Annotated in this window: 34 protein-coding genes and 2 pseudogenes (1 of these 36 running past the window's edge); 15 read left to right on the top strand and 21 right to left on the bottom strand. The window is 72.8% G+C overall.

Going from position 1 to position 48,267, the window contains the following annotated elements:
* On the bottom strand, positions 1–1,983 hold the 5' portion of the coding sequence (locus DMB42_RS36790; protein WP_125642745.1) for a hydantoinase/oxoprolinase family protein. 45 nt of this gene lie to the left of the window's left edge; only the first 1,983 of its 2,028 coding nucleotides appear in the window; its start codon is at positions 1,981–1,983; its stop codon lies beyond the left edge, outside the window.
* 133 nt (positions 1,984–2,116) lie between these two features.
* Here DMB42_RS36790 and DMB42_RS36795 point away from each other — a divergent pair, with 133 nt between their 5' ends.
* Positions 2,117–2,737, top strand: a complete 621-nt coding sequence (locus tag DMB42_RS36795; protein ID WP_125642748.1) for a YigZ family protein — start codon at positions 2,117–2,119, stop codon at positions 2,735–2,737.
* Between the two features lie 6 nt (positions 2,738–2,743).
* Here the strand turns inward: DMB42_RS36795 and DMB42_RS36800 are convergent, their stop codons facing one another.
* Entirely contained in the window at positions 2,744–3,973 is a 1,230-nt protein-coding gene (locus DMB42_RS36800; RefSeq protein ID WP_125642751.1) for an isochorismate synthase MenF, read from the bottom strand.
* Between the two features lie 217 nt (positions 3,974–4,190).
* Here DMB42_RS36800 and DMB42_RS36805 point away from each other — a divergent pair, with 217 nt between their 5' ends.
* Positions 4,191–5,021, top strand: a complete 831-nt coding sequence (locus DMB42_RS36805; RefSeq protein WP_125642754.1) for an SGNH/GDSL hydrolase family protein — start codon at positions 4,191–4,193, stop codon at positions 5,019–5,021.
* On the opposite strand, the gene DMB42_RS36810 is transcribed toward DMB42_RS36805, so the two are convergent.
* Entirely contained in the window at positions 5,018–5,731 is a 714-nt protein-coding gene (locus tag DMB42_RS36810) for an HNH endonuclease family protein (RefSeq protein ID WP_125642757.1), read from the bottom strand. The genes DMB42_RS36805 and DMB42_RS36810 overlap by 4 nt on opposite strands.
* A gap of 153 nt (positions 5,732–5,884) precedes the next feature.
* On the opposite strand from DMB42_RS36810, the gene DMB42_RS36815 reads away from it, so the two are divergent.
* On the top strand, positions 5,885–6,805 hold the full coding sequence (locus DMB42_RS36815) for a S1C family serine protease (protein ID WP_125642760.1): 921 nt from the start codon (positions 5,885–5,887) through the stop codon (positions 6,803–6,805).
* 18 nt (positions 6,806–6,823) lie between these two features.
* Here DMB42_RS36815 and DMB42_RS36820 read toward each other — a convergent pair whose 3' ends face one another.
* The 3 genes from DMB42_RS36820 to DMB42_RS56120 all read right to left on the bottom strand — a co-directional run bounded on the left by DMB42_RS36820 (position 6,824) and on the right by DMB42_RS56120 (position 13,896).
* Positions 6,824–8,107 carry a glycosyltransferase family 4 protein gene (locus tag DMB42_RS36820; RefSeq protein WP_260478158.1) on the bottom strand — a complete coding sequence of 428 codons (1,284 nt, stop codon included), beginning with the start codon at positions 8,105–8,107 and terminating at the stop codon, positions 6,824–6,826.
* A 167-nt stretch (positions 8,108–8,274) separates the two neighbouring features.
* Complete coding sequence (locus tag DMB42_RS36825) at positions 8,275–11,406, bottom strand: S41 family peptidase (protein WP_260478159.1); 3,132 nt, start codon at positions 11,404–11,406, stop codon at positions 8,275–8,277.
* A 315-nt stretch (positions 11,407–11,721) separates the two neighbouring features.
* Positions 11,722–13,896, bottom strand: a complete 2,175-nt coding sequence (locus DMB42_RS56120) for a TetM/TetW/TetO/TetS family tetracycline resistance ribosomal protection protein (RefSeq protein WP_312024784.1) — start codon at positions 13,894–13,896, stop codon at positions 11,722–11,724.
* A 506-nt stretch (positions 13,897–14,402) separates the two neighbouring features.
* Here DMB42_RS56120 and DMB42_RS36840 point away from each other — a divergent pair.
* On the top strand, positions 14,403–14,684 hold the full coding sequence (locus DMB42_RS36840) for a DUF3040 domain-containing protein (protein ID WP_125642768.1): 282 nt from the start codon (positions 14,403–14,405) through the stop codon (positions 14,682–14,684).
* A gap of 33 nt (positions 14,685–14,717) precedes the next feature.
* On the opposite strand, the gene DMB42_RS36845 is transcribed toward DMB42_RS36840, so the two are convergent.
* The 5 genes from DMB42_RS36845 to DMB42_RS36865 form a co-directional block, all read right to left on the bottom strand.
* Complete coding sequence (locus DMB42_RS36845) at positions 14,718–15,185, bottom strand: OsmC family protein (RefSeq protein WP_125642771.1); 468 nt, start codon at positions 15,183–15,185, stop codon at positions 14,718–14,720.
* Complete coding sequence (locus tag DMB42_RS36850; RefSeq protein WP_125642774.1) at positions 15,182–15,826, bottom strand: GntR family transcriptional regulator; 645 nt, start codon at positions 15,824–15,826, stop codon at positions 15,182–15,184. Before DMB42_RS36850 ends, DMB42_RS36845 begins: the two co-directional genes overlap by 4 nt.
* A 75-nt stretch (positions 15,827–15,901) precedes the next feature.
* Positions 15,902–17,476: a penicillin-binding transpeptidase domain-containing protein gene (locus tag DMB42_RS36855; RefSeq protein ID WP_260478160.1), complete on the bottom strand. Its 1,575-nt coding sequence runs from the start codon at positions 17,474–17,476 to the stop codon at positions 15,902–15,904.
* 78 nt (positions 17,477–17,554) lie between these two features.
* Positions 17,555–18,217, bottom strand: a complete 663-nt coding sequence (locus DMB42_RS36860) for a 1-acyl-sn-glycerol-3-phosphate acyltransferase (RefSeq protein WP_260478161.1) — start codon at positions 18,215–18,217, stop codon at positions 17,555–17,557.
* A 256-nt stretch (positions 18,218–18,473) separates the two neighbouring features.
* Entirely contained in the window at positions 18,474–19,088 is a 615-nt protein-coding gene (locus DMB42_RS36865) for a TetR family transcriptional regulator (protein ID WP_125642782.1), read from the bottom strand.
* A 67-nt stretch (positions 19,089–19,155) separates the two neighbouring features.
* Between DMB42_RS36865 and DMB42_RS36870 the strand changes: the two genes are divergently transcribed.
* The 3 genes from DMB42_RS36870 (at position 19,156) to DMB42_RS36880 (ending at position 23,305) form a co-directional block, all read left to right on the top strand.
* The gene (locus tag DMB42_RS36870; protein ID WP_125642785.1) at positions 19,156–21,117 is read left to right on the top strand and encodes an AAA family ATPase; all 1,962 of its coding nucleotides are present in this window, start codon (positions 19,156–19,158) and stop codon (positions 21,115–21,117) included.
* 92 nt (positions 21,118–21,209) lie between these two features.
* Positions 21,210–21,521, top strand: coding sequence for a hypothetical protein (locus DMB42_RS36875; protein WP_125642788.1), 312 nt, complete (start codon positions 21,210–21,212; stop codon positions 21,519–21,521).
* A 128-nt stretch (positions 21,522–21,649) separates the two neighbouring features.
* Positions 21,650–23,305, top strand: coding sequence for an acetolactate synthase large subunit (locus tag DMB42_RS36880; RefSeq protein WP_125642791.1), 1,656 nt, complete (start codon positions 21,650–21,652; stop codon positions 23,303–23,305).
* 45 nt (positions 23,306–23,350) lie between these two features.
* Here the strand turns inward: DMB42_RS36880 and DMB42_RS36885 are convergent, their stop codons facing one another.
* Positions 23,351–23,947, bottom strand: a complete 597-nt coding sequence (locus DMB42_RS36885; RefSeq protein ID WP_125642794.1) for a CoA pyrophosphatase — start codon at positions 23,945–23,947, stop codon at positions 23,351–23,353.
* Positions 23,948–24,051: 104 nt separating this feature from the next.
* Positions 24,052–25,230, bottom strand: a complete 1,179-nt coding sequence (locus DMB42_RS36890) for a cysteine desulfurase-like protein (RefSeq protein ID WP_125642797.1) — start codon at positions 25,228–25,230, stop codon at positions 24,052–24,054.
* A 9-nt stretch (positions 25,231–25,239) separates the two neighbouring features.
* On the opposite strand from DMB42_RS36890, the gene DMB42_RS36895 reads away from it, so the two are divergent.
* The 8 genes and pseudogenes from DMB42_RS36895 (at position 25,240) to DMB42_RS36930 (ending at position 38,468) form a co-directional block, all read left to right on the top strand.
* Positions 25,240–26,295: a winged helix DNA-binding domain-containing protein gene (locus DMB42_RS36895; protein WP_125642800.1), complete on the top strand. Its 1,056-nt coding sequence runs from the start codon at positions 25,240–25,242 to the stop codon at positions 26,293–26,295.
* A 98-nt stretch (positions 26,296–26,393) separates the two neighbouring features.
* Positions 26,394–27,527: a winged helix DNA-binding domain-containing protein gene (locus tag DMB42_RS36900; RefSeq protein ID WP_221762513.1), complete on the top strand. Its 1,134-nt coding sequence runs from the start codon at positions 26,394–26,396 to the stop codon at positions 27,525–27,527.
* A gap of 485 nt (positions 27,528–28,012) precedes the next feature.
* Positions 28,013–28,915: pseudogene (locus tag DMB42_RS36905) on the top strand (RNA polymerase sigma factor); the annotation flags it as partial.
* Between the two features lie 332 nt (positions 28,916–29,247).
* Positions 29,248–30,006: a class I SAM-dependent methyltransferase gene (locus DMB42_RS36910; RefSeq protein ID WP_221762514.1), complete on the top strand. Its 759-nt coding sequence runs from the start codon at positions 29,248–29,250 to the stop codon at positions 30,004–30,006.
* An 11-nt stretch (positions 30,007–30,017) separates the two neighbouring features.
* Positions 30,018–30,956, top strand: a complete 939-nt coding sequence (add, locus tag DMB42_RS36915; RefSeq protein ID WP_125642809.1) for an adenosine deaminase — start codon at positions 30,018–30,020, stop codon at positions 30,954–30,956.
* 205 nt (positions 30,957–31,161) lie between these two features.
* On the top strand, positions 31,162–35,013 hold the full coding sequence (locus DMB42_RS36920) for a Pls/PosA family non-ribosomal peptide synthetase (protein WP_260478162.1): 3,852 nt from the start codon (positions 31,162–31,164) through the stop codon (positions 35,011–35,013).
* On the top strand, positions 35,010–36,305 hold the full coding sequence (locus DMB42_RS36925; protein ID WP_125642900.1) for a M1 family metallopeptidase: 1,296 nt from the start codon (positions 35,010–35,012) through the stop codon (positions 36,303–36,305). The genes DMB42_RS36920 and DMB42_RS36925 overlap by 4 nt, the downstream gene beginning before the upstream one ends.
* Before the next feature lie 66 nt (positions 36,306–36,371).
* Positions 36,372–38,468 (top strand): annotated as a pseudogene (locus DMB42_RS36930) (molybdopterin-dependent oxidoreductase).
* Here DMB42_RS36930 and DMB42_RS36935 read toward each other — a convergent pair.
* The 8 genes from DMB42_RS36935 to DMB42_RS36970 all read right to left on the bottom strand — a co-directional run.
* Entirely contained in the window at positions 38,461–38,808 is a 348-nt protein-coding gene (locus tag DMB42_RS36935; protein ID WP_260478163.1) for a metallophosphoesterase, read from the bottom strand. The pseudogene DMB42_RS36930 and the gene DMB42_RS36935 sit on opposite strands and share 8 nt — an antisense overlap.
* A gap of 48 nt (positions 38,809–38,856) precedes the next feature.
* Positions 38,857–39,591 (bottom strand): SRPBCC domain-containing protein, encoded by a 735-nt coding sequence (locus tag DMB42_RS36940; protein ID WP_125642814.1) that lies wholly within the window; start codon positions 39,589–39,591, stop codon positions 38,857–38,859.
* A gap of 1 nt (position 39,592) precedes the next feature.
* Complete coding sequence (locus tag DMB42_RS36945) at positions 39,593–40,180, bottom strand: helix-turn-helix domain-containing protein (RefSeq protein WP_185845047.1); 588 nt, start codon at positions 40,178–40,180, stop codon at positions 39,593–39,595.
* A 32-nt stretch (positions 40,181–40,212) separates the two neighbouring features.
* Positions 40,213–41,439: an RNA polymerase sigma factor gene (locus DMB42_RS36950; RefSeq protein WP_125642817.1), complete on the bottom strand. Its 1,227-nt coding sequence runs from the start codon at positions 41,437–41,439 to the stop codon at positions 40,213–40,215.
* Complete coding sequence (locus DMB42_RS36955) at positions 41,436–41,780, bottom strand: YciI family protein (protein ID WP_229824453.1); 345 nt, start codon at positions 41,778–41,780, stop codon at positions 41,436–41,438. Before DMB42_RS36955 ends, DMB42_RS36950 begins: the two co-directional genes overlap by 4 nt.
* Before the next feature lie 129 nt (positions 41,781–41,909).
* The gene (locus DMB42_RS36960; protein ID WP_125642823.1) at positions 41,910–42,389 is read right to left on the bottom strand and encodes an ATP-binding protein; all 480 of its coding nucleotides are present in this window, start codon (positions 42,387–42,389) and stop codon (positions 41,910–41,912) included.
* Positions 42,390–42,522: 133 nt separating this feature from the next.
* Positions 42,523–44,895 (bottom strand): SpoIIE family protein phosphatase, encoded by a 2,373-nt coding sequence (locus tag DMB42_RS36965; protein WP_125642826.1) that lies wholly within the window; start codon positions 44,893–44,895, stop codon positions 42,523–42,525.
* Positions 44,896–44,920: 25 nt separating this feature from the next.
* Positions 44,921–48,267, bottom strand: a 3,347-nt coding sequence (locus tag DMB42_RS36970; RefSeq protein ID WP_125642829.1) for a HAMP domain-containing protein, incomplete at its 5' end; no start/stop codon positions are given.

Genomic DNA, 48,267 nt, shown 5'->3' on the forward strand with positions numbered 1-48,267 from the left:
GGCCGCCAGGCAGCCCGGCGGGATGACCGTGGTCGCGGTCTCCTCGACCACGATCGCGGGTCCGGCGAACGAGCCGGTCAGGCCCGCCCGCCGCAGGACGGGCGTACGGTGCGGCACGCCGTCGAAGATCACGTCCCGGACGTCGCCGGCCGTCTCCTCCGGCGCCTGCCCGGTGGCGGCGGCGGCCCGGGGGAAGGAGCCGAAGCCGGTACTGCGCAGCATGACGAACTCCACCGGCGCCTCGGGCGTCGCGTGGCCGTAGCGGCTGGTGTGCGCCTCGGCGTAGCGGGCCGCGATCGCGGCGAGGAAGCCCGGTTCGCCGGGCTCGGCGGCGTCGCGCAGCGGGATGGTGAGCGTGTAGTCCTGGCCCTCGTAGCGCAGGTCCACGGCGTGCTCGACCCGGCGCCGCTCCTCCGGCACACCCTGCCCGGCCAGCGCCTCCAGAGCCTCCCGCTCCAAAGTCCCCAAATTTCGGGACATGTCGGTGCCGTCGAGCGTGTCCTGCGGCCGGAAGTACGGATGCGTCAGATCCCGCCGCACGTCCGCCTCCAGCATGCCCCACGCCGAGAACGCCCCCGGGAAACGCGGGACGACGACCTCGGAGATGCCCAGCTCGCGGGCGATGAACACGGCGTGCATCGCCCCCGCGCCGCCGAAGGCCACCAGCGCGAACTCCCGAGGCTCCACTCCGTGCTCGACCGTCAGCGTACGGATCGCCTGCGCCATCTTGGCGTTGGCCACGTCGCACACGCCCTCGGCCAGCCGCAGCGGGTCGAGCCCCAGTTCCACCGCCAGCGTGACCACGGCCGTCCCGGCGGCCTCCTCGTCCAGCGTCATCAGCCCGCCGGCGAACCAGGCCGGATCCACCCGGCCGAGCACCACGTTCGCGTCGGTCACCGTGGGCCGCGTGCCGCCCCGGCCGTAGCAGGCCGGACCGGGCACGGCGCCGGCCGACTCCGGGCCGACGCGCAGCGCGCCCGCCTCGGCGTAGGCGATCGAGCCGCCGCCCGCGCCGATGGTGTGCAGGTTCACGATCGGCATGAGGACGGGATAACCCTCGACGCGGGCCTCGGCGCTGACGTCCGGACGGCCGCCGACGACGAGCGAGACGTCGAAGGACGTACCGCCCATGTCCACGCAGATCGCGTTCTCCCGGCCCAGCATGCGGGCCGCGGCGACGCCGCCCATCGTGCCGCCGACCGGCCCCGACAGCAGGGTCTGCAACGGCCGCCGCATCGCGTACGAGGCGTTGACCAGCCCGCCCGACGACTGCATCACGTGCACCGGCACCGGCAGCCCGCGCTCGGCGAACCGCCGCTCGATCCCGGCCAGGTACGTGCGCACGACCGGCCCGGTGTAGGCCTCCAGCACCGCCGAGGACGTGCGCTCGTACTCCCGCCACTCCCGTGCGACCTCGTGCGAGAGCACCACGAGCACGTCCTCGCCCAGCTCGGCCCGCAGGATCTCGCCCGCCCGCAGCTCGTGCGCCGGGTCGGCGAAGGAGAACAGCAGGCACACGGCGACCGCGTCGAAGCCCTCCTCGCGGGCCCGCCGCGCGGCCTGCCGCACCGCCTCCTCGTCGAGGGGTTCGAGCTCGCGGCCCCGGTAGTCCAGGCGGCCGCCGGCCTCCATGACGTCCCGGCGCGGCACGAGCGGGGACGGCTTGCGGTAGCGCAGGTCGAACATGCGGTCCCGGTTGCCGCGGGCGATCGTGTAGACGTCCCCGCCGCCCCGGCTGGCCAGCAGCAGCACCCGCGCGCCCTTGCGCTCCAGCAGCGCGTTGAGGCCCTGCGTGGTGCCGTGCACGAAGAACGAGATGGCGGCGGGGTCGTCCACGACCCGGGCGAGTGCGGCGAACACGCCCTCGGCCAGGTCTCCCGGCGTGGTGGGCGCCTTCGAGGCGGTGACGGCCCCCGTACGCTCGTCGTAGCAGACGACGTCGGTGAAGGTGCCGCCGATGTCCATGGCGACGCGATAGGTCATGCGCCGCACCGTACGCGCCGGGCCGGGGCCGCCTCCTGTGCGTCCTGCACAGCGGCGGGTCCCTTCCCGTGCATCCTGCTCAGACGGGCTCCGGCCTGCGAATCTACAACGTAAAGGCGGTAGCCTGGCGGACGTGTCCCAGCCCTACCTCACCCTCGCGGCCGGCGTCGAGCACGAGACCGAGGTGCGGCGCTCCCGGTTCGTCTGCGCGCTGGCCCCCGCCCGTACCGTCGAGGAGGCCGCCGCCTTCATCGCCGGGCGCCGCCGCGAGCACGCCGGCGCCAGCCACAACTGCACGGCGTACGTGATCGGGCAGCGGCTGCAGAAGGGCGACGACGACGGCGAGCCCGGCGGCACGGCGGGCACGCCGATGGTCCAGGCGCTGGTCGGCCGGGGGTTCAACGACGTGGTCGCGGTCGTCACCCGCTATTTCGGCGGTGTCCTGCTGGGCGCCGGCGGGCTGGTGCGCGCCTACGGGGGAGCGGTGACCGAGACGCTCGACCAGGTGGAGCCGGTGCGGATGGTCCCGGCCAGGCTGGTACGCGTCTCGGTGGCCCACGACCAGGCCGGCCGGGTGGAGAACGACCTGCGCGCCTCCCGGTACGCGCTGCGCGAGGTGACGTACGCGGCCGGGGTGACGTTCGCGGTGGCGGTTGGGGAGGACGAGGTGGCCGCGTTCGGGGAGTGGGTGGCCGGGCTGACGGCCGGCCGGGCGCGCGTCGACGTGGGCGAGGGCGTGCACGTGCCCGAATAGGAGCGCTCAGCCTTCCAGGGCGTACTGCATGACGCGGAACTTGGCCTGGGCCTCGGCCAGCTCGGCGGCCGGGTCGGAGTCGCCCATGATGCCGCCGCCGGCGAACAGCCGTGCGCGGTTGCCCTCGATCAGCCCCGAGCGCAGGGCGATGCCCCATTCGCCGTCGCCGTGGGCGTCGATCCAGCCGACCGGGCCCGCGTAGCCGGCGCGGTCCATGCCCTCCAGCTCGCGGATGACCTTGATGGCGGTGTCGGTCGGGGTGCCGCCGACGGCGGCGGTGGGGTGCATGGCGGCCACCACGTCGAGGACGGACGCGCCGTCGGCCAGCCGGCCGGTGACGTGGCTGGCCAGGTGCTGGACGTTGGGCAGCATGAGGAGTTCGGGTTCGTCGGGGGTGTCGAGCGAGGCGCAGAGCGGGGCGAGGGTCTGGCGTACGGAGGCGATGGCGCACTCGTGCTCGTGGCGGTCCTTCTGAGATGCGAACAGCGCGGCGCCGCGGGCGACGTCGTCGGCGGGTCCGGTGCCGCGGGCGGTGGTGCCGGCCAGGACGAGGGACTCGATCTCCTGCCCGGTGCGGCGGATGAGCAGCTCCGGGGTGGCGCCGACGAGCCCGGCGACGGAGAAGGTGTAGCACTCGGGGTAGCGCCGGGCCAGCCGGGTCAGCAGCAGGCGTACGTCGATGGGGTGCTCGGCGGTGGCGACCAGGTCGCGGGCGAGGACGACCTTCTCCAGCTCGCCGTCGCGGATGCGGCGGGCGGCGCGGGCGACGACGTGTTCCCATTCGGGGGCGCTGAGGCTGCCGTCGCCGTAGCTGATGCGGCCGGGCGCGCGGACGGGGCTGAACGTCTCCAGCGGGGCCTCGCCGATCGTGGTGAGCCAGGCGTGGCCGCCGCGGCGGGCGAGGACGGCGCGCGGGACGACGAGGACGGAGCCGGGGGCGTCCTCGTCGAAGGTGAAGGTGCCGAAGGCGACGGGCCCGGAGCCGGGGGTGCGTACGGCGTCGTCGACGTGGGCGTCGCCGAAGACGGTGTGCAGCCACTGGCGGGCCCAGGCGAACCTGCCGGGGCCGGGCGGCACGGCGACCTGGGCGGCCTGACCCCACCCCACCAGGCCCTCGCCGTTCCTGACCCAGGCGTAGGGCGCCGTCTTCGGGAGGGATGCCAGCAGGTCACCGGGGTCGCCTACAGGGGTGGTGCGAACCGGTAGCGGGCGGGTTGTTCCGAGCGCGACACTCACTCAAGACACTCTATGCGGGAACTGAACACGTTCGACTCGGACCCCCGTGAATGCGTTGTTACGGCCCACGAACCAGGAAAAAACCGGACGTTGAGGTGTGTGGGGGGCAACCTGCACGCGTACGGACTGTCAAGCGGTGATAGGAAGACGGTCCTGAAATGACAGACCTTGCCTCAAGGTCATGGTGCGACCTTGATCAGCTCCCTACCTTGGCACCATGATCGGTCGTCTGTCCCCCGTCGTCACCGCTGTCCTGGTCCTGGCCGCCTCCGGGCCCGCGCAGGCCGTCGCCGCAGCTCAGCCCGTCCCCGAGACGATGGCGACGCTGGGCGACTCCATCTCCACGGGGTTCAACTCCTGCGGCTGGTACGTCTCCTGCGAGGCCCGTTCCTGGTCGGCCGGCGACAACGCGCAGGTCGCCAGCCACTACCTGCGACTGCACGATCTGAGTGGAACGCTCCAGCGTGACAACTTCGCCGTGCCGGGCGCGACGAGCGCCGATCTGGCCGGCCAGGTCGACAGGGCGATCGCGGCCAAGGCCGATTATGTGACGATCCTCATAGGCGCCCAGGACGCCTGCCGCCGCACCGAACGGGAGATGACCCCGGTCGCCCTCTACCGCCAGCGGCTGGACGCGGCGCTGTCGGCGCTGCGCGCGGGCGTGCCCCAGGCCAGGGTGTTCATCGCCAGTGTCCCCGACCTGCGGCGGTTGTGGCAGGTCGGCAAGGACAACCCGCTGGCCCGTACGTTCTGGACGGTCGGGAAGATCTGCCCGACCATGCTGGCCGACCCGGCCTCGATGAAGAAGGCCGACGCCGAGCGCCGGGCACGGGTGCGGGCGCGGGTGATGGCCTACAACAGGGAGGCGGCGGGCGCCTGTGCGGAGATGGGCCCGTCCTGCGACACCGACGAGGGCGCGATCTTCTCCTTCCCGTTCACGCTCGACCACGTCAGCAAGTGGGACTTCTTCCACCCCAACATCGACGGTCAGCGGGCCCTGGCCGAGCAGACGTTCGAGCATGGTTTCGCCTGGATCGACCCCCGCTAACGACACTGGGTCAGCATGGTGTCCTTGTCGGCCCTGGTCACCGGCAGGCCGTACTTCAGGGCGACCTGGGCGAAGCGGGTGACGTACGCGCAGCGGACGCGGCGCTGGGGCGGCAGCCAGCCCGCCGGGCCGGAGGCGTCCTTCTCCTCGTTGGCCCGGCCGTCGACCGGCAGCAGGTTGAGCGGGTCGTTGGCGAAGTCGAGCCGCTTGGCCATCGCCCAGCGCGGCGCGCCCATGTGCCAGGCGTAGTTGAGCGGTACGACGTGGTCCACCTGCACCTCGTCGGCGTCGGCCTTCCGCCAGGAGATGAGCCGGCCGGTGTAGGGGTCGGTCAGTTTCATGGCGACGACCTCGCAGCTCGACCCGGGGCGGTACGTCACGCCGGTCCCGTCGCGGGCGAGCAGGTCGTCGCGGGTGCGGCAGCCGTTGCGGGCGTAGGGGACGCCGGTGGCGTTGTCGGCCCAGTTCTCGCCGTAGCGGCTGCGGGCGTAGCCGGTGCCGGGGCCGCGGCCCTTGACGCGTAAGCGGTGGATGAGGGCGCGTGCCCTGGCCTTGTCCCCGCCGGACAGGACGGGCGCGAGGCCGGGCAGCGTCCCGCTGGCGTTGCTGAGGGGGCTGGCGGCGGTGGCGGCCGGGCTCTTGGCGGTGCTGACGAAGGAGACGACGATGACGGCTCCGGCGAGGATCGCGATGGCGTCCTTCGTGCTCAAGCGGCTCTCCGTGGCTCCGATGGGCGAAGTTGTCTAGAGAATTCCCGGCATCGCGGGATTTGACACGGGAAGGCTTTGCTGACTGATCGTCTCGGGCGAGCGTACGGGCCGTTCCGGAGTTAACGTGTAATCCTGTAAGCAAAGGAGCACGTGATGGCGGATCCCCTCGACGCCTACTCGCGCGTCGTCTCGTCCGTGGCGGCCGAGCTGCTGCCGAAGGTGGCCGGTGTGCGGGCCGGCCGGGGGAGCGGATCGGCGGTCGTGTTCACCGCCGACGGGTTCCTGCTGACCAACGCGCACGTCGTCGGCTCCTCCCGCGCGGGCACGGTCGCCTTCGCCGACGGGACGTCGGGCGACTTCGAGGTGGTGGGCCGCGACCCGCTGTCGGACCTGGCGGTGATCAGGGCCCGGACGCCCACGCCCGAGCCGGCCGTGCTCGGCGACAGCGACGAGCTGGTGGTGGGGCAGCTCGTGGTCGCAGTGGGCAACCCGCTCGGGCTGGCCGGGTCGGTGACGGCCGGGGTGGTCTCGGGGCTGGGCCGGTCGATGCCGGCGCGCAGCGGCTCCAACGTACGGTTGATCGAGGACGTGATCCAGACCGACGCCGCGCTCAACCCCGGCAACTCCGGCGGCGCGCTGGCCGACTCGCACGCCAGGGTGGTGGGCGTGAACACGGCGGTGGCCGGCGTCGGCGTCGGCCTGGCGGTGCCGATGAACGCCACCACGCGTTCCATCATCGCGGCGCTGATCAGGGACGGCCGGGTGCGCAGGGCGTTCCTGGGCCTGGTGACTTCGCCCGCGCCGCTGCCCGAGCACCTGCGGCGGCGCACCGGGCAGGACGGCGCGCTGCGCGTGGTGGAGGTCGTGCCCGGCTCGCCCGCCGGCCGCGCCGGGCTGCGCGCCGGCGACCTGGTGCTGAGCGCGGGCGCCCACCCGGTGGGCGACGCGCAGAGCCTGCAGCGGCTGATGTTCGCCGAGGCGATCGGGCGGCCGCTGCAGATCACGGTCCACCGCAACGGCGCCCTGGTCGACGTCATCGCCGAGCCGGTGGAGCTCACCGGCTCGGAGGTGTGAACGCCCCCGTCCCCGCGGCTAGGGCACCTCGGCCGGGGCGGAGGGCTCGTCGGCGGGTTCGGGGGCCGGGCGGGCCGGGCGCACGTACGTGCCGTTGCGGCGGGCCAGCAGCTCGGCCAGCAGGTCGTCCCACTTCTGGCCGACCGCGTCCACGTCGTAGGTGCGGGCCGTCTCCAGCGCCGCGGCCGCCAGCGACCGCCGTAGCTGCTCGTCCTCGATCACCCGGATGATCGAGGACGCCAGATTGGCGTTGGTACGCGGCTTGACCAGCAGCCCGTCCACCTCGTCGGTGATCATCTCCTTGGGCCCGTGCGGGCTGTTGAAGCTGACGATGGCCAGCCCCTTGGCCATGGCCTCCAGGATCGTCATCGGGAAGCCCTCGTGCCGCGAGCTGAGCACGAAGATCGACGCCTTCTCCAGCTCGGCCCCCACGTCGCTGGTCGGCCCCGGCAGCTCCACCTTGCCCTGGAGCCCGGCCTCGACGATCTGCGCCGCCAGGTTCTCCTCCTGCGGCCCGGCGCCGAAGATGCGCAGCTTCCAGTCCGGATGCGCGGCGGCGACCGTCTCCCACGCGGTGATCAGCCGGTGGAAGCCCTTGAGCCGGGTCATCCGGCCCACCGCGACGACCACCTTGGCGTCCAGCTTGGACACCTCGCCGGTCATCGGCGGCACGGCGTTGGGGATGCGGGCCAGCTTCTTGGGCTTCTTCGGCAGCGTGTTGCGGTAGTCGCGCAGGTCGGCCTTGGTGAGGGTGACCAGGGCGTCCATACGCCGGTACCGCCACTTGATCAGCTTCTGCATCGGCTCGGCCTGGGTGCGCAGGGCCACGTGCTCCTGCCCGATGGTGATCACGCCCGGCTGCGCTAACTGCGTCATGGCCAGGTTGAGCCCCGGACGGGTGGCCATCAGCACGCCGGTGTCGAGCGAACGGATGAAGCGGGCCAGCTTGTAGTCGGTCCACAGCGTGAAGCGGTGGTAGGCCGTCTCCTCCGGCGGGATCAGCTTGCTCGGGAACTTCGACAACATCGCCCGCAGCGGATCCGGGCTGGGCTTGAGCCGGTCGTCGAGGAAGCGGAACCGTACCCGCGGGTCGATCGGGAAGAACGGCTCCTCGGCCTCCTTCAGAATGCTCACGATCTCGACGTCGTGCTGCTCGGCCAGGTAGCCGGCCAGGTTGAACACGGTCCTGATCGTGCCGCCCATACCGTTGGCGTGCAACAGCAGGATCCGGATGCGGTCGGTCGAGGGCGGCGGCGCGTTGCGCGCCTTGCGCCGGTTGTACCCCCTGTACAACCGGACCATCGCCGATTTGCCCCTGCGTGCCAATGCGCGCACCTGGATGATCCCCCTTGTGCTCGGTTGTCTTCGCTGACGCGCGTGGCCGGCGGCCGTGCCGCGCGTGGGCGGAGTGCACAATTCATCCCCTGTGCGCTTACCCCACCTATGATCTTTAGACGCCGGAGGGCTGCCTAAGGTTGCATTCCCGGCCGATGCGACGGATCCGGCGTATGCGGCGAATGCTCCGCCAGCAGGTCGAGGGCGACGTCGATGGCCCGTTCGAGCTGCGTGTCCACGCCTCTGGCGTAGTCCTGCGGGGTGATGTCCACCTCGATGTCGGGATCGGTGCCGTAGTTCTCCAGTTGCCAGCCGACGTCGTCGAAGGCGAAGGAGAACTCCGGCTGGGTGGTCACCGTCCCGTCGGCGAGCTGATGGCGCGGCCAGATGCCGATCACCCCGCCCCACGTGCGCTTGCCGACCAGCGGGCCCAGCTTGAGCAGCTTGAAGGTGTGGCTGAAGATGTCGCCGTCCGAGCCCGCCCACTCGTTGGTGATGGCCACCAGCGGGCCGCGCGGCGACTCCGGCGGGTACGGCTCCGGATCCCCCCACCGCGGATAGTCGTAGCCGAGCCGCCGCCTGGCCAGCTTCTCCAGCAGCAGCGCCGAGACGTGCCCGCCGCCGTTGAAGCGCACGTCCACGATGAGCGCGTGCCGGTCGTACTCGGCCAGGAAACCCCGGTGGAACTCGCCGAACCCCTCGGTGCCCATGTCGGGGACGTGCAGGTAGCCGACCCGCCCGCCGGAACGTTCGTGGCACTCGGCGCGGTTGAGGTTGACCCAGTCGCGGTAGCGGGCCGGCCGCTCGTCGGCCAGGGCGCGCACGGTCACCGTGAAGACCCGCTCCGCGCGCCGCAGGGTCAGCTCGACCTCCTCGCCGGCCTGGTTGACCAGCCGCTCGTTCGGGGTGGCCGCGAGGCCGATGGGCGCGCCGTTGATGGCCAGCACCGCGTCCCCGGGACGTACGTCCAGCCCCAGCCGGTTCAGCGGCGAGGTGGCCTCCGGGTCCCACGGGTCGCCGGTCACGACGGCGCGGATGTGGTAGACGCCGTCGCGGAAGTCCCAGTCGACGCCCAGCTTGCCCTGGCTGTAGTCGGGCCCGGGGCGGTACTCGCCGCCGCTCTCGTAGGCGTGGCTGGTGGCCAGCTCGCCGTGCAGCTCCCACAGCAGGTCGGAGAATTCGCCCCGGGTGGTGACCCGGTCCACCAGCGGCTCGTAGCGGTCGTAGACGGCCGGCCAGTCGACGCCGGCCATGTCCTCGGTCCAGAAGTTCTCCCGCTGCAGCCGCCACGCCTCGCGGAACATCTGCCGCCATTCCGACTCCGGGGCCACCGACACCTTGATGCGCGTCAGGTCGATCCAGCCGCTCTCGCGTCCCGGCGGGTCGTCGTCGTGCTCGGGGACCTCGCCCGCCTTGACCACCCGCAGCCGGCTCCCGGCCCGGTACAGCAGCGTCTTGTGGTCGCGGCCCAGCTCGAACGCGGTGACCTCCTCGGCGAACGTCTCGTTCCTGCTCTTGGCGAAGTCGTACAGGTGCAGGGTGTTCTCGCCCTCCAGCGGGCTGGTCAGCAGCAGCGCCTTGCCCTTGAGCCCGGCCACGCCCTCGTAGCGGCCCTCCGGCAGCGGGAAGGCGGTGACGCGGCGGGCCAGCCCGTCCAGATCCACCCGGACGGGCTCCTCCGGCTCGTCCTCCTCCTCGTCCTTGCCGTTCAGCGGACGCCGGCCGGGCACGAACGGGTTGGGCGCGTCGGCCCGCAACGCGATCGCGTACGGCCGCGTCCCCAGCGGGAAGCCCAGGTCGAACTGCAACTGGTCGTAGACGGGCGAGAAGACCCGCTGGCCGATGAAGTACAGGTAGCGGCCCTGCGGGTCGAAGGCCGGCATCGAGTCCTTGAGCACCGGCTCGGTGGCGGCCACCGTCCGGCCGGACTCGGGGTGGTGCAGCTTGATCGCGGTGGTCTGGGCGTTGAGCGGCCCGGCGTAGGCCAGCCAGCACCCGTCGCGCGACCAGGCCGGGTCCTCGGGCGGCCCGTGCGGGTTGCGTTCCACCAGCGTGGCCACGCCCGTCGCCAGGTCCAGCAGGTGCAGCTCGTGGCGGTGGTTGACCACGGCCACGCGGTCGTGCGCGGGGTCGGGGACCAGCTCGTTGATCCGGCCCAGCCTGGCCACCTCGGTGCCGCAGCCGCCCTCGTGGCCCTCCAGGATCACCAGCCGCTCCTCGTCGGCCTCGCCGCCGGCGGCCGCGATCAGCCGTACGCCGTCGTTGAGCCAGGTCAGGAAGCGGTAGCGGACGCCGTCCGGCTCGCCGTACTGGCTGACCGGGCCCTCCCAGTTGGCCATCGCGTACGCCTTGCCGCGCGCGGTGATCGCCAGCGCGCTGCCGTCGGGGCTGAGGGTCGCGCTGTCGAGATAGTCCTCGGCGTCGACGAACCTGCGGTTGCGCTGCGTCCTCGAGCTGGCCAGCCGCACGTCCAGCCGCCGCGGCCGCTCACCCGGCTCCCCGCCCGGGACGTCACCCGGCTCCCCGCCCGGCTCAATGTCCGGCTCTCTGTCCGGCTCCAGCAGGTACAGGTCGCCGCCGGCGTGGTAGACGAGGCGGTGGCCGTCGCCGGACAGGTTGCGCGCGTAGTAGTCCTCGTGGTGGGTGTGCTTGCGCAGGTCCCGGCCGTCCGGGCGGCACGAGTAGACGTTCCCGACGCCCTCGTGGTCGGACAGGAAGCAGATCCGCCGGCCGCTCCAGCACGGCGAGGCCAGGTTCCCCGGCAGCCGGATCAGCCGCCTGAACTCGCCGTCGCCGTCGGTGTCGATCCACAGGTCGCCGACCGTGCCGCCGCGGTAGCGCTTCCACCGCGCGGGGTCGGCGGTGTTGCGGCCGAGCACGATCATGCCGTCGGGGCCGTAGGCGATCGAGTTCGCCGGTCCGTACGGCAGCCGCTCCGGCACCCCGCCCGGCGTCACCCGGTGCAGCCACTTGCGCCCGGCGAACGGCTGGGACTGGTCGCTGGCGTACAGGATGCGGCCTTCGTGGTCCCAGCCGGTGACCGTGCAGCGGGCGCCGTGGAAGGTGACCCGGCGCGCGGCGCCGCCGACGGACGGCATCACGTACACCTCCTCGGGGCCCTCCTCGCGGCCCACGAACGCGATCTGGTCGCCGCGCGGGGAGATGCGGGGGTAGCCGGCCTCGGCGGCGCCGGCGGTCAGGCGGAAGGCACGGCCGCCCTGGGCCGAGACCATCCACAGATCGTCCTCGGCGGCGAATACCACCACGTCCTGAAAAACAGTCGGAAAGCGGAGATAGGCCGACATATGCGCAGCTCCTCCTCCACCGGACAGCCGGGGGCCGCCGGCCCCCGGCTGCGCGACTCACCTCACGAGGTCATCCCTCGTCGGTCTTCCTGGTTTCCTTCTTGGTCTCCTTGGCCTGCCGGCTGGACTTGATGGCCTGTTTCTTGGCCTTGCCGGACTTGGCGGCGGGTTTCTTCTTCGTGTCAGCCATCGAATATCCCCCCTGTACTGATTGCGCCCGATTGGCACACTATGGCGGTTTAATACCCATCTATCCCCGGAAAACCGACATGCCGCTTATCGTGTGCGCACCGGGCGATCTCCGGACGGCTGCGACCACCACACCCCCTCGCCGTGCGACAGGCCCGGCAGCCGCCGCTCGGCCTCGTGCACGGCCGCCGCCGGGATCTCCCCTTCGAGCACCCAGGTCTCGGCCTGCCTGCTCGTACCGTCCAGGACCGCGCCCAGCCCGGCCAGGCGGGCGGACACCGCGTTGAAGGCGTCGGCGGGCACCTCCAGCTCGAAGCGGTGGCACGGCTCGTACACCCTGGTCCCGGCCCGGCGCAGCGCGTCGGTCAGCACGGCCCGCGCCTGCCCGCGGAAGTCGCCCGCCACGGTGACCGGGGAGGCGTACCCGGTCGCGGTCAACGCGACCAGCACGTCCGTGACCGGCCATCCGTGCGGCCCCTCGCCCAGGGTGTGCCGTACGCTCTCCTCGATCGCCCGGTGGAAGGCCAGCGGCAACGAGCCCAGGTCGACCTCCAGCCGGTAGACGACGCCGGAGCCCGGCGCGACCGGCTCGACCCGCAGGCCGACGGTCGCCATGAACGCGCCCCCGGCGTGCCGCATCTCCTCCCTGGCCTCGCCGGTGCCCGACGGGCGCTCGAAGTAGACCGGACGGCTCGGCTCGAACACGGCCTCGACGTCGAAGTCCCTGGCCAGGGTCTCGCCGATGACCTCCTTCTGGACCTCGCCGTACAGCAGGACCGACGTCTCGCCGCCGGGCAGCGTACGAGTGGCGATCAGGGGGTCCTGCTCGGCCAGCGCGATCAGCGCGGCGTGCAGGCGCGGCTCGTGGCCGGGGAGGCGGGGACGTACGACGGTCTCCAGGCTGGGCGGGGCGAAGTGGGCCTGCCCGGCCGGGCCCGGCTCGCGCAGCCGGTCGCCGACCCTGATCTCGGGCACCCCCCAGACCTTGGCGATGTCCCCCGCCACGGCCCGCCGGGCCCCGGACCCGACGACGACCACCGCGGTGGGCCGCCCGTCATACTCCCGGACCCCACCTCCCACTTCCCCCCGCAGGAACGTCACCCGCTCCCGCCCCCGCAACCCGCCACCCCACAACCGCACGTAACCCACTTTCTCGCCACTTCGCCCCCTCTCCACGGCGAACACGACCCCCACCGCCGCCCCCTGGGGTCCGGCAGGGCGGGGTTCCGGTGTGCCCGGCGCCGGTGCTGTCGCCGCGCTCGCGGCCGGCGCGGGTCCGTCCGTCGCCGTGGGGCCGTACGGCTCGTCGTCGTACGGCGGCTGGGCCACGGAGGGCAGCAACCGGACCGCGCCCAGCAACTCGGCCACCCCCTGGCCGGTGATCGCCGACCCGAACACCACGGGATGCGCCTCGCCCGCCGCGCACTGGGCCGCGAGCGCCGCCCGCACCCGCCCCGGCACCGGCGCCACCCCGTCGACCAGCAGCTCCAGCAGCCCGTCGTCCCCGTCGGCCAACACCTCAGCCGCCTCCCCGACCCCCGCAAGCCCGCTGGCGCCTCCCTCGGCGTCGAGACGGCCCCCCGCGAGGCCGTCGGCGTCCGGGAGGGCGGTCACGCCCGCCGCTTCGACGAGCCCACCGGCCCCCACCACCTCCTCCATGCCACCGCGCGCCGCCACCCCGACGGGGAGGGCGCCGACGGCGGCCCGATCAGCCGGCAGGTGGCCCGCCGCGAGAAGGGGAGCGAAGGCGTAGGGACAGGTGGCGGCGGAGGAGACGCCGATGTCGGTCACCGTGTTCAGCGGGACCGCCCGCGGCGACAACCACCGCCGGATCTCGGCGAGCACCCCCGCCTCCCGCGCCCCCATCCGGTCGACCTTGTTCACGAAGATCAGTGTGGGCAGCCGCAACCGCCGCAACGTCTTCATCAGGACCCGCGTGTGCGGTTGTACGCCCTCCACGGCCGACACCACCAGGACGGCCCCGTCGAGCACGCCCAGCGCGCGTTCGACCTCGGCCACGAAGTCGGCGTGGCCCGGGGTGTCCACCAGGTTGACCCGCAGATCGCCCAGGGTGAACGAGGCGACCGCCGAACGGATCGTGATGCCGCGACGGCGTTCGATCTCGCCGGTGTCGGTCTGGGTGCTGCCGCCGTCGACGCTGCCGAGGCGCGTGATGACCCCGGTCTCGAACAGCAGCCGTTCAGTGAGGCTGGTCTTGCCCGCGTCGACGTGCGCGAGGATGCCGATGTTCAGGATGTGCATGAGTGGAGGAGCCCTCGAAAACTCTCGTGCCAATGGGGCGCTGGGAGATTCCGTGGCGGCGCCGCATCTCATGCTCCTGAACGTCGTCCGGCAAGTGCCCGGCCATCCTGCCACCGCGGCGAACCGGCGGGCCACCGATTTAACCGGGCCCACAGAGGGCCGGCCCGGCGAACGAGAGCCGCGTACACGGACGACGACGACCTCGGCCGCCCGCTGACGGCGTGCGGGGTGCGGCTACCTCAACACCCACGGCCGGGTCGAGAACGGCTGGTCCTGCAACGCCTGACGCTTCGGTAGGCCCGAGGCCGGGCGCGCCCCGGCCGCCGTCCGACCAGGAAGCGGCCGGTCAGGCGGGGATCCTCGCAGCACAGCCCATGATTAGAACAGACGTTCGATCGCGAAACGCCCTCCGAAAAGAGCCGGTAATTGGCCGGTCATGCGATGGCTAATGATCTTCATGGTTGGGGAGAAACACGCCACAGAGCTTGCGTTCCGGAGGTGCCCCTATGGCCTGGTCGCAGGACGAGGAACGAATGCTGGCCCAGATCGAGCAGCACCTCGTCGATGACGATCCACGTCTCGTCGCCCGGCTGGAGTCGTTCAACGAGCGGGCCCGTCGCAGCGAGGCGAGGGCGAAGGGGCAGCCTGGTGCCAGGCGCCGGCCGCGCCGGTCGACGGTCATCATCGTGATCAGCTGGGTGCTCATCGCGACGCTGGTGGCCACCCTGCTGATCATGGTGCTCCAGCACGAGGCCGCCACCGCCGTGGCCCTGGCCGCCTCGCGCTGACCGCTTTCATCGCGTCCCGGCCTCCGGGGACGTTCAGGCCGTGCGCACGGTCGGCTCGTGGCGTACCGGGAAGTTGACCGAGGCCGCGATGAAGCACGCCTTGTGGGCGTCCTCGTGCAGCCGGAGGGCGGCCTCGGCCATCTCCGGCGCGGCGACGGTCACCTCGGGCCGGAGCACGACCTCGGTGAAGTGGCCGCCGACGCCGCTCTCGGCCATCGTGCCGACCGCGTTGTCGGTGTAATCGGTGACCACGACGCCCGCCACGGCACACTGGTGCAGGTACGACAGCATGTGGCACTGCGAGAGCGAGCCGACCAGGAACTGCTCGGGGTTCCAGCGGGCGGGGTCGCCGCGGAAGGCGGGGTCGGAGCTGCCCGCGATGACCGGCGGGCCCTCGGCCGCCAGGTCATGGGCGCGGCTGTAGTCGCGGTAGCCGCTGGTGCCGGTGCCCTGGTTGCCGGTCCAGGTCACGGTGGTGTTGTAGGTGTGGTTCCGGGTCATGCGAATCCGTCCTTGTCGTGGGTGACGGCACGGGTGTCGAGGACGTGCGCCCTGGCGATGGCCGCCGCGTCCTGCGGCCGGCCCTCGATGATCGCGGCGAGGAGCTGTTCGTGCTGGCCGGAGACGTGCGCCGGACGCGACGGCGGCGCCAGTGAGCGCAGCGTGGAGACCTGGATCTGGTCCCAGACGCGCTCCAGCGTGTGCAGCGCGACGGCGTTGCCTGCCAGTTCGGCGATCCGCCGGTGGAAACGGCGGTTGAGCCCGACGGCCTCGGCCATGCGGCCCCGAGCGGTGGCGTCCGCCGTGGCGTCGGCGACGTCGCGCAACGAGACCAGGTCGGCGGGGGCGATGCGGCCCTCGCCCTGGCGGGTGGCGGCCAGCTCGGCGGTCAGCGCCTCCAGGGCCGCGCGTACCTGGTAGACGTCCTCCAGCGCGGACGCCTCCAGGGCCACGACCACCACCCCGCGTCCGGCCGGGCGTACGAGCCCGTCGGCGGTCAGCGCCCGTAGCGCCTCGCGCACCGGGGTACGGCTCATCTCCAGGGCCGCCGCTACGTCCGTCTCGGTCAGCCGCGCCCCCGGCGGGTAGGTCCCGTCGAGGATCAGCTCCCGCAGCCGGCTCCAGGCCACATCGCTCTGCACGTACGGGACTCTAGCCTTTGCATACATTGCATGCAAAGGTGGGCCGCAGCGGGCGAACGGCCGCGGGGGAGGGGCTCAGAGGCCCTTGAGGAAGGTCGCCGCCACCGGGGCCGCGACCTTGCCGCCCGTGCCGCCGCCCTCCACGACCACCGCGAAGGCCACGTCGCCCTTGAAGCCCATGAACCAGGCGTGGGTGTCGAGCTTCTCGCCGGTGCCGAACTCGGCCGTGCCCGTCTTGCCGTACGTGCCGGCGGGCAGCCCGGAGCTGCGCGCGGTGCCCTTGGAGACCACGGCCGCCATCATGCCGTGCAACTGCTCCTTGACCCCCTTGGGCAGCGCCTGGTCCTCGGCCTTCTGCTTGAGGCTGGGCACCAGCGTCGGCGGGCGCCAGGTGCCGTCGGCGATCGCGGCGGCCACCGAGGCCAGCATCAGCGGGCTCGCGGTGATCCGGGCCTGGCCGAAGGACTCGGCGGCCAGCTCGGCGTCGGACTGGGCCCTCGGGAAACTGGCCTTCGTGGCGGGCACGCCGATGTTCAGGGGCTGGTTGAAGCCGACGGCCTCGGCCGTCTTCAGCAGCTTGTCGGCGCCGAGCCGCTGCTCGGCCAGGGGCGCGAAGGTGGTGTTGCAGGAGTGGGCGAAGGAGTCGAGGAACGACAGCGAGCCGAACTCCTCCTTCTCGGAGTTGCGGATCTTCATGCCGCCCACGGTGGCGTACATCGGGCAGGTGACCTTGTCCGCAGGGGACATGCCGGCCGCCAGCAGGCCGATCGCGGTGACCGCCTTGAACGTCGAGCCCGGCGCGTAACGGCCGTCGAGGGCCCGGTTGAAGCCGCCCTGGTTGTTGACCACGGCCAGGATCTCGCCCGTCGAGGCCCGGATCGCCACCATGGAGGTGGGCTTCTCGACGCCCTTGACCGCGGCCACCGCCGCCGCCTGGGCGCGGGGGGCGAGCGAGGTCTCGACCGGTTTGCCGCCGGTGCCCTCGATGGTGCCGAGCGTCTTGCCGCCGAGCTGGATCTGGGTGGTGGGGGTGCCGGCCAGCCGCTTCTGGAACGTCTCCTGCAACCCGCCGCGCCCGATGGCCTGCCCGGTCTTGTAGGAGGAGCCGAGCTTTGCGACGTCCTTCTTGGTGGCCTTGTCGAGGTAGCCGACGAGCTGCTGCACCGAACCGCCGGAGGTGCCGCCGTCGATGCGGCCGCCGTCGGCGTCGGTGATCGCGGCCCGCTGCGGCCAGTTCGTCTTGACGGCGAACGTCGCCCCCTGCGTCAGCTGCGGGTGCAGCGCGGTGGGCCGCCAGTCGACCTTCCACGTACGGTCGGCGACCACGAGGTCGATCTGGCCGTCGTAGGACCAGGAGCCGATGTTCTTGAGCGCCAGCGTCGCGGTGTAGGGGACCCGCGCCCGGCCGTCGCCCTCGGTTATGCGGCCCAGCTTGACCGTGGCCGACTCCACGCCGAGCGCCGAACGCTGCTGGTCGTAGGCCGTGAGCTGCTGCGGCGTGGCCAGCTCGGCGGTCATGGCGGCCTTGTCGCCCGCCTGCCAGGCGGCGGCGAAACGCTGCGCCGTCTCGGCCGGCGTGCCCCTGGTACGCAGCAGGTAGTAGGCGCCCCCGCCCGCGGCACCCGCCACGAGCACGGCGGACACGGACACGATCGCGATGGTGCGGCCCCGCGCCACGGTCAGCCCCCCGATCCTCGACGACAGGTGTCAGAGCCTAGCGGTCCTGGATCAGGCCGTCCCGTCGGATGTGCTCTTGTGGCTGGCCGCGTAGGCGGGGACGTACTCCTGGCCGGACAGTTTCTGGATGGCGGCCATGATCTCGTCGGTGACCCGGCGCCGGTCGCGCGCCCTGGTGTGGTCGCCCTCGAAGCGCAACGGCCCGCCGATGGAGATGCCGATCTTGGCGGGCCTGGGCACCTTCGCGCCGACCGGCAAGACCTTCTCGGTGCCCTTGAGCGCCACCGGCAACACCGGCGCGCCCGTCTTGAGCGCCAGCCAGGCCACGCCGATCTTGCCGCGGTAGAGGCGGCCGTCGGGGGAGCGGGTGCCCTCGGGGTGGATGCCGAACAGCTCGCCGCGCGCGAGCAGGTCGGCGGCGGCGTCGAGCATGGCCTGCGCGGCGTGGGCGCTCTCGCGGTCGATCGGCAGGCTGCCGCCGAGCCGCATGAAGAAGCCGGAGACCGGGTTGCCGTCGAAGTACTCGTTCTTGGCGGTGAACGTGACGTGCCGGGGCAGCAGCGCGGGCAGCAGGAAGGAGTCGAGCACGGAGAGGTGGTTGGCCGCCAGGATCGCGGGCCCGCTCCTCGGCACGTTCGCGGCGCCGGAGATGTGCGGCCGGCACATCGCGTGGGCGAGCGGCGCGGCGGCGAACTTGACCACTTCGTACAGCAACGGGCTCTCCTGGATCATCGGCGGTCAGCCATGACACCCTAAGGCAGCGAAGCCCCGGAAAGCTTAAAGGCCGATGTGGTGGTCGCCTCCTCGGCGAGGTGCACAACACGGCTCCAGCCGAACGGTATTCCGTGAAGGCGGTAATTTGCGGCCCGGGGGACACAGCCACATCGGCATTTCCGAGTTAAGCACAGCCTCCGGCGTTGGAGGTAATCGTGCCCACCAGATGGCACGGGCGTGACCCGCGCGCACGGGTTCAGGACGCGGCGGGCGTGTCCGGCAGCAGCGCGAAGGCGTGCTCGGCGGCGCGCACGGCGTCGGCCTCCGCCTCGGCCAAGGGGCGTCCGCCGGCGAGCTGCGCCCAGGTGCGGCGGGCGAGCACCCGCTGCGCGGCCAGCACCTGCGCGGCCAGCAGCGCGGCGGTGAGCTCGTCCATGGTCTCGGCCAGGGCGTGGGTCAGCTCGGCCTCGTCCTGGGTCATGTGGTGGAACAGGCGTACGGCCAGGCTGGGGGTGTCGAACACCATCCGGTGGAAGGCCAGCACCTCGGGGTGGTCGTTGAGCCCGGTGACCGGGTCGTGGGCGGCCAGGCCGTCGAGGTAGTGGCGGCGCAGGGCCGCGACCGGGTGCTCGCCGGGCGCGCGCGTGCGCAGCTCGCGGGCGGCCTCGCCCTTGTGGTCGGCGAACCGGTGCAGGACGAGGTCCTCCTTGGTCGGGAAGTACTTGAACAGCGTCGGCTTGGACACCCCGGCCGCCGCCGCGATCTCGGTCACCGGCACCTCGTCGAAGCCCCGTTCCAGGAAGAGCGTGATCGCCGCCGTCGAGATGGCCTCGTGCACCCGCTGCCGCTGCAGCTCCCGCAGTCCTGTCATGACCTCAGCCTATCAAAGTGTTAACCTGGTTAATGTCTTAACCGAGTTAACACTCTGGGGGGTGGGCATGGGAACGCTCGACGACGAACGGCGCCACGTCGAACGATGCAGGGCGGGGCTGCGCAGGATGCTGGACGGCGCGCGCGAGAACGTGATCGTCGGTGAGACCGTGGCCGGCGACCGCTACAGCGCAGAACGCCTGGGCCGCCACCTCAAGAGCCTGGCCAAGGAGCTGAGCGAGGAGCCCGAAGGGCCGCCGTTCTTCGGCCGGCTCGACTTCGGCCGGGACTCGGCCGAGCACGGCGGCCGGGCGTACCACATCGGCAGGCGGCACATCACCGGCGAGCACGGCGGGCCGCCCGTGGTGATCGACTGGCGCGCGCCCGTGGCCCGCGCGTTCTACCGGGCGAGCGCCCGCGACCCGCAGGGCGTCGGCGTACGCCGCCGTTTCGGCTGGTCGGGCCGCACGCTGACCGGCTTCGAGGACGAACGCCTGGGCGCGGGCGAGGAGGGCGGCAGCACGATCCTGGCCGCCGAGATCGAACGCCCCCGCGTCGGCCCCATGCGCGACATCGTCGCCACCATCCAGCCCGAGCAGGACGACCTGGTCCGCGCCGACCTCGACACCACGATCTGCGTACAGGGCGCGCCCGGCACCGGCAAGACCGCGGTCGGCCTGCACCGGGCCGCCTTCCTGCTGTACGCCCACCGCCGCCGCCTCGAACGCGCCGGCGTCCTGGTACTCGGCCCGAACCGGGCCTTCCTCGGCTACATCTCGGCCGTCCTGCCCGCCCTCGGCGAGGTGGACGTCGAGCAGACCACCCTGGAAGGACTGCTCGGCGCCTATCCCGTACGGGCCGCCGACTCCGCGCCGGCCGCGGCGGTCAAGCACGACGCCCGCATGGCCGAGGTGCTGCGCCGCGCCCTGTACGGCCGGATCCGCAGACCGGCCGAGCCGGCCGTGGCCTCCGACGGCTCCTACCACTGGCGGGTCGGCGAGGACGAGCTGCGCCGCGTCGTGGAGGACGCCAGGCGGGCCGGGCTCCCGTACGGGGTCGGCCGCGAACGGGTGCGGGCCAGGGTGGTCGCGGCGATGCGGCGGCAGGCCGAGGCCCGCGGCCAGACCTGCAACGCGGCCTGGGAACGCCGGATCGGCCGCGCCGTCACCCCGGCGCTCGACGCCGCCTGGCCCGCCGCCCGCCCCGAGGACGTGCTGTGCGAGGTGCTCAGCGCCCCGCCGGAGGGCATCCTGACCGACGCGGAACGCGCCGCCATCGCCTGGCCGAGGCCGCCGCGCGGCGTCAAGGCCGCCAGGTGGACCCCGGCCGACCTGGTGCTGCTGGACGAGCTGGCCTGCCTGCTCGAACGCCCCCGTGGCTACGGCCACGTGATCGTGGACGAGGCCCAGGACCTGTCGCCCATGGAGTGCCGCGCGGTGGCCAGGCGCAGCGAGCACGGCTCGATGACCGTCCTCGGCGACCTGGCCCAGGGCACCACCCCGTGGGCGGCCAGGTCGTGGCCCGAGCACCTGGACCTGCTCGGCAAGCCCGGCGGCCGGATCGTCGAGCTGACCACCGGCTTCCGCGTGCCCGGCGCGGTCGTGGAGCTGGCCAACACGCTGCTGGCCGCGCTCGACGCGGGCGTGCCGCCCACCCGCTCCCACCGTTCGGACGGCCGGCTGCGTGTCGTCCGGGTGGCCGAGCTGGAGAAGGGCGTCGTGGAGGCCGTACGGGAGGCGCGGGCGTTCGAGGGGTCGATCGGGGTGATCGCGGCCGACGCCCACGTCGAGGCGATCACCTGCGCGCTGTGGAACGAGGGGCTGGACCTCGGCGAGCGGCTGAGCGTCATGCCCGCCTCGACGGCCAAGGGCCTGGAGTACGACCACGTGGTCCTGGCCGAGCCGGCCGCCATCGTCGCGGCCGAGCCGCGCGGCCTCAACCGCCTGTACGTCGCCCTCACCCGGGCGGTCTCCCGGCTCGACGTCGTCCACGCGCAGCCCCTTCCGGCCCAGCTTTCTCGCCCGTCATAAGCCTTCTGAAATGGGCAGATGTCTGGACTGGACGGCTCGACAGGCCCACGGCTCTGGTGTGTGATGTGATTCACCTCACGAGGGAGCCGGAGATGACCTCTTCGCAAGACCCGCCGCAAGGCGACGACCAGCACACGCGGGAAGGGCAGTGGTCACAGCCGCCGCCCTATCCGCAAGCGCCGCGGCGGCAGGGCGCCCAGGTCCTGTCGATCATCGGGTTCGTCAGCGCCGCGGTGGCCGTGTTGTTCATACCGATCCTGTTCGGCCTGGCCGGCATCGTGCTGGGCATCGTCGGCCACACCCGCGGCGAGTCCCTGGGCAAGTGGGCCGCCATCGCCGCTGCGGTCTGCACGGTCGTCGGCATGATCCTCGGCGCGCTGGTCACGCGCGCGCTGAGCGCCTGACCCGCGGTGCCCGCGTGAGCCCGCGCCGGCGGCCCCGCCGTCGCGCGGGCACCGGCCGCCACCAGGAATGAAGCGCGCCCGCGCGGTGCTGACAGGGACGCAGTCGTTCATGGAAGAAGGCGTTACCCATGTCCCCGCAGGCGGATGCGGCCCATCTGATCGTTCGAGCCCTGGAGGCGGAAGGCGTCGAGTACGTCTTCGGCATCCCCGGCGAGGAGAACATCCACTTCGTCGACGCGCTCAACGACTCCTCCATCCGGTACATCCTCGTCCGGCACGAGCAGGGCGCGGCGTTCATGGCCGAGATCTACGGCAGGCTGACCGGCAAGGCGGGGGTGGCCTCGGCCACGCTCGGCCCCGGCGCGATCAACCTGCAGCTCGGCGTGGCCGACGCCACCACCAACAGCACCCCGGTCGTGGCGATCACCGCCCAGGTGGGCCTCGACCGCATCTACAAGGAGTCCCACCAGGTGGTCGACCTGGTGTCGCTGTTCCGGCCGATCACCAAGTGGGCGGACCTGGCGCCGACGGCCCTGGCACTGCCCGAGATGATCCGCAAGGCGTTCAAGACCGCCCAGACCGAACGGCCCGGCGCCGTCTACCTGGCCATCCCTGAGGACGTCGAGTCGGCGCCCGTCCCGGCCGACCTCGCGCCGCTGCCCGTCAACGTCGTACGCCCCCAGGACCCCTCGGCCGCCCAGATCGCCCGCGCCGCCGAGGTGCTGGCCGGGGCGCGCCGCCCGATCGTGCTGGCCGGCCACGGCGCCGGGCGGGCCGGGGCCTCCGCCGCGCTGGTGGTCTTCTCCGAGCGGCTCGGGCTGCCGGTGGCCACCACGTTCAACGGCAAGGGCGTCTTCCCCGACGACCACCCGCACGCGCTGGGCGCGGTCGGCTTCATGCGGCACGACTACGTCAACTTCGGGTTCGACGAGGCCGACGTGCTGATCAGCGTCGGGTACGAGCTGCAGGAGTTCGACCCCGTAAAGATCAATCCGAACCGGGACAAGAAGATCATCCATCTGCACCGGTTCCCGGCCGAGGTCGACGACCACTACCCGGTGGACGTGGGCGTCCACGGCGACATCTCCCGCTCTCTCGACGCGCTCGCCGACGCCGTCCACCGCCGCTTCGAGGTCAACGGCACCGGCGAGAAGATCCGCAGCCTGATGCGCGAGGAGCTGGAGCAGGGACGTTCGGAGGACGCCTTCCCGCTGTCGCCGCGGCGCGTGGTCGCCGACATCCGCGAGGCCATGGGCCGCGAGGACATCGTGCTGGCCGACACGGGGGCGGTGAAGATGTGGATGGCCCGCATGTACCCGACGTACGAGCCCAACACGATGCTGGTCTCCAACGGGCTGTCCTCGATGGGGTTCGCGGTGCCGGGGGCGCTGGCCGCCAAGCTGGCCTTCCCGGGGCGCAAGGTGCTGGCCGCCACCGGTGATGGGGCGTTCCTGATGAACTCCCAGGAGCTGGAGACGGCCGTACGCGAACGTATCCCGATCACGGTGCTGGTGTGGGTGGACGACGCGTACGGGCTGATCGAGTGGAAGATGGACCTGGAGCTCGGGCGCCACTCGGGCATCCGGTTCGGCAACCCCGACTTCGTCGCCTACGCCGAGAGCTTCGGGGCCCGCGGCTACCGGGTGAGCAGCGCCGGCGAGCTGCTGCCCACGCTGCGCAAGGCGCTGGCCGACGACGCGGTGTCGGTGATCGCGGTGCCCGTCGACTACAAGGCCAACCTGGAGCTGACCGCCAAGCTCGGCGAGCTGACCGGGCCGTTCTGACCGGTCAGGTCCGCGCCCGCGGTCGGGTCCACTGTCGGGGCCGCGTCAGGTCCGTGTCCAGTGGGGCTGCGCGACGTCGAACACCCGCTGTTCGCGTCCGCGCAGCGCCACCTCGGCGAACTGCCACAGGATCGCCCCGGTCGGCGCGTGGATCACGATGTCCGGCCCGAGCGGCATCTGCAGCAGCTCGCCCTCCCAGCGCGGCACCCCGGGCGCGAGGAAACGCTCCAGCGGCACCGGATGCACCGAGGCCACCTCGTAGGCGTCGCCCACCGGCTCCTGACCGCCGCCGAACGCCACCACAGGGGTGATCACGAACCCGGAGTCGGTGACGAAGTCGTCGAGCAGCCCGGCCACCTCCACGCCGGTCACCCCGACCTCCTCGGCCAGCTCCCGCAGCGCCGCCTCCACGGGCAGCTCGCCGTCGTCGAGCCGCCCGCCCGGCAGCGCCCACTGCCCGGCGTTGCGGCCGCGGGCCGCCCGCCGGATCAGGACCGTGTACGGGACGCGCCCGGCGTCCTCCAGCACGCACACGGTCACCGCCGCCCGGCGCACCCCGGCGGCCGGCGGGACCTCCCGGCGGTCGAAGGCGGCGAGATGGGCGACGACCTGCTCGCGCAGCACGTCGATCGGGGGCAGCATCCGTCCAGGATCTCACGGCGACCCGGCGCGGCTGCCTCGCGCCGGGTCGGAGTCAGGCGAGCGGGGTCCTCAGGCGAGCCGGGCCCTCAGGCGGGGCGGGCCGCTCAGGCGAGGCGGGCCACTCCCTCCAGGAGGCGGGTCACGTCCGAGGCGTCGTTGTAGTGGACCAGGCCCGCGCGTACGGCGCCGCCCGACTCGCGCACGCCGAGCGCGCCCGTCAGCTCCCAGGCGTAGTTGTGGCCGCTCCAGACGTTCACGCCCAGGCCGGCCAGGTGCTCGGCGACCTGGCGCGGGGTGTGGCCGGCGACCGTGAAGTAGGCCGTCGCGGTACGGCGGGCGGGCTTGCCGTACAGCGTGACGTGGGGCATCGTCTCCAGGCCCGCGGTCATGGCGGCGAACAGCTCCTGCTCGTGCTCCTCGGCGGCGGCCATCGAGGTCAGGAGGCGTTCGCGGCGGGTGCCCGAGCCGGGCGCCATGGCGGCCAGGTGGTCGACGGCCGCCGTCACCCCGGCCAGGTCGGCGAACGCGGACGTGCCCGTCTCGAACCGCTCGGGCACGGTGTCGGGGGAGGGCCGTAACTTGGCCGGCCGGACCGTCTCCAGCAGCGCCGGATCGGCCACGACGGCCCCCACGTGCGGGCCCGACCACTTGTACGCGCTGGTGGCGTAGAAGTCGGCGCCCAGCGCCCGCATGTCCACCGGGCCGTGCGGGGTGGCGTGCACGCCGTCCACGTACAGCAGGGCGCCCGCGCGGTGCGCCAGCTCGGCGATGGCGGGCACGTCGGGACGGGTGCCGATGATGTTGCTCGCCGCCGTCACCGCCACCACCTTCGTCCGCTCCCCGATGAGGTCGGCGTACTGCTCGACCGGCAGCTCGCCGGTCACCGGGTCCACCTCGGCCCAGCGCACGGCGGCGCCCGTCTGGGTCCACGGGCGCACGTTCGCGTCGTGGTCCAGCCTGGAGACCACCACCTCGTCGCCCGGCCCGGTCAGCGCCCTGGCCAGCCGGTACGTCAGCGTCGTCATGTTCGGGCCGAGGATCACCCCGCCGGGATCGCCACCGACCAGGTCCGCCACGGCGGCACGGCAGGCGGCGACGATCTCGTCCGCCCGGCGGCTGGCGGGGAACGCCCCGCCCACGTTGCCGAGCCCCGCCCGGTAGGCGGCGGAGATGGCGTCGATCACCGGCTGCGGCGTCTGGGTGCCCGCCGCGCCGTCGAGATAGGCGAAGCCGTCGGCGAGCGCGGGATAGGAGGAACGTACGGACTCCAGGGGGAAAGGCATGATATGTAGATGCTCAGCCTCAGAGACCTCAACCGCGCCACCTTGGCCAGGCAGCACCTTCTCACCCGGCACAAAGGGCGGCCGGCCGACGTCGTGCACCGGCTGGCCGGGTTGCAGGCGCAGGAGCCGCGGCCGCCGTACCTGGGGATCTGGACGCGGCTGGAGGGGTTCGAGCGCGACCACCTGCACGACGAGCTGCACGCGGGCAGCCTGGTGCGGGCCACCATGATGCGGGCCACGCTGCACCTGGTGACGGCGGAGGACTTCGCGGCCTTCCGCCCGGTGTTGCGGCCCATGCTGGCCGCCGCGGCGCGCCGGTTCCAGGACGTCGACTTCGAGGCCGTCGCCGCGGTCGCCGACCGGCTGCTGGCCGGCGGGCCGCTCACGTTCAACGAGTTGCGTCCCCTGCTGCTGGAGGAGTTCCCCGGCGCCGACGAGCGGGTGCTCGGGTACGCCGTGCGCATGATGACGCCCCTGGTCATGGTGCCGACGCAGGACCGGTGGAGCTTCCCGCGCGAGTCCGCCTTCGGCCTGCCCGCCGTCGGCCAGGACCCGGCGCCCAGCACGGAGACGATGATCGAGCGCTATCTCGCCGCGTTCGGTCCTGCCACGCCCGCCGACGTGCAGACCTGGTCGGGGCTCGGCGGGCTGCGGGCGGTCATGAAGGCGATGGACCTGGACCGGCTGGCCGACGAGTCCGGGCGCGAGCTGTTCGACCTGCCCGGCGCCCCGCGGCCGGGTGGCGACGTGCCCGCGCCGGTGCGGTTCCTGCCCGACTTCGACAATCTCGTCCTCGGGCACGCCGACCGCAGGCGGGTGCTGGAGGACGAGTTCCGGCCGCTGGTCGCGACCAAGAACCTGCGGATCAAGGCCACGTACCTGGTGGACGGGTTCGCCGCGGGGACCTGGCAGATCAAGCGGTCCGGTAAGAAGGCCAAGCTGCTCATCAGCCCCTTCGCCGCGCCGACGCCTCTGGACGTCCTGGAGGAGGAGGGCCAGCACCTGCTGGCCTTCGCCGAGCCGGACGCCACGAGCCACACCCTCGAACACGTCCCGGCGAGCTGACCGATCCGCCGCGCGACCTCGAACACGTCCCGGCGAGCTGACCGATCCGCCGCGAGATGCGGAAAGAACCTTGCCGCAATGGTTCCTACGCTGGCCCCATGACCCTCGACCAGCGAGCCCCCGCCTCGGCCACGGCCCCCCTCTCCAGGACGTCTGTGGTGCTCAGTGCCGGTGTCCTCAACCGGACCACGCTCGACCGCCAGCTCCTCCTGGCCCGTTCGGGCCTGTCGCCGCTGGAGGCCGTCGGGCGGCTCGTCGCCCTCCAGGGGCAGGACGTCAACGCGCCCTACATCGGGCTCTGGACGCGCCTGGCCGCCTTCACCCAGGACGACCTCACCGCCCTGCTGTACGGCAGGCAGGTGGTACGCGGCTCGCTGCTGCGCGGCACCCAGCACCTGACGCCCGCCGACGACTACGTCTGGATCAGGCCCCTGGTGCAGCGCGCCCTGTCCAGGGCCGCGCGGGCGACCGTCGGCAGGGCGATGCCCGGCGTGGACCCCGAGGAGCTGGAGCGGCTGGCCCGCGGCCACCTGACCGGGCGTACGCTGACCCGTCCGCGGCTTCGTGACCTGCTGCGCGAACGCTGGCCGGAGGCCGACCCGACGGCGCTCGCGTTCTCGCCCCAGGGGCTGCTGCCGATCGTGCACACGCCGCCGAACGGCACCTGGGGGCGCGGCGGGGCGACGCCGTTCACGCTGGCGGAGGAGTGGCTGGGACGCCCTCTGGACCCGGAGCCGAACGTCGAGCGCCTGGTCGTACGGTATCTGGCCGCGTTCGGCCCGGCGGGCGTGATGGACGTGCAGATGTGGTCGGGCCTCACGCGGCTCCGCCCGGTCCTCGAATCCATGCACTTTCTCCGGAAATATCAGGACGGCGAGGGACGTGTGCTTTATGACCTGCCCGATGCCCCGCTCGTCCCCGAGGACGCGCCCGCCCCCGTACGTTTCCTGCCGGCGTTCGACAACCTGATCGTCGCCTTCGCCGACCGCGGCCGCCTGATGACCCCCGAGCAGCGCGCCCGGGTGTGCGTCGGCTCCCTCGTCCATCCGACCTTCCTCGTCGGCGGAACTGTCGGTGGCATGTGGGACCTTGAGGGTGGCGTGCTGACGCTGAGGCCCTTCCGTCCGCTGGGCGACGGCGTGACGCAGGCGCTGGCCGCGGAGGGCGCGCGGCTGCTGGCCTTCGCCGGGGTCGAGGAGGGGAGCGTGACCGTGGCCCGGTGCGAGCCGTGAGCGGAGGGGCGTGAACGAAGAGCCGCGAACGGAGGCCCTGATCGAGGGGCCGTGATCGGAAAGCCCCGATCGAGGGGCCCCTGATGGAAGGGCCCTGAGCGGAGAAGTGTGAGCGGAGAGGGGAGTCGTCTTCTGGAGTGCCGACACGGGGAGAGGGCCGGAGCGGGGTGCCCGGCTTGCGGCGCTGGTCACAGGCAGATGCCGATGGCGGGGCGGCGGTGACGGCCGTCCCGTCGAAGCCGCGTTCGAGGAAGCGTTGGGTAGCCTGGTCATTGACGGCCACGCCAGGCCCCGCTTCTTCCGTTCCCCCATGTCCTGAAGGTTCCGACGCCTATCGGCCCGCGATGTTTCCCCGCCGGACCTGCCCGCAGGCCGGCTCAGTCACTGAGCGTCCACCCAACGCGAGCGAGGAGAGAATTTTGTCCCAAGCAGCAGAGGTTCTCGAACTGGACGACACCATCGCCGACGGTGGCACGGCCGTCGGCGCAGACTCGGTCAAGACCTACCTGAAAGAGATCGGCCGCGTCCCGCTGCTCACCGCCGAGCAGGAGATCGAGCTGGCCAAGCGCATCGAGGCCGGCCTGTTCGCCAGGGAACGCCTCGACACCGAACCGGCCCTGTCCTCCGACCTGCGTGCCGACCTGGAGTGGATCGCCGACGACGGCCTTCGTGCCAAGCGCCGCATGCTGGAGGCCAACCTCCGGCTCGTCGTCTCCATCGCCAAGCGCTACACCGGTCGCGGCATGCTCTTCCTCGACCTGATCCAGGAGGGCAACCTCGGCCTGATCCGTACGATCGAGAAGTTCGACTACCGGCTCGGCTACAAGTTCTCCACGTACGCCACCTGGTGGATCAAGCAGGCCATCACCCGGGCCATGGCCGACCAGGCCCGTACGATCCGCATCCCCGTCCACATGGTGGAGCTGATCAACAAGGTGGCCCGCGTGCAGCGCCGCCTGCAGTCCGACCTCGGCCGCGAGCCCACCCCCGAGGAGATCGCCGCCGAGACCGACCTCGACGTCGAACGGGTCGCCGAGGTGCAGAGCTACGGCCGTGAGCCGATCTCGCTGAGCACCCCGCTCGGCGAGGAGGGCGACAGCGAGTTCGGCGACCTGATCGAGGACACCGAGGCCGTCTCCCCGGCCGACGCGGTCTCGTTCACGCTGCTGCAGCAGCAGTTGCACAGCTTGCTCGACCAGCTCTCCGAGCGCGAGGCGGGCGTGATCACCATGCGCTACGGCCTCGCCGACGGCAAGCCCAGGACCCTCGACGAGATCGGCCGCGTCTACGGCGTCACCCGCGAGCGCATCAGGCAGATCGAGGCCAAGACCATGTCCAAGCTGCGCCACCCCTCCCGGGCGATGGCGTTGCGCGACTACCTGAGCTGACCGCCGGGCCCACACCCGACACGCCGAGCAGCGCACACCGAGCAGTACGCACCGAGCAGCACACACGCGGTAGCGCACCGAGCAGGGCTCGCCGTGCGGACGTGGAGCGTCACCGCACTGTCGACGAACCGACCCGCCACGTCAGCGGGACCAGCGACAGGCACGACCTCCGTCCGCGCCGAGCGCAGGCGCTCCCGGTGCATGCGGTGCCCCCGGCGCTCCCGCGCGCTCCCGGTGACGTGTCCCGGGACCGGGAAAGAGCGGGTAAACGGCGGCTCAAGAGTGTCGCGTCCCCGGACCGTACCGGGTGGCCCGCACCTACATTGCCCAACGTGAAACGCTCCCGTACGAGCCTCGTCCACCAGGCCGCATACGCGTTGAGGCACCCCGACAGGATCGCCCCCCACCTGCGCCGGCTGGCCCGCGACACCTGGTTCAGGCTCCGCGCCCACGACCACGTCGACTACTACCGCGCCGTCATGAGGTCCGACACGGCCCGCGACCCGGCGGGCGCCGTGGGCTCGCACAACCACCGGCGATGGCTCGCTCTGGGGCGCATGCAGTTCGACTACCTCGTCGAGCACGGGCTCAAGCCGGACTGCCGGATGCTGGAGATCGGCTGCGGGAACCTGCGCGCCGGCCGCCTGTTCATCGGCTACCTCTTCACCGGCAACTACTACGGCATCGACATCTCGCCCGACATCCTCCTGGCCGCCCAGGACACGATCGACAAGCACGCGCTGCAGGACAAGCTGCCGTACCTGGCGCCGGTGCGCGACCTGCGCTTCGCGTTCCTGCCGGACGAGCACTTCGACGTCGTCCACGCCCACAGCGTCTTCTCGCACTCGCCGATCGAGGTCATCGAGGAGTGCTTCGCCCACGTGGGCCGGATCATGAAGCCGGACGGCTGGTTCGACTTCACCTTCGACAGGACCGAGGGCAAGGAGCACCACGTCCTGCGCGAGGACTTCTACTACCGCACCGAGACGCTGGTCGAGCTGGCCCGCCGGTACGGACTGAAGGCGACGTTCATGGACGATTGGGAGCAGTCACCACATAAGCAGTCGAAAATTCGCATCACCCGGCGCTAACGTCGTCCGCTGTGAGAGACCTCCGCCTGCTGCCCAAGGCCCACCTGCACGTCCACCTGGAGAGCACCGTACGTCCCCGGACCGTACGCGAGCTGGGCGGGCCGCCGGAGCCCGAGGGGGCGTTCGCGAGCTTCCGCGAGTTCGCCGACCAGCGGGCCAAGGTACGCGACCTGCTGCGTACGCCCGAGCACTTCCGGCGCGTCGCCCTGGAGTTCTGCGAGGACGAGGCCGCCCAGGGCACCCGCTACGTCGAGGTGACCTTCACCGCCGCCTCCCACGGGGAGCGGGTGGGCGCGCCGGAGATGCCGCTGGAGGCCGTGCTCGACGGGCTGGCCGAGGGCAGGCGGTACGGCATCGAGGCCCGGGTGCTGCTCGACCACTCCAGGCGGCGGCCTCTGGAGCGGTTGTGGCAGACGTACCAGCTGGCCACCCGCTACGACGAGGTGATCGGGCTCGGGCTGGCGGGCGACGAGGCGTACCCGCTGGCGCCGTTCGCCGAGGTGTTCGAGGCGGCCAGGGACGCGGGCCTGCACCTGGTGCACCACGCGGGCGAGGCGGCCGGTCCCGCGAGCATCCGCGAGGCGCTGGACCTCGGGCACACCGAGCGGCTCGGCCACGGCATCCGGGTGCTCGACGACCCGGACCTGGTCGCCGAGGTGCGCGAGCGCGGGATCCCGCTGGAGGTCTGTCCCACCTCGAACGTCCTGCTCGGGCTCGTGCCGTCGCTGGCCGAGCATCCGCTGCCGCGCCTGCGTGCAGCCGGGCTCGCGGTCACGGTCAACACCGACGGCGAGACGGCCCTGGCCGCCGAGTACGTCCGCCTGCGCGAGATCTTCGGGTACGGCGACGACGTCCTGGCCGAGCTGGCCCGCGCCTCGATCACCGCCTCGTTCGCGCCCGCCGCCCTCAAGGCGGAGCTGCTGGCCGGCGTCGAGTCCTGGCTACGCTGACCCGCCCGCCCGGCCCGGCCGATCTCCTGGAGGCAGGCGTCGGCGGGCTCGGGCGGCGCGCCGCCATGGACGGCGATCTCCGTCACATCGTGGAATAGTTGGCGAATCGACGACCGTTGCGAACGGAGGTGGCGCGAACGCCACGACAGTGGCGGGCCGCGGCATGGATGGGCCATGGCCGACCGTCCGACCGAAGGAGCAGCGTTTGCGCACCGACTCGGCTGATTTACGACTGCGGACCGCGTCGGCGGTCTACCCCGCGGGCATGCTGGCCCCGCCGCCCCGCACCCTGATCGACATCCTCGACGAGACCACCCGCCGCCACCCCGAGGCGCCCGCGCTGGACGACGGCACCGTCCGTCTTGACTACCGGTCGCTGCGCGCCGACGTCGACCGGGTCGCCGACGCCCTCGCCGCGGCCGGCGTCGGGCGCGGCGCCCGGGTCGGCGTACGCATCGCCTCCGGCACCGCCGACCTGTACGTCTCCATCCTCGCCGTGCTCGCGGCCGGCGCCGCGTACGTGCCCGTGGACGCCGACGACCCCGACGAACGCGCCGAACTCGTCTTCGCCGAGGCCGACGACGACGTCGTGCTCGACGGTGGCCCGCCCGTCCGCGTCAGGCAGACCGCGGCCCCCGAGCGGCCCACCCCCGACGACGACGCCTGGATCATCTTCACCTCCGGGTCCACCGGCAGGCCGAAGGGCGTGGCGGTGACACACCGGTCGGCCGCAGCGTTCGCCGACGCCGAGGCCGGGCTCTTCCTCCAGGACCGGCCGCTCGGCCCGGGTGACCGGGTGCTGGCCGGGTTGTCGGTGGCCTTCGACGCCTCCTGCGAGGAGATGTGGCTGGCCTGGCGGCACGGCGCCTGCCTGGTGCCCGCCCCCAGGGCCCTCGTACGCACCGGCATGGACCTGGCCCCCTGGCTCGCCGAGCAGGGGGTCACCGTCGTCTCGACCGTGCCGACGCTGGCCGCGCTGTGGCCCGCCGCGCACCTCGACGGCATCAGGCTGCTCATCTTCGGCGGAGAGGCGTGCCCGCCCGAGCTCGCCGAACGGCTGGCCGTCCCCGGCCGCGAGGTGTGGAACACCTACGGGCCCACCGAGGCGACCGTGGTGGCCTCGGCCGCGCGGCTCACCGGCGAGGGGCCCGTACGCATCGGGCTGCCCCTGGACGGCTGGGACCTGGCGGTCGTGGACGAGACGGGCGAGCCGGTCGCCATGGGGGAGACCGGCGAGCTGATCATCGGCGGCGTCGGCCTGGCCCGTTACCTGGACCCGGCCAAGGACGCCGAGAAGTACGCGCCGCTGCCGTCCCTGGGCTGGGAGCGCGCCTACCGCAGCGGCGACCTCGTACGCGCCGAGCCCGAAGGACTGCTCTTCGCCGGCCGCGCCGACGACCAGGTGAAACTGGGCGGGCGCAGGATCGAGCTCGGCGAGGTGGACGCCGCCCTGAGCGCGCTGCCGGGCGTCACCGGCGCCGCGGCGGCCGTCCGCACCGCGGGCGGCGGCCATCAGGTGCTCGTCGGCTACGTCGTCCCCGGGCCGGGCTTCGACGCCGGTCAGGCGCGGGAGCTGCTGGCCGGTTCGCTGCCCGCCGCGCTCGTGCCGCGCCTGGCCCCCGTGGACGAGCTGCCCACCAGGACCTCCGGCAAGATCGACCGGGACGCGCTGCCGTGGCCCCTGGAAGGACCGGCCCAGACCGCCGCCGGTCTGACCCGGGCCGAGGCGCTGCTGTCCGAGCACTGGACCGAGATCCTGGGCGTGAGCCCGGACGGGCCGGAGGCGGACTTCTTCGCCGACGGCGGCACCAGCCTGGCCGCCGCCCGCCTGGTGTCGGTGTTGCGGGCCGCGCATCCCGACGTCGCGGTCGGCGACGTCTACGCGCACCCGACCCTCGCCGGGCTGGCGCGACTGCTGACCGCCAGGGGCGGCCCGCAGGACCGGACGCCCGTGCGGGCGGCCCCCGTGGCCCCCATGCCGAGGCGGGCCGCGCTGACGCAGACCGTGCTCATGATCCCGCTGCTCACCGTGGGCGCGCTGCGCTGGATCGTGCCGCTCGCCGCACTCGGCAACGTGCTCGCCCCGCCGTGGGCGCCGCCGCTGTCGTGGTGGTGGGTGACGCTGGGCGCGCTGGCGTTCGTCACCCCCATGGGACGCATGGGCCTGTCGGCGGCGGTCGCCCGGCTGCTGCTGCGCGGCGTGCGGCCCGGGACGTACCCGCGCGGCGGCGGCGTGCACCTGCGGTTGTGGTTCGCCGAGCGGTTCGCCGAACGGCTCGGCGTGCCCGACCTGGCCGGCGCGCCCTGGATGGCCTGGTACGCCCGTCTGCTCGGCGCCACCGTCGGCCCGGACGCCGACCTGCACTCGCCCCCGCCGATCACCGGCCTGCTCAAGCTGGGCAGGGGCGCCTCCGTAGAGCAGGAGGTCGACCTCGCCGGCCACTGGTACGACGGCGACCGGCTGCACGTCGGCGAGATCCGCATCGGCGCCGGCGCCACGGTCGGCTCCCGCTCGACCCTGCTGCCCGGCGCCCGCGTCGGCAAGAACTCCCAGGTCGCGCCGGGTTCCGCGGTCGCCGGTGCGGTCCCCGCGGGCGAGCGCTGGGCCGGTGTCCCGGCCTTCCGTCAGGGCAAGCCGCGCCGCTCCCGCCCCGCCGAGCGCGCCGCCCGCTCCCGCCCGTGGGTGGCGTTGTACGGGGTGAGCGCGATCGTGCTCAGCCTGCTCCCGGTGGCCGCCGCCGGGGTCGCGCTCGCGGTCCTGGCCGCCTTCGCCGGGGACGAGACCACGCTCGGCGGCGCGCTGGCCGCCGCCCTGCTCGCCGTGCCGCCGGCCACGCTCGCCGGAATGGCCGCCTTCGCCCTGGTCACGCTGGTCAGCGTGCGGCTCCTGGGCCTGGGGCTGAACCCGGGGCACCACCCCGTGCACAGCCGCCAGGCCTGGCAGGCGTGGGTCACCGGCAGGCTGATGGCCGCGGCCCGCGTGTGGCTGTTCCCGCTGTACGCCAGCGTCCTGACGCCCGTCTGGCTGCGGGCGCTCGGCATGAAGGTGGGCCGCGGCGCGGAGCTGTCCACGGTTCTCGCGCTGCCCACGATGACCTCCGTCGGCGACGGCGCGTTCCTGGCCGACGACACCATGGTGGCCCCGTACGAGCTGGACGGCGGGTGGATGCGCCTGGCCGAGGCGCGGATCGGCAAGCGTGCCTTCCTCGGCAACTCCGGGATGACCGCGCCCGGCCGCAAGGTGCCCAAGGACGGCCTGGTCGGCGTGTTGTCGGCGACGCCGAAGAAGGCCAAGTCCGGCTCGTCGTACGTGGGCATGCCGCCCATGAAGCTGCGCCGCACCGCCGAGGAGGCCGACCCCAGCAGGACCTACGACCCGCCCGCGCGGTTCAGGGCCGCGCGGGCGCTGGCCCTGCCGTGCCGGGTGGTGCCCGCGATGGGCGTGGTCGCGCTGGCCGTCCTGGCCGTCGCGGCCTTCGAGTGGCTGGCCGCCGGGTACGGCTTCGCGGTGGCGGCCGCGCTGGGCGGCGTGGTCGTGCTGGCCGCCGGGGTGCTCGCCGCGGCGGTCGTCACGGCCGCCAAATGGGTGCTGGTCGGCCGGATCCCGGCCGGGAACAGGCCGCTGTGGAGCTCGTTCGTGTGGCGCAACGAGCTGGCGGACAACTTCGTCGAGGTGCTGGCGGCACCCTGGTTCGCCCAGGCGTGGCTCGGGACCGCCGCGCTGAACGTGTGGCTGCGCTCACTCGGGGCACGCATCGGACGTGGGGTTACCTGCGAGACGTACTGGCTGCCGGAGGCGGATCTGGTGACACTCGGCGACGGCGCGTGCGTCAACCGGGGGTGCGTGTTGCAGACGCACCTGTTCCACGACCGGGTGATGAGCATGGACACGGTGACGCTGGAGGCCGGCGCGACGCTCGGCCCCCACGGCGTCGTCCTGCCGGCGGCGCGGGTGGGTGAGGGGACGACGGTCGGACCGGCGTCCCTGGTCATGCGTGGCGAGGCCGTGCCCGGCGGCAGCCGGTGGTTCGGCAACCCCGTCTCGGCGTGGCGATGACCTCGTACTTCCCGGGGCATGGCGACCACCGGTACGCGGTCGAGCACTACGACCTGTCGCTGAACTACCGGATCGCGGCCAACCGGCTCGACGGCACGGCCCGCCTGACGGTCACGGCCGCCGAGCCGCTCGGCGAGCTCGTCCTCGACCTCGGGCACTTCCGCGTCTCGGGCGTCAGCGTGGACGGCCGGGCCGTCCGCCACACCCACGGGCAGGGCAAGCTGCGCCTCGCCCTGCCCGCCCCGGTGGCCGCCGGGGCGCGGGCCGTCGTCGAGGTGCGGTACGCGGGCAGTCCCGTACCGGTGCGCAGCCCCTGGGGAGGGCTCGGCTGGGAGGAGCTGTCCGACGGCGCGCTCGTGGCCGGCCAGCCGATCGGCGCGCCGTCCTGGTTCCCGTGCAACGACCGGCCGGACGACAAGGCGTCCTACCGGATCTCGGTCACGACGGCGCCGGCGTACCAGGTGATCGCGAACGGCGTGCTCACCGCCAGGCGGCGGGCGGCCGGGACCACGACGTGGGTCTACGAGCAGGCCGAGCCGATGGCGACGTACCTGGCCAGCGTGCAGATCGGGCGCTACCAGCTCTCGGAGGCGGGCGGGACGCGGCTGGCCCACCCGGCGCGGCTGGCCGCCCGCGTACGGCACGACTTCGGCCGGCAGGGCGAGATGATGGCGTTGTTCGGCGAGCTGTTCGGGCCCTACCCGTTCAGCGGCTACACCGTCGTGGTGACCGACGACGACCTGGACATCCCGGTCGAGGCCCAGGGCATGTCGATCTTCGGCAGGAACCACGTGGACGGCGCCCGCGGTTGCGAGCGGCTGGTCGCGCACGAGCTGGCGCACCAGTGGTTCGGCAACAGCCTCACCGTGGCCCGTTGGTCCGACATCTGGCTCCAGGAGGGCTTCGCCACGTACGCGGAGTGGTTGTGGTCGGAGCGGTCGGGCGGCCCGCCCGGCGCGGCGCACGCGCTGCGCTGGCACCGCAGGCTGGCCGCGCTGCCGCAGGAGTTCGCGCTGGCCGACCCGGGCCCGGCCGCGCTGTTCGACGACCGCGTCTACAAGCGCGGCGCGCTGACCCTGCACGCCCTGCGCCGGGCCGCCGGCGACCAGGTGTTCTTCACGCTCCTGCGGTCCTGGGCCGAGGGCCGCCGGCACGGCAGCGTCACCACGGAGGAGTTCGCCGCGCACGCCGAGCGGTACGTCCCGGCCGGGGCGCTGCTGACGGCGTGGTTGCGCGACCGGCCGCTGCCGCCCGCGCCCGGTGGCACGCTCAGCCGGTGGCGCGGCGCCTGACCCGCCGCGGCCGGGTCGCCGGGGTGGCGTCGCCGGTACGGGCGTGATCGCTCATAGCCTGGTCACATGGCGACCCGGCTGGCGACCTGCAACCTGTGCGAGGCCATGTGCGGCCTGCGCCTCGACCTGGACGGCGACCGGATCACCGGCGTCCGGGGCGACGCGGACGACCCGCTGTCGGCCGGGCACCTGTGCCCCAAGGCGCTGGCCCTCCAGGACATACGCGAGGACCCCGACCGGCTGCGCCGTCCCGTGCTGCGCACCCCGGACGGCTGGCGGGAGATCCCCTGGCCGGACGCGTTCGACCTGGTCGCGGCCAAGCTGGCCCGGACGCGCGCCGAGCACGGCGCCGACGCCGTCGCCGTCTAGCTCGGCAACCCCGTCGTGCACAGCATGGGAGCGCTGACGCACGCGCCGCCGTTCGCCCGCCTGCTGGGCACCCGCAACCGGTTCTCCGCAGCCTCCCTGGACCAGCTTCCCCACCAGTACGTCGCCCGCCACCTGTACGGCAGCCAATGGCTGCTCCCGGTGCCCGACATCGACCGTACGGCCTACTTCCTGGCCTTCGGCGCCAACCCGGCCGTCTCCAACGGCAGCGTGATGAGCGCGCCCGGCATCGTCAGGCGCATCCGCGACCTGCGTGCCCGCGGCGGCCGGATGGTGCTGTTCGACCCGCGCCGTACGGAGAGCGCCCGGCTGGCCGACGAGCACCACTTCGTCCGGCCCGGCACCGACGCGGCGCTCATCCTGGCCATGGTCGGCCGGATCATCGCCGAGGGCGCCGCCCGTCCCGCGCCCTACGTGGACGGGCTCGACCGGCTGACGCGGGCGCTGGCGGTGTTCACGCCCGAGCGGGCCGCCGCGGTCACCGGCGTGCCGGCCGAGGTGATCGTCCGGGTCGCGGACGAGTTCGCCGCCGCGGGCGCTGCCGCCGCCTACGGCCGGGTCGGCGTGTCCACGCAGCGCTTCGGCACCCTGTGCCAGTGGGGGATCCAGCTGCTGAACCTGGTCACCGGCAACCTCGACCGGCCCGGCGGCACGCTGATGAGCAGGCCCGCCGTCGATCCCGTACACAACCGGGTGATCGACCCGGGCCACGAGGACAGGTGGCGCAGCCGGGTGCGGGGCCTGCCGGAGTTCGGCGGCGAGCTGCCCGCCGCCGCGCTCGCCGAGGAGATCCGCACCCCGGGGGAGGGACAGGTGCGGGCGCTGCTGACCATCGCCGGCAACCCGGTGCGCTCGGCCCCCGCCGGGCACGAGCTGTCGCGGGCCCTCGGGGAGCTGGACTTCATGGTCAGCCTCGACTTCTACGTCAACGAGACCACCCGGCACGCCGACGTCATCCTCCCGCCCACCGACCTGCTCGAACGCGACCACTACGACCTCGTCTTCAACCTGGTCGCGGTCCGCGACCGCGCCCGCTACACCCCGGCCGTGCTGCCGAGGACGCCGGACGCCCGGCACGACTGGGAGATCCTGCGCGAGCTGGCCCGGCGCTACAGCCGCCTGGTCCGCGCCGGCTCGTTCTCCGACCGGCTCGTGTTGCGGCTCACGCCCGAGCGGATCGTGGATCTCGGGCTGCGGGCGGGGCCGTACCGGCTGAGCGTGGCCAAGCTGCGCCGCCACCCGCACGGGCTGGACCTGGGCCCGCTCCGGCCGAGCCTGCCGGGCCGGCTGCGCACCCATGGGCGGCGCGTGGACGCCGCGCCGCCCGTGCTGCTCGCCGGGCTCGAACGGGCCCGCGACGAGCTCCTGACCGCGCCGCGGGCCGCCGAACTGCTGCTGATCGGCCGCCGCCACCTGCGTGACGACAACTCCTGGCTGCACAACTCGGCCCGGCTGGTCAAGGGCCGTCCCCGGCACCACCTGCTCATGCACCCCGACGACCTGCGCGCCCGCGGCCTGACCGACGGCGGGCCGGTCCGGGTGCGTTCGCGCAGCGGCGAGGTGACGGTGGAGGTCAGCGCGAGCGAGGACGTCATGCCCGGCGTGGTCAGCCTGCCGCACGGCTACGGCCACGACCGGCCGGGCGTGCTGCTGTCGGTCGCGTCCACGCTCGGCGGCGCCAGCGCCAACGACCTCACCGACCCCGCCCGCCTGGACGAGCTCTCCGGCACGGCCGCGCTCAACGGTGTCCCGGTCACCGTCGAGCCCCTCAGGTGACGGGCACGATCTCCGCGCGGGTCAGCACGCCGTTCTCGACGGTCAGCAGCCCCAGCGTGCCGTGCGGCTGGCGGCGGCGGTCGGTGGGGGAGCCCGGGTTGAAGATGCGCAGCCCGTCGCCGGACTCGTCGAGGGGGATGTGCGAGTGGCCGAAGACCACCAGGGCGGCCTCGGGGAACCGGCGGCGCAGGCGGGCCAGGCGGCCCTTGGCGGGCCCGCTGTCGTGGATCATCCCGATCCGCAGGCCCTCCAGGGTCAGCTCCAGCGTCTGCGGCGCCTCCACGTCGGGGCCGTCGTTGTTGCCCTTCACCACGTGGACCGGGGCGGGCAGGAGCGCCACCGTCCCGGCGCGTGGGTGTCCGACAGCGCCACCACGTTCATGCGGGAGTCATGCCCGATCCGCGTACAGATCCTCCAGCCAGGACCGCCAGGCCGCCGCCTGGCCCTCGGGGTCGCCGAACAGCAGGTGCATGACGAGCATGGTGCCGCCCATGCCCTGGACGAACCGGTAGAGGGCGTCGGAGGTGCGGACGCCGACGGTCTGGCCGTTGCGGAAGTAGACGACGCCCTGGGCCGGCGGCAGGCCGGGCGGGGTGAGCCGGACGGTGTCGCCGGGCTCGGGCGGGCCGCCGAGGGCGGCGTGCAGGGTCCGCCAGGCGCGCGGCCAGTCGGCCACCGGCGGGCCGGACTCGGTGAGCGGGGTCGCGCCGCGGCCGGCGAAGTGGGTGAGGTACTCCGTCAGCGTGGCGAAGAACAGGGCCGTGCCCGCGGACATGGCCTCGTACTCGTGCTCCCAGTCGTCGCCGGGCAGGAAGCCGCTGGTGACCATGCGGACGAGGGTGCTGCCCTGGCCGCGGCCCTCCAGCAGGAACTCGTAGGCGACGAAGCGGCCGTCGGGGCCCGGCGTGGCGGAGTGGGCGAAGTGCTTGAGCGGCTCGTCGGCGCTCACCCGGGACTCGGGCAGCTCGGCCCCGGCGAAGGCGGTGCGGACCGCGCCGCCCTCGACCTCGTTGCGTCCCATGAACCACGAGTCGATGCCCGGCCCGGTCGTGATGGCCGACCACACCTGCTCGGGCGTCGCCTCGACCAGGGACTCAAGGGGGATCTCGAACTCGCGCCCCACCTCAGGAGCCCTTCTTCACGGACGGGTGCACGGCGACGATCAGGCGATGTTCCCGCCCGCCTTCCGTGGACTCGTCATGATATTTGCTGACCAGCGACGTCACGCATTGCGCCAGCTCCTCGGCGAACGCGGCCCGGTCGGCGGCCGAGGCGAAGCGCACCTCGCCGTCGATCGCGAACGTGGCCACCTTCTTCTGCGCCTTGGCCGCGCCGGTGAGCAGCGTGCCGACGTCGCGGACGAGCTGCGCCGCCAGCGCCAGCAGCCAGCGTGCCGACAGCCGGTCGGGCGACTTCGCCGGGTCGGGCTGCACCGAGGCCAGCGCTGTGGGGGAGATCACGAAGGAGGCGGCCGTGGCCTGCATCACGCGCTCGGTGACGTTGCCCTTCTTGCGCTCCTCGACCAGCTCGACCAGCCCGTGGCGTTCGAGGGTGCGCAGATGGTAGTTGACCTTCTGCCTGGCCAGGCCCACCTTGGCGGCCAGGGACGTGGCAGAGCCCGGTTCGACCAGCTCGGCCAGCAACTTCGACCGCATCGGGTCGAGCGACGCCTCGGCGGCCGCCGCGTCTTCGATCACTGCCACTTCGTACATGGGTGAAACGATTGCACCGAAAAAAATCGTTGTCAAGCGAGCGCGGCGGCCTTGCCTTCGAGATAGCGCTGCTCAGGCAGACTCAGCGTACGCCGGGCCGCCTCGCGGAAGGCGCGCGCGGCCCCCTCGGTGTCGCCGTCCATCTCCAGCAGGTGGGCGCGTACGGCGGCAAGCCGGTGGTGACCCGCGAGCCGGTCGTCGGCGGCCAGGCCGTCGAGCAGGTCGAGCCCGGCGCGCGGGCCGTTGACCATGGCGGCGGCCACGGCCTGGTTGAGCCGGACCATCGGGTTGTCCTCCAGCCCGGCCAGCACGCCGTAGAGGGCGAGGATCTGCGGCCAGTCGGTCTCGGCGGCCGTGGGCGCCTCGTCGTGCACGGCCGCGATCGCCGCCTGCAACTGGTACGGGCCGAGCGCGCTGGTGGCCAGCGCCTTGCTGACCAGCTCCACACCCTCCTCGACGAGCCGCCGGTCCCACAGGGAACGGTCCTGGTCGGTGAGCGGCACGAGCGACCCGCCCGGCCCGGTGCGCGCCGCCCGCCGCGCCTCGGTCAGCAGCATGAGCGCCAGCAGCCCGGCGACCTCGCCGTCGTCGGGCAGCAGCCGGCGGACGAGCCGGGCCAGCCTGATCGCCTCGGCGGTCAGCTCGGGCCGCTGCAGGTCGGGCCCGGAGGTGGCGGTGTAACCCTCGTTGAAGATCAGGTAGAGCACGTGGAGCACCACGCGCAGCCGTTCGGCGCGCTCCGGCTCCGGCGGCGGCCCGAACGGCACCCCGGTGGACTTGATGCGCTGCTTGGCCCGGCTGATGCGCTGGGCCATCGTCGCCTCCGGCACCAGGAACGCCGCCGCGATCTGCGCCGTGGTCAGGCCGCCCACGGCCCGCAGCGTGAGCGCGAGCTGCGAGGGCTCCGACAGCGACGGGTGGCAGCACAGGAACAGCAGCGTCAGCGTGTCGTCACCGGCCGGAGTGCGTTCCTCGCCCGGCGCGGGCGCGACGAACTCGTCGGCCGGCGCGGCCACCGCCGCGCTCTCCTCCCGCCGCCGGCGCGCGCTCTCGCTGCGGATGTGGTCGATGACGCGCCGGGAGGCGACCGTGATCAACCAGGCCCGCGGGTTGTCCGGGACACCCTGGGCGGGCCACTGCACGGCGGCGTCGAGCAGGGCCTCCTGCACGGCGTCCTCGCACGCGTCGAACTGCTCGTAACGGCGGACGAGCACGCCGAGCACCTGCGGCGCCAGCTCGCGCAGCAGCCCTTCGATCACTCGGCCACCTCGTCGAGGACCGGCCGCACCTCCATGGCGCACAGCCGCGCGTCGGGCCAGCGTGCGGCGATCTCGGTGGCCCGCTCGACGCTCGCGCAGTCGACGGTCAGGTAGCCCGCCAGGTATTCCTTGGCCTCCAGGAAGGGCCCGTCGGTGACGGCGGGCACGCCGTCGCGCACCATGACCGTCTTGGACGAGGCGGGATCGCCCAGCGCCTGACCTCCGACCAGCTCGCCGCTCTCCTCCAGCTCCTGCATGAGCGCGTCGACCTCGGCCATGACCTGGTCGAAGCCGTCGGCCACGGCCTGCTGGGCGGCGGGGTTGCTGTAGATCAGCAGCATGTATTTCACCTGCCTCATCCTAGGGGCAGCTGACCAGCGGAAAGGGCGCGCCGAATTACCGGCCGGGGTTTTGCGCATGCCTTTTCCGGAAAAATCGGAATAACACTGGAAATTGCGGATTGTGTCGGTCTAACCGGTCCCGGCCGCCGGCTGGTCCGGCCACTCTGGTTCCGCCTCGTGCCGGACGAGCCGGCCGGCGGGCCGCCGTACGTCCGCCTCCCGTACGTCCATGTGCAGGCGTAACCGGGAGCCGTCCGCGCTCTGGTCGAGATCGACGCCGTCGCACAGGTGCTGGATCAGCCACAGGCCGAAGCCGAACCCCTCCGTACGCGCCCGGCCGTGCCTGGCCGCGGCCAGGTGGCCGGCGCTCAGCAGGCCGGCGGTGTCGGCGATCTCCACGGTGACGCCACCGGGACGGCCCCGGGCCAGCACCGTGCCGGCGCCGCCGCCGTGGTCGAGCACGTTCGTGACCGCCTCGTTGACCGCCAGCACGAAGTTGTCCAGGCGTTCCCCGGCCAGCCCGCCCCGCCCGGCGTAACCGCGCACGAGGCCGCGGATGGCGTCGAGGTCGGTGCTGATGGGGCAGCGCAGCTCCGGTTCCATGCCCATGGTCTTGATCAGTCCTGCCTGAACGTGGCGTGGCGGGGGACCCGGTTCTGGTTGCTTTCCAGACAAAGGCCCGGCAAACCACCGGCGCCCTTTCCGGGACCGGCGTCCGGTGGTGTGGCCTCGGCGCGCGGCGCTACTGGAGGCGGGCGCCGATGATGCACGTGTCGTCGTCGGTGTCGGAGTTGCTGTGGGTGAGGAGATGGTCGAGGCGCTGTTCCAGGGTGGCCGCGGGCTGCCGGGCGGTGTCCAGGAGCCGCTGCTGCGACTCGTGCAGGTTGACGCCGCGGCGTTCGATCAGGCCGTCGGTGTACATGAGCAGGATGTCGTCGGGGGCGAGCTGGACGCGCCTCTCCTCGTACTCGACCTCGGCGACGGCCCCGAGCAGCAGGCCCTGGGTCATGTCGAGCTCCCGGGCCCGGCCGTCCCGGACCAGGATGGGCGGCAGGTGCCCGGCCCTGGCGTAGCGCAGCACCCGGGTACGGGGGTCGAGCAGGCCGCAGATCGCCGTCGCGGTGACGTTCGCGGTCAGGTGGTGGGCGACCAGGTTGAGCCAGGTCAGCAGCTGCCCCGGGCCCGCGCCGGCGGCGGCCAGGCCGCGCAGCGCGTTGCGCAGCACGACCATGCCGGTGGCCGCCTCGATGCCGTGCCCGGCGACGTCGCCGACCGACAACAGGATCTGCTTGGACGGCAACACGACCGCGTCGTACCAGTCGCCGCCGACCAGGTGCTCCTTCTCGGCCGGCCGGTAGCGTACGGCGATCTGCAGGTCGAACGCCTCCAGCGGCTCCCGGCTCGGCGGCATGATCGCCTGCTGGAGCTGGAGCGCCAGCCGGTTGCGCTCGGCGGCCTGCTGCTCGGTGTGGGCGAGCTGGTCGCGTGTGGCGGCCAGGGCGACCTCGGTCCAGTGCTGGGAGGAGATGTCCTGGTAGGCGCCGCGGATGGCCAGCAGCAGGCCGCTGTCGTCGAAGACCGGTTCGGCGACGACCCTGATGTGCCGTACGGTGCCGTCGGAACGCTGGAGCCGGTACGCGGTGGAGGCCGGGCGGCGCTGGTGCAGCACGGCGCGGACGAAACGGCCGATGGTCACAGCGTCGTCCGGGTGGGCGTGCCCGGCCAGTTGTTCGAGCGGGATGGGCGGCTCGTCGGGGGCCATGCCGTACAGGCCGTAGAGCTGGGCGTTCCAGACGATCTCGCCGGTCAGCAGGTTCTCCTCGAACCCGCCGATGCGCCCGAGGCGCTGGGCGTGCTGGAGCAGGTTGGCGAGCTGGGCGTCCTGGTCCTGCAACCGCCAGATGAGCAGCACGCCGTCACCCAGCCGGATGACGGAGACGCCGGCGACGGTGTGCAGCGGGATCGCGCCGACCAGGGCGGTGACCGTCATCTTCTCGGCCCTGAACGTCTCGCCGGTGGCGTGCACGTGCTCGATCCTGGACAGCAGCGCGCCCTTGTCGGCGGCCAGCGGGTACGCCTCCAGGAACAGGCTGCCGACGACCTCGCCGCCCCGCAGCCCGGCCGGGTCGGCGAAGCGGGCGTTGGCGTGCACGATGCGGAAGTCGGTGATCCTGCCCTCGGTGCCCAGCTGCGGGCGCAGCACCAGGGCGCCGTCCGGTAGCGCGTCGGCCAGGTCGATCAGCTCCGGCAGCACCTGCGGCTCGTCGCGGGCCTGGCCGGCGCTCTCGAAGGTGCGCGCGCACAGGTCGGCCAGGACCTCGATCTGCTTGACGACCCGCGGGTCCGGCCGCGGCATCGGCTGCGGCCAGCCGATCTCCAGCACGCCCAGGATCTGGCCGCCCGTCCCGGCCGGCGCGGCCGCGCGGGCGCCCGGGGTCTGGTGCTGCCCGATCGAGGGCAGGCCGACGGCGGCCAGGTCGTCCAGCCACACCGTGCCGCGGGCCAGCAGCGCGCGGCGGGCCGGAGTGGCCACGCCCGGCGGCACGTATCGCCAGCGCCTGGCCTCCTCGTCGCCCAGCCCCGCGTAGCCGGCCAGCGTGAGCGACGCGTCCGGTCCGGCCTCCCAGATGGCGACCGTCGTCGCGCCGAGCGCCGACAGGGCCTGCTCCAGCAGCGACTGCGCCACGGCCTGCGCGTCGGTGGCGGTCAGCGCCCCGTTCTCGGCGGTACGCAGCCGCACCGCCACCCCGGCGGCCGCTTCGGTCGATTCCCCGGCCGTCCCCTCTGAGCGGGCCGAGGTCAGGAAGTCGCGCGCGGCCTCGCTGATACGGTCCTGGGCCGCCTGGTTGATGATGTCGGCGGCCAGTTCGAGCTGCGTCACCCCCGCCTGCTCGGCCAGGGTGGCGAGCTGCCGGGCGGCGGCGGCGAGGCTGCACTGCAGGCGTTCGACGAGGACACCCTTGGCCACCTCGACCAGGGCGCGGCCCTCGGCGGCCCGCTGGGCCTCAAGGATCCGGCCGTGCAGGCGGTCGACCGTCGCGGCCAGCCGGCCGAGGTTGGGCGGCTCGGTACGTTCCGGCGGCACGGCGTCCGCCGGATCGTGCGGGTGGTGCACTGCGTTGCTCCTTGGGGGGACGGGTTCAGGCGCCGAGCCAGTGACGGATGCGTTCGACCAGGTGGTCGGCCTCGACCGGCTTGGTCACGTAGTCGCTCGCCCCGGCGGCCAGCGTCTTCTCCTGGTCGCCCGGCATGGCCTTGGCCGTGACCGCGATGATGGGCAGGTCGGCGTACCGCGGCATCGCGCGGATGCGGGCGGTGGCGGTGTAGCCGTCCATCTCGGGCATCATCACGTCCATCAGCACGAGGTCGATCCGCGGGTTGGCGACGAGCGTGTCGATGCCCTTGCGGCCGTCCTCGGCGTGCAGCACGTCGATGCCGTGCACCTCCAACATGCTGGTCAGCGCGAACAGGTTGCGCGCGTCGTCGTCGACGATCAGCACGGTCCGGCCCGTCAGCGAGGAGTCGATCTCGGCCCCGGGGAGCTGGTTGACGTTCCCGGCCCGGATCAGGGGCAGCACGTCACCGGGCTGGTCGGCGGTCAGGTGCAGGGCGATGCGCTCGCGCAGCTCGTCGAGGCTGGACAGCAGCTCCAGCGGCTGGCCGCCCTCGCGTCCCTGCAACGGCGCCGCCTGCTGGGAGCTGGCCCGCCAGTTGTTGTAGGCCAGGACCGGCACCGAGCTGAGGGCCTGGTCGCCGTCCATGGCCTCCAGCAGGCGGTAGGCGCTCTGGTCGGGCAGGTCGAGGTCGAGCACGATGCAGTGGCAGGGGTCGGCGGCGAGCGTGACGCCGGCCTCCTGCGCCCCCGCGGCCGTGACGATCTCGATCGTCTCGTCGTTGCCCGGCGCCAGCTCCGTCACCACGCTCTCGGCCACGTGCGACAGCAGGCCCTGCGGGCGCTCCTCGATGACGAGCAGGCGGCGGGTCTGCGGCTGGTGGGGCCTGGCCGGCGCGGCCGCGTCCTGCCGGGGCGCCGCGCTGTGGGCGGACTCGACCAGTACGCCGGGATCGGCGAGGACCTTCTTCGGGGAGATCCCGATGAAGTCGGGCCGGGCGATCGGCAGGTAGAGGGTGAACACGCTGCCCTGGCCCGGCGTGCTCTGCGCCGCGATCGCGCCGCCGAGCAGGTGGGCGATCTCGCGGCTGATGGACAGGCCGAGGCCGGTGCCGCCGTACTTGCGGCTGGTGGTGCCGTCGGCCTGCTGGAACGCCCCGAAGATGGCTTCGAGCTGCTGGGCGGCGATGCCGATGCCGGTGTCGACCACGCGCAGGGCGATGGCCGCGCCGTGCTGGCGTACCGAGGCGGGCGGCTCGTCCTGGGCGGCCGGTTCGATGCGCAGCTCGACGCTGCCGGTCTCGGTGAACTTGACCGCGTTCGACAGCAGGTTGCGCAGCACCTGGCGCAGGCGCGAGTCGTCGGTGAACAGGTCGGCGGGCACGCCCGGCGCGGTGGTGACGCGGAAGTCGAGGCTCTTCTGCGAGGTCATCGGCCGGAACGTGGCCTCGACGTAGTCGAGGAGCTGGCGCAACGGCACGCGTTCGGGGTTGATGTCCATCTTGCCCGCCTCGACCTTGGACAGGTCGAGGATGTCGTTGATGAGCTGGAGGAGGTCGGAGCCGGCCGAGTGGATGATCTCGGCGTACTCGACCTGCTTGGCCGTGAGGTTGCGCGTGTGGTTCTGGGCCAGGAGCTGGGCCAGGATGAGCAGCGAGTTGAGCGGCGTACGCAGCTCGTGGCTCATGTTGGCCAGGAACTCGCTCTTGTACGTCGAGGCCAGCGTGAGCTGGTGGGCCCGGTCCTCCAGCTCCTGCCTGGCCTGCTCGATCTCCAGGTTCTTGGTCTCGATGTCCTGGTTCTGGCGGACCAGCAGCGTGGCCTTCTCCTCCAGTTCGGCGTTGGAGCGCTGGAGTTCCTCCTGCTGCTGCTGCAACTCCTCCGAACGGGCCTGGAGCTCACCCGCGAGCCGCTGCGACTCGGCCAGCAGCTCGTCGGTGCGGGAGTTGGCCACGATCGTGTTGAGGTTGACGCCGATCGTCTCCATGAGCTGGTCGAGGAAGGCCCGGTGGACCGGGGTGAACGCCCGCACCGAGGCCAGCTCGATCACGCCGAGCACCTGCTCCTCGACCACGATCGGCAACACGATCACCGAGGCGGGCTCGATCGTCCCGAGGCCGGTCGTGATCGTGACGGTCCCGGAGGGGACCTCCTCGACGGCGATGACCCTGCGGCTGCGGGCGGCCTGCCCGACCAGCGCCTCGCCGAGGCGGAATCTGGTGGGGCGGTCGGGGTCGGCGGGGTAGCCGTAGGCGCTGATGAGCTGGAGTTCGTTCTCCTCGGCGGAGAAGAAGGCGCCGTACTGGGCGCTGACGAGCGGGGCGAGTTCGTTCATCACGAGTTCGGCGACGGTGGCCAGGTCGCGGTGGCCCTGCATGAGGCCGGACATGCTGGCGAGGTTGGACTTGAGCCAGTCCTGTTGCTCGTTGGCGGTGGTGGTCTCGCGCAGGGACTTGACCATCGAGTTGATGTTGTCCTTGAGGTCGGCCAGTTCGCCTTCGGCGTCGACGGTGATCGAGCGGGTCAGGTCGCCTGAGGTGACGGCGCTGGTGACCTCGGCGATGGCGCGTACCTGGCGGGTGAGGTTGGCGGCCAGCTCGTTGACGTTCTCGGTCAGGCGTTTCCAGGTGCCGGACACGCCCTCGACCTCGGCCTGGCCGCCGAGCCGCCCTTCGCTGCCGACCTCGCGGGCGACGCGGGTGACCTCGGCGGCGAAGGAGGACAGCTGGTCGACCATGGTGTTGATGGTGGTCTTGAGTTCCAGTATTTCGCCGCGGGCGTCGACGTCGATCTTCCTGGTCAGGTCGCCCTTGGCCACGGCGGTGGTGACCTGGGCGATGCTGCGTACCTGGTTGGTCAGGTTGTCGGCCATCGAGTTGACGTTGTCGGTGAGGTCCTTCCACGTGCCGGCCACGTTGGGGACGCGGGCCTGGCCGCCGAGCTGGCCCTCCGTGCCGACCTCGCGGGCCACGCGGGTGACCTCGTCGGCGAACGCGCTCAGCGTGTCGACCATCGTGTTGATCGTCTGGGCGAGCGCCGCGACCTCGCCCTTGGCCTCGACGGTGATCTTCTGGGACAGGTCGCCCCTGGCCACGGCCGTGGCCACCTGGGCGATGCTGCGCACCTGGCTCGTCAGGTTGGACGCCATGACGTTGACGTTGTCGGTGAGGTCCTTCCAGGTGCCCGACACCCCGCGTACGGTGGCCTGACCGCCGAGGTTGCCCTCGGTGCCGACCTCGCGGGCCACCCGGGTGACTTCGTCGGCGAAGGCGGACAGCTGGTCGACCATCGTGTTGATGGTCTCCTTGAGTTCGAGGATCTCGCCCCGGGCGTCGACGCGGATCTTCTGGGTGAGGTCGCCCTTGGCGACGGCGG

Source organism: Nonomuraea sp. WAC 01424 (assembly GCF_003947315.1).
Lineage (GTDB): Bacteria > Actinomycetota > Actinomycetes > Streptosporangiales > Streptosporangiaceae > Nonomuraea > Nonomuraea spiralis.

Excerpts from the sequence above, each read along its gene's own strand:
- DMB42_RS36895 (WP_125642800.1), top strand. The coding sequence starts at position 25,240 with ATGCTCAGCCTCAGAGACCTCAACCGCGCCACCTTGGCCAGGCAGCAC.
- DMB42_RS36840 (WP_125642768.1), top strand. The coding sequence starts at position 14,403 with ATGGCCTGGTCGCAGGACGAGGAACGAATGCTGGCCCAGATCGAGCAG.
- DMB42_RS56120 (WP_312024784.1), bottom strand. The coding sequence starts at position 13,896 with ATGCACATCCTGAACATCGGCATCCTCGCGCACGTCGACGCGGGCAAG.
- DMB42_RS36900 (WP_221762513.1), top strand. The coding sequence starts at position 26,394 with ATGACCCTCGACCAGCGAGCCCCCGCCTCGGCCACGGCCCCCCTCTCC.
- DMB42_RS36875 (WP_125642788.1), top strand. The coding sequence starts at position 21,210 with ATGACCTCTTCGCAAGACCCGCCGCAAGGCGACGACCAGCACACGCGG.
- DMB42_RS36870 (WP_125642785.1), top strand. The coding sequence starts at position 19,156 with ATGGGAACGCTCGACGACGAACGGCGCCACGTCGAACGATGCAGGGCG.
- DMB42_RS36880 (WP_125642791.1), top strand. The coding sequence starts at position 21,650 with ATGTCCCCGCAGGCGGATGCGGCCCATCTGATCGTTCGAGCCCTGGAG.
- DMB42_RS36865 (WP_125642782.1), bottom strand. The coding sequence starts at position 19,088 with ATGACAGGACTGCGGGAGCTGCAGCGGCAGCGGGTGCACGAGGCCATC.
- DMB42_RS36815 (WP_125642760.1), top strand. The coding sequence starts at position 5,885 with ATGGCGGATCCCCTCGACGCCTACTCGCGCGTCGTCTCGTCCGTGGCG.
- DMB42_RS36890 (WP_125642797.1), bottom strand. The coding sequence starts at position 25,230 with ATGCCTTTCCCCCTGGAGTCCGTACGTTCCTCCTATCCCGCGCTCGCC.
- DMB42_RS36945 (WP_185845047.1), bottom strand. The coding sequence starts at position 40,180 with ATGTACGAAGTGGCAGTGATCGAAGACGCGGCGGCCGCCGAGGCGTCG.
- DMB42_RS36925 (WP_125642900.1), top strand. The coding sequence starts at position 35,010 with ATGACCTCGTACTTCCCGGGGCATGGCGACCACCGGTACGCGGTCGAG.
- DMB42_RS36820 (WP_260478158.1), bottom strand. The coding sequence starts at position 8,107 with ATGGTCCGGTTGTACAGGGGGTACAACCGGCGCAAGGCGCGCAACGCG.
- DMB42_RS36955 (WP_229824453.1), bottom strand. The coding sequence starts at position 41,780 with ATGCTGCTGATCTACAGCAACCCCGCCGCCCAGCAGGCCGTGGCCGAC.
- DMB42_RS36805 (WP_125642754.1), top strand. The coding sequence starts at position 4,191 with ATGATCGGTCGTCTGTCCCCCGTCGTCACCGCTGTCCTGGTCCTGGCC.
- DMB42_RS36885 (WP_125642794.1), bottom strand. The coding sequence starts at position 23,947 with ATGCTGCCCCCGATCGACGTGCTGCGCGAGCAGGTCGTCGCCCATCTC.
- DMB42_RS36845 (WP_125642771.1), bottom strand. The coding sequence starts at position 15,185 with ATGACCCGGAACCACACCTACAACACCACCGTGACCTGGACCGGCAAC.
- DMB42_RS36960 (WP_125642823.1), bottom strand. The coding sequence starts at position 42,389 with ATGGGCATGGAACCGGAGCTGCGCTGCCCCATCAGCACCGACCTCGAC.